Origin of the sequence: Streptomyces sp. NPDC002588 (assembly GCF_040295925.1) — a bacterium.
Taxonomy (GTDB): Bacteria; Actinomycetota; Actinomycetes; order Streptomycetales; family Streptomycetaceae; genus Streptomyces.
In genome coordinates, this window is sequence record NZ_JBEOWF010000033.1 from 1 (window position 1) to 57,671 (window position 57,671).

Below are 57,671 nucleotides of genomic sequence, written 5' to 3' on the forward strand. Positions count from 1 at the left end.
CGGTCCGGCAGCCGAACCCCCCGTACGGCTGCCGGACCCTCCCCGGGCCGCCGCCGCGCACGCGCCCCCTATCGCCGCGGCGGCGGCCCGCTCACCTTCTGCGACAGCGACCGTCTGTTCTGGAGACCCCCATGCTGAACATCGCGGACACACTGCACCGTTGGTGCCGCGAGGAACGCCCATTCGCCCTGGCCACCGTGGTCGACGTCACCGGCAGCGCACCCCTGCCCATCGGTACGTCGGTGGCGGTGGACGAGGACGGCAACGCCGTCGGCAGCATCTCCGGCGGCTGCGTCGAAGGTGCGGTGTACGAGCTGTGCCGGCAGGTGTTGCAGGACCGAGGGCCGGCCCAGCGGGCCTGGTTCGGCTACTCCGACGATGACGCCTTCGCCGTCGGACTGACCTGTGGCGGCGAACTCGACGTCCTCGTCCAGCGCATCGATCCCAAGGCCCAGCCACATCTCGGCGCCGCGTTCACCGAGGCGGTCGAGGGGCGGACCGCCGCCATAGCCCAGGTCGTGGACGGCTCCTTCACCGGTGCCACGTTGAGCGTGCTCGGCGACAGCTGGATCGCCGACCGCACGCTCGGTGACGGGCCGACCGGCCGGGCCGTGGGAGACCGGGCCACCGCCCAACTCCGCAGCGGACGCACCGGACTTGTCTCTCTCGGTGGCGATGCCGACACCTGTCCCGAGCAGCTCAACGTCCTCGTCCACGTGGCCGCCACCCGCCCTCGCATGCTGATCTTCGGCGCCATCGACTTCGCGGCCGCCCTCGCTCAGGCAGGCCGCTTCCTCGGCTATCACGTCACCGTGTGCGACGCCCGCCCCGTCTTCGCCACCTCCGCCCGCTTCCCGCACGCCGACGAGGTCGTCGTCGACTGGCCCCACCGCTACCTGGCCCGGACGGCCGTGGACGCCCGCACCGCCGTCTGCGTCCTGACCCACGACGCCAAGTTCGACATCCCCCTGCTCCAGCTCGCCCTCGCCCTGCCCGTCGGCTACGTGGGCGCCATGGGCTCCCGCCGAACCCACGAAGCACGTCTCGACCGCCTGCGCGAAGTCGGCGTCACCGAGGAGCAGTTGGTACGGCTCCGCTCACCGATCGGCCTCGACCTCGGCGCCCGTACCCCCGAGGAGACGGCCATCTCCATCACCGCCGAAATCATCGCCCACGCCCACCAGAGCACCGGCCTGTCCCTGACTCGGGTCACCGGCCCGATTCACCGGGTTTCCGGTGCGGCTTCCGGTATTCAAACGGTGTTCGATTTTCTGTGAAATTCCTTGAAGGCGTGAGTGGAATAGGAAGCGTGTGCTCATCGACACTTACGGCCGAGTGGCCGCCGACCTGAGAGTCTCGCTGACCGACCGATGCAATCTGCGCTGTACGTACTGCATGCCCGAGGAGGGCCTGCAGTGGCTGGCCAAGCCCGATCTGCTCACGGACGACGAGATCGTCCGCCTGATCGACATCGCGGTCACCTCGCTGTGCATCGAGGAGGTCCGCTTCACGGGTGGCGAGCCGCTGCTGCGCCCGGGCCTGGTGGACATCGTCGAACGCGTCGCAGCCCTGGATCCCCGACCCCAGATGTCGCTGACGACCAACGGCATCGGTCTCAAGCGCACGGCTGCGGCCCTGAAGGCGGCGGGCCTGGACCGGGTCAACGTCTCCCTGGACACCCTGCGCCCGGACGTCTTCAAGGCCCTCACCCGCAGGGACCGCCACAAGGACGTCATCGAGGGCCTGGACGCCGCCCGTGAGGCGGGCCTGACCCCGGTGAAGGTCAACTCGGTCCTGATGCCGGGCCTGAACGGCGACGAAGCCCCCGACCTGCTGGCCTGGGCGGTCGAGCACGACTACGAACTGCGCTTCATCGAGCAGATGCCCCTGGACGCCCAGCACGGCTGGAAGCGCGACGGCATGATCACCGCAGGGGACATCCTGACCTCCCTGCGCACCCGCTTCGAGTTGACGGAAGAAGGCTCGGAGAAGCGCGGCTCGGCCCCGGCGGAACGCTGGCTGGTGAACGGCGGCCCGCACGTGGTCGGCGTCATCGCCTCGGTCACCCGCCCCTTCTGCTCCGCCTGCGACCGCACTCGCCTCACCGCCGACGGCCAGGTCCGCACCTGCCTGTTCGCGCGCGAGGAGACGGACCTGCGCGCGGCCCTGCGCTCGGGAGCCCCGGACGAGGAGATGGCCCGCATCTGGAAGGTGGCGATGTGGGGCAAGAAGGCAGGCGCGGGCCTGGACGACCCGACGTTCGTCCAGCCGGACCGCCCGATGTCCGCGATCGGCGGCTAGGCAATTCTCTCCCAGGACAAGAGCTTTCCTGGGAGAGAAAATCTCATTGCTCGCCGCTCGTGGCGGCGGCCTGCCCAGCCCCGTCGGCCTCCATCGCCCGCGCCTGGCCGGGGACGTCCCTGTACTTGGGGGTCCGTCACCCCGTGGCCGCGGTGCTCGCGAGGGCCGGGTCGGCACATGTCGTCCCGGTCGGCGAGGCCTTGCCTTGGTCCGCCTGCGGGAGTGTGACACCGTACGGAATGGTCGGCAGCGCCTTGCGGGCGCTACCCGTGAGCCCCCGGTCCGAGCCGCGTCTTGTGCCGTGTCCGTTCCGCCCGCCCTTCCGGGCGAGGTGTTCCCTCAGGAAGCAGCGGCAGTCGGGGTCGTATCACCGGCTGCGGGGAACAGGCGCTGGACGGCGGCGACTATGGCGGCGCGCCGGCCCGCCAGGAAGGCGTTGCGTTCCTGGCCGGCGGGAGCGAGACTGGCCTGGCTGACCCATGACAAGGCGAGCTGGCTGACGAACACCAGGATGTCCTCGGGCTCCCACGTGGGATCGAGATGGCCTGCGTCCTGTGCCTTGCGCAGCTGCTCGATCTTGTGGCGCAGGGACTCCTGGAACGGGTCATCTGCGGCGGGTTCCCCGGCCGGCAGTTCCAGTTGGCCCCACATCATCAACCGGTGGCGCTCGGGATAGCTGGTCGCGTGGTCGTGCAGGCGGCCGGCGTAGCCCGGAAGGTCGGTGGCGTCCATCGGGACGGCTTCGGCCATGGCCGTGAGTTCCCGGCCGGCGACGAACCGGTAGAGCGCCTCCTTGCTGCGGAAGTGCGCATACACACGCTCCTTGCTGGTGCGCGCCGCCTTGGCTATCCGCTCGACCCGTGCTCCTGCGATGCCGTGGCGGGCGAACTCGGCGGTGGCCGCGGCGATGATGCGGTCGCTTGTGGTGTCGGTGGTCCTGGTGCGGGGGGCCATGCACCTCAGAGTACCAAACCGTTCGGTTTGATGAAGGAGGTGTATGCATGTACACTCTAACCGAACGGTTTGGTGTTTCGTGGGAGTGGCTCGTGCGGCATCGCAGTCTGGGCCGACCGTCTCCGGGATCGGCTACGGCCCCTCGGACGACACCGTGTCGACCACCACGATCCGCCGGGCACACGAATCGGCGTGACCCATTTCGACACCGAGGCCGGGTACGGGCTCGGAGCTACTCGGCCACGCCCTCGCGCCCGTCCGTGACAAGGTGACGATCGCGACCAAGTTCGGCATCGACCGGGCTTCGTCCGGGCCTGCGGCCGGAGCGCATCCGGGAAGCGGTCGAGGGCGAGCGCTCCTGCCCTACCGCCTGATCGATCAGGGCGGCGACGGCCGCGCGTGCCGTCGCCCGTGCGGCGGGGAGGGAGCTGGCGTTCGCCAGGGAGCCGGCGGCCATCGCTCCCGGGGCAGCGCGGAGTCCCCCAGGTCCGCCGCGGCCCGCTGCATCGGGATGCCCAGTGCGTCCGCGGCGGTGACGGTGCGCGCCCCAGTGCCGAGGTCGGTGGTGGCAGTTCCGTCGGCCTCGAAGCCGACCCGAGCCTGGGCGGGGATACGGTCGCCCCCGTAGATGGCGGTGGCCGTGCCCATGCCGATCAGCCAGTCGCCCTCGCGGTGGGAGCGGGGCCGGGGCCGCAGTGCGACCAGCCGAACCACTCGGCTCCCACGTGGTAGCACTCGTCCAGGTGTTTGCCGGGTCGGCGTAGTCCGCTGCCAGGGACGGTGACGGCGTAGTCCTTGCTCCGCAGCTCCAGCGGGTCCAGCCGAGTTTCTCGGTCAGTTCGTCCATCACCGTTTCCAGGGCGAAGGCGCCGGGGTGACTCACCGGGGGCCGCGCATCGCGCAGGCCGGCGGGACGTCGACTTCGACGAGACGCTGGTCGATGGCGAGGTTCTCCGCCTGTGCAGGAGGGGCGAGGCGCCCCGGGCGGGGAGCGTCGGCCATGCGCCGACGGCGGAGTTCTCCACGTCGGACTCGTGCGCGACCACCTTCAGTGTGCCGTCGGCCGAGGCGCCGAGCCGCACAAGCGGGGTGAGGGCCGAGCGGTGGCCGGTGAGGACGAACACCTTCGCGGGTGGGGACCAGCTTCACAGGTCGCTTGAGGTCCCGGACCGCGGCGGCCGCGAGGACCGGCTCGCTCCAGGTGGGCGCCTTGCTGCCGAACCCGCCGCCGACGTAGGGGTTGACCACCCGTACCCGGTCGGCGTCGACCCCGATGCGTACGGCGATGCCCTGAGCCTGGATCAGTGAGGGCCTGGATGCCCGTGCAGCTACGTCCTGCGCGACCCGGTCGGCGTTGCGGGATTCGGTGATCGGGACGATGTAGCCCTTCTTCGCCGGCCGCCGGGCCAGGGCGAGCTGGGAGAGGCTGACGCCCTTGCTCTCCGCGAGCGCGGTGAGCTCGAGAGGTTCCGGTCGAAGTTCTCCGGATCCCATCAGGGGCGGTCTGGCGGAAGTCGGCGGCGGCGTACTTCTCACGGGGGACGGCGCCGGTGAGAAAGCCGTGGGCTAGCGGGGAGTAGGCGACGAGACCGATGCCGAGAACCGACCTTGTCTGCCTGCGCGAGCTACTTCATCGTGCCCACAAAGTCCTCGATCGGAACGTCCGGGTCGGGGCCTGGTGGAGCACATCGATGACATCGACGCCGAGACCGCGCAGGCTGCCTTCCACGGTATGGACCAGGGCGACGTGACCTGCAGCGACGGAAGGATCAGCGGCAGCGGACGCTCCGTCACCTTCCGGTGCCTGCTTCAGGCCATCGGCCTGCCCCGTGTGCAGGCCACGGCGGTCTCGTCCGAGCCTTCGCTCCCCGACCAGTACGCCCCGAACAGCTTCTGCGCGCACTCTGCGAGGTGAAGGCGCACCGCCTGACCGGCGAACCGGCGCGGTCGTCTTCGGCATCGGACACGCCCTGCTGGAAGCCGACCCCACGGAGGAGTCCGGGCCCTTCGCCGTCGGCAACCTCGCCGACTACCTGGTGCCCGTCAACGCCGACATCCCCGACCCGGACGTCCACTATCTCGATCGGCCCGCCCCGGTTGTCAGCGAGCTCGGCGCCCGCAGCCTGGGTGAACTCCCCTCGGTCGGCGTGGCCGCGGCCGTCGGCGACGCCGTCCACAACGCCACCGGCATCCGCGTCCGCGACCTGCCCACCACCCTCGACAAACTCCTGGGCTGCCCCCTCGACACACCCGTCAGGAACGACACTCATGCTCGAACTGGGCAAGGAACCACTGAGGCGCCTCGATGAGGACGAGGGTGCGCCCCTCGCGGTGGCCATCGTCACGGCCGTACCGCGTGCCCGCCCGGCGCCACGCTCGCCGTCGACCGGGACGGCACCGCCCTCGGCAGCATCTCGGGGCGGCTGCGTCGAAGGCAGCGTCTACCCCTGTGTACCGAACTGCCGGCCGCGCGGATCCCGGGGCCGGCGGCGGTACACCGCTTCGGCTACAACGACGAAGACGCGTTCGCGGTCGGTCATCGTCGTCGAGGGGCACGGGCGGCTGCTCGGGCAAACCCTGACCGTACGCGGCGACGGCAGTCACGTTGGCGGTCTCGGCGACGTCGGTCTCGACCATGAGGCGCTGGCCCAGGCGCGCGCCGCGCTGGAGGCGGGAGGCGCGCGGACTGTGGAGGTCGGCCCGCTCGCGAGCGGCGCCGCCTCGCTGACGCTGCTGGTGGAGGGCGCTCTACTGGCTCCTCGCATGCTCATCTTCGGCGCGATCGACCACGTTGCGGCGCTCGCGCAGGCCGGGGCGTTCCCCGGATGCCGGGTCACGGTCTGCGACGCACGCCGTACCTTCGCCACCGCGCAACCGTTCCCGTACGCCGACGAGGTCGTCGTCGACTGGCCGCACCGCTGTCTCGACGCCCAGCGGTTCGACCGGCGTGCTGGCGTCTGCGTCCCGACCCGTGACCCGACGTTCGGCATTCCCCTGCTGACCCGGGCCCTGCGGCTGTCGGTCGCGTACGTCGGCACCATGGGCTCCTGGCGCACGCACCTCCAGCGCACGGACCTGCTCCGTGAGGCGGGGCTGACCGAGGTGGAGCTGAGTCGGCTCAGGTCACCGATCGGCCTGGCACTCGGGGGCAGGACACCCCAGGAGACCGCTCTAGCGATCACGGCGGAGATCATGGCGGTTGCCCACAGGGGGGGCGGGCGTTTCGCTCTCGACCGGGGTACCCATCAACCGCGACGACGCCCGCGCCCACACGGAGGTGACAAGCCTCAGTCATCCGGCCGAACCGTTCGGTTTGGAAGTGGCGCCGGAGGCGTGTATATTCAAACCGAACCGTTTGGTTGAAATCATTGGGAGTGACTCATGCAGCAGCGCAATCTGGGCCGCCTGGGCCTGGCCGTCTCCGAGATCAGCTACGGCGCGATGGGCACCGCCTTCGCCTACGGCCCCTCGGACGACACCGGATCGATCACCGCCATCCGCCGCGCCCACGAATTGGGCGTGAACCACTTCGACACCGCCGAGATGTACGGCTGGGGAGAGGGTGAGAAGCTGCTTGGCCACGCCCTCGCGCCCATCCGCGACGAGGTGACGATCGCGACCAAGTTCGGCCTCACCCCGACCTTCGCGCCCAACTCGAAGCCGGACCACATCCGTGAGGTCGTCGACAACAGCCTCCGCAACCTGAACACCGACGTGATCGACGTGCTCTACCAGCACGGCCCCGACCCCGAGGTCCCGATCGAGGAAGTGGTCGGCGTGATGAAGGAATTCGTCGACGCCGGCAAGGTCAAGTACCTCGGCCTGTCCAACACGGACACCGACGCCATCCGCCGCGCCCATGCGGTGCACCCGATCTCGGTCCTTCAGCACGAGTACTCGGTCTTCGCCCACGACTCCGAGCAGTTCTTCCCGGTCCTGGAGGAGCTCGGCATCGGTCTCGTCGCCTACTCCCCGCTGGCCCGCGGCTTCCTCAGCGGCGCCGTCCAGTCCCGCGACCACTACGACGCGAGCGACATCCGTCAGATGATCCCCTGGTGGGCCCCGGAGAACTTCGACCAGAACGTCTCCCTCGTCAACGAGCTCACCAAGAACGCGGAGGGCAAGGGCGTCAGCCTGTCCCAGCTCGCCCTGGCCTGGCTGCTGGCGAAGAAGGACTACATCGTCCCGATCCCCGGCTCCCGCAACCCCGAGCGCGTCGCCCAGAACATCGCCGCCGCCGACCTGAAGCTGACCGCCGACGACGTCGCCCGCATCGACGAGATCGCACCCGACGGCGCCATCGGCGCACGAGGCATGTGAAACCCACGGTCCCCATCGGAGCGCCGCCGCGGAGCCGCACGGTGAACACGGTCCCGCGCCCATTCAGCGCGACTTCGCCCGACCTGCTCAGAGGGTGAGAACGATCTTCCCCCGGGCGTGGCCGGTCTCGCTCAGTTGGTGTGCCTCGACCGCGTTCTCGAGAGGGAAGGTGGCCGCGAGGGGTACGGTGAAGAGGCCCTGTTCGGCGAGGGCGGCGGCCTCGGCCAGCCCTTTGACCGCCTGCGGGTCCCCTCCGGGGCCCGCCGAGGCCGACAGGTGAACTCCGTACTTCGCGGCGTTCAGGTCGGCGATGGTCACCACCCGGTCGGGGCTTCCGGCGAGGTCCATCAGGTCGGGTAGCGAGCCGGATCCGGCGCAGTCCAGGACGGCGTCGACTCCGCTCGGCGCGAGGGCGCCGACCCGCTCGCCCAGCCCGGGGCCGTAGGCGGTCGGTATCGCTCCCAGCCCCGCGAGGAACTCGTGATTGCGGGCGCCGGCCGTACCGATGACGGTCGCGCCGCGGGCCACCGCGAGCTGGATGGCCACCGTGCCGACCCCGCCTGCCGCTCCCTCGATCAGCAGGGTCGTGCCGACGGTGACCTTCAGCCGGTCGAGGGTGCGCGCGGCCGTCTCCACGTTCGCGGCCGCGCCGCCGGCCTGTTCCCAGCTCAGCGCGTCCGGCTTCGGCGCCCAGGTCGCCAGGACGGCGTACTCGGCGTTCGCACCGCCGAGCACCGCGAGATCGACGATGCCGAAGACGGCGTCGCCCGGCCGGACACCCGTGACCGTGGCGCCGACCTCGTCGACCACACCCGCGGCATCCACGCCGAGCACATGCGGCAGCGCCACTGGCATGACGTCGCGCAAACGGCCCGAACGGTGGGAACAGTCGGCGGGCGCCACGCCCGAAGCCTTTACGGCAACCCGGATCTGCCCCGGTCCCGCGTGTGGCTCCGGTAGGTTGGCGATCTCAAGGACGCTTGCGGGGCCGTACGCGGAGAATGTCAGTGCTCTCATGCCGTCGGACGCTAACGGAACACCCCGTCCGTCTGTCTCAAGTGAGAGCGGTGACGAACCCTTTGCCTCACTCCCAGCGCTCCGATGCCCGGGACAACCGGGAGCGCATCCTCGCCGTGGCTCGTACGACGTTCGCCGAGCGGGGGCTGGAGGTGGCCATGCGCGAGATCGCGCGGCGGGCCGAGGTCGGCCCCGCGACCCTCTACCGGCACTTCCCGACCAAGGAGGCGCTGGTCGCCGAGGCCTTCGGCGAGCAGATGACCGTCTGCACCGCCCTCGTCGACGAGGGGCTGGCCGATCCTGACCCATGGCGCGGCTTCTGCCTGGTCATCGAGAAGGCGTGTGAAATGCAGGCACGGGACCGGGGCTTCACCGCAGCGCTGGCCTCGGCCTTCCCTCGCGCGGTGCACCTCGCCGCGGACCGGGAGCAGGCCCTGGGCAAGGTCGTGGAACTTGTCCGCCGGGCCAAGGCCGCGGGCCGGCTGCGCCCGGACTTCGTCCTGGACGACCTGATCATGATGCTCATGGCCAACGGCGGCATCCGGGCCACCTCCACGGTCACCACGGTGGCCGCCTCGCGCCGCTTGGCCGCCGTGCTGCTTCAGGGCATGCGGGCCGAGCCGGCCGCCCCGCCACTGCCCCCGGCGGTCCGGCTGCCACTGACGGCGGTGACCTAGCGGGCGCATCACCAAGCGGCTGTCGCCCTGCTCGGCCGGCAACCCTCCTGGCCCCCGTCGGAGGTTCCGCCGGCGTGGATCGCATGCCGGTGCGACCGGTCGCTTACCACGCATGCTCGACCGCCGGAAGAGCGAGAGCGTTCCTACGTACAGCAGGATCACCCTCACACCAGACACCGCCCGCAAGGGGATTGACGCCCCCTCGTGTCAGGCCCAAAGATCGCCGCTGCAACAACGTGATTGAAACGATTCACGCGATCCCCCCAGCTCACCGCACCTCCCCAGGAGCCCACGATGCCCCTCCTCACCCGCCGGTCCGCCCTGCGCTCGGCCATAGCCGTGGCCCTCGCTCCCACGCTGGGCTCCCTGACGCTGCCGGGCCTCGCGCCCGAGGCGTCCGCCGCTGTCTCGTGGACGGCGAAGTGGATCTGGGCTCCGTCCAGTTCGACGAACCAGTGGGTGGCCTTCCGTAGATCCTTCACCCTCGGGTCGGCGCCCTCGAAGGCCGTGACCCAGATCGCGGCCGACTCGAAGTACTGGCTGTGGGTGAACGGCACCATGGTCGTCTTCGACGGCGGACTCAAGCGCGGTCCGAACCGCACGGACACCTACTACGACGAGATCGACCTCGCCCCGTACCTCACCAGCGGCACCAACACGGTCGCCCTGCTGGTCTGGTACTTCGGCAAGCAGGGCTTCTCGCACAACAGCAGCGGCAGAGGCGGGCTGCTGTTCCAGTCCGACATCACCACCGGCTCGACAACCACCCGGCTGGTCAGCGACACCAGTTGGAAGCACACCGTCCACCCGGGCTACTCGAACAACACCAGCGGTACACAGGTCAACTTCCGGCTCCCCGAGTCCAACATCTTCTACGACGCCCGAGCCGCCGCCGTCGTGTCGGGCTGGCGCTCGCCCGGCTTCAACGACAGCGGCTGGACGGCCCCGACCGACTTCGGTGCCGCCGGCGCCTCGCCCTGGAACGCCCTCGTCCAGCGGCCCATCCCGCAGTTCCGCTTCTCCGGGCTGAAGTCCTACGCCAACGCCTCCTCACTGCCCTCCACCGGCCAGGGCGCCACCGCGATCTCGGCCACCCTGCCCTCCAACATCCAGGTGACCCCGTTCCTGAAGGTCGACGCCCCGGCCGGTGCGGTGATCGGAATCCAGACCGACCACTACGACGACGGCGCCGGCCTGACCGGGATCCAGCCGGGGACCCAGTACAACGTACGCGCCACCTACGTCTGCACCGGCGGGGTCCAGGAATTCGAGCCCCTGGCCTGGATGAGCGGTACGGCCGTGAAGTACACGATCCCGGCCGGCGTGAGCATCCTGGACCTGAAGTACCGGGAGTCCGGTTACGACACCGACTTCACCGGCTCGTTCAGCAGCAACGACGCCTTCCTCGACACCCTGTGGACCAAAGCCGCCCGCACCATGTACGTCAACATGCGGGACAACTACATGGACTGCCCCACCCGCGAACGTGCCCAGTGGTGGGGCGATGTGGTCAACCAGCTCAAGGAGGGCTTCTACACCTTCGACACCCGCTCCCACGCCCTCGGCAAGAAGGCCATCGCCCAGCTCGCCGCCTGGCAGAAGGACAGCGGGGCGCTGTACTCGCCGGTCCCGACGACGATCTGGACCGCCGAACTGCCCGTGCAGATGCTGGCCTCGGTGTGGTCGTTCTGGACCTACTACCTTTACACCGGCGACGCGAGTGCCGTCACCGGCGCCTACCCGGCGGTGAAGAGGTACCTGAACCTGTGGAGCCTGGACGCCGACGGCCTGGTCAACCACCGCGCGGGGGACTGGGACTGGGAGGACTGGGGCTCCAACATCGACGCCCGCCTCCTGGACAACTCCTGGTACTACCTGGCCCTGGACACCGCCGCCAAGCTCGCCGACCTCAGCGGCAACTCCGGTGACGTGGCCGGCTGGCAGACCCGGCGCGACAGCATCAGGACCAACTTCGACCGCGTGCTGTGGAACGCGTCCAGGAACGAGTACCGCTCACCCGGCTACAACGGCGACACCGACGACCGCGGCAACGCCCTCGCGGTAGTCGCCCAACTGGCCCCCGCCTCCCGCTTCCGGCCGGTCACCGAGGTGCTGCGCACCCACCTCAACGCCAGCCCCTACATGGAGTTCTATGTCCTGGAGGCGCTGTACCTCATGGGCGCGGCCACCGTCGCCGAGGAGCGCATGCGCAACCGCTTCGCCGCCCAGGTCGCCGACCCCGACTGCCACACCCTGTGGGAGGTGTGGGTCAAGGCAGCGGGCACCGACAACCACGCATGGAACGGCGGCCCGCTGTACGCGCTGTCCGCGTATGCCGCCGGTGTGCGGCCCACCAGCCCCGGCTGGACGACGTACGAGATCATCCCGCAGACCGGCACCCTCACGAAGATCAACGCTGTTGTGCCGACCGTGCAGGGTGACATCCGCTTCGGCATCACGCGCGACGGCACCAAGGCCACGCTCACGCTCACCTCCCCGAGCGGGACGACGGCGCGGGTCGGCGTGCCCACCTACGGCGGCTCGCAGCCGGTCATCGCCGCGGGCGGCACCACCGTCTACACCAACGGCGCCCCCACCGGCAGCGTCAGCGGTCTGACCTACGACGGCAAGGACGCCTCCTACGTCTACTTCACCGTCCAACCGGGCAACTGGACCCTCACAGCCACCGGCACGGGTCGCCTCGACGACCTCGCCCTGGGCAGGCCGGTCAGCAGCAACAACAGCCTGGAGAACGGCGACTGGGGGAGGACCCGGCTCACCGACGGCCGGCTCACCAGCGTGAGCGGCGCGAAGGGGTACACCAGCAACGAGTTCACGTCCGCCGACGTGTCCGCGAACCCGGTCTGGGTCGAGATCGATCTCGGGGCCGACACCGATCTGGACGCCGTACGCCTCTTCCCGCGCACCGACACCCCGGCAGCGGGCGGCGGCACCGCGGGCTTCCCGGTCGACTTCACGGTGCAGACCCGGGCCGACGGCGGCACGTCATACACCACTGTCCGCACCGTCACGGGCCAGCCGAACCCCAACGGCCTTGTCCAGACATACGGCTTCAGGACCACCACCGCCCGCTACGTCCGCCTGCAAGCCACACGTCTTGGCAGCCCCGCCTCCGACGAGACCACCAAGTACCGGCTCCAGCTCGCCGAACTCACAGTCCCCGCCGTCGCGACCACGGTCACCGCCGACTACACCCTGGAGAACGGCGACTGGGGCAAGACGCGAGTCCTGGACGGCGCCAGCACCAGTGTGACCGGCGCCAAGGGCTTCACCAGCATCGACTTCCCCTCCGCTGATGTCAGCCGTACGCCGGTCTGGATCGAGATCGACCTCGGCGCCGACCGGGCGATCGACTCCGTCACCCTCTACCCGCGCACGGACACGGGTGGGGCCGGTGGCGGCTCGGCTGGCTTCCCGGCCGACTTCACGTTCCAGACCCGGGCCGACGGCGCCACGTCGTACACCACCGCCCGCACGGTTACCGGGCAGACGAACCCGGGCGGGGCCGCCCAGATCTACACGCTCACCTCCGCCACCGGCCGCTACCTGCGCCTCCAGACCACCCGGCTGGGCACACCCGCCTCGGACGAGACCACCAAGTATCGCCTCCAACTCGCCGAGATCCTCGTCAGGTAGCCCGTCGGCCGGTGCTGTACAGGAAGTCCGCCTCGCGCTCCACCGACCGGTCATAAAGCCTCGTGCGCATGTCCTGGGTAGTGAGACGGGTAGTAACGCGCATGCCGACTCGCGCATGATCACGAAATTCTTTGCGTTCCTACCCACTCCACGTTCTACGGAGAAAGCGCTCTCTCCTGCGAGAGCGGCTCCCCCTCGGAACGCCGAAGGAAAGCAAAGAGTCCCATGGCTGCCCATGACATGTAGGGGGTCCGATGACCACCACTCTCCAGGACCCCGCCCTCAGCAGACCCAGATGGGTTCTGGCCCTCGTCGCCGTGGTGACGTCCGCCGCCCTCCTGGCCGGAGCCCTGGGCGGTGCCCTGGTCGCCGCCCAGCCCGCCATGGCGGCGCCCGGAACACCCATCCTGCGGCTCGATACGGAGAACGGCGCCACCAGGCCGAACTACCTGTCGTTCCTCGCCCAGCTCCGCGAGAACGTCGACTTCGAGGCCCAGGACGTCGACAACACGGTCGAGGGCACCACCGACCTGATCGACCACACCAACCCCAACGCCGTCGGTTCCACCGAGGCCGTCATCGATACCGAGGACGGGCACGAGCTCCGTCTGCGGTTCCGCACGAGCGACCTGTACCTGGTCGGCTGGTACGACAGCACCGGCCTGTACCGCTATATCGGTCCGTCGTCGGAAGCCCGGATACCGGGCGACCAAGTCGGCGACGCACTGCAACTGGTCTCGGGGTCGGACTACGGCACCCTCGAACGCGAGGGCGGTGTAGACCGTACGACCATGGTGTTCAGCAGGATCCAGACCGAGGCCCATGCCATGAGCCTGTGGAAGTCCACCAACGACGTGGCGATGGCCGCGGCGCTGGTGGACTTCGCCCAGTTCGTCTCAGAGGCCGCCAGGTTCCGCGGCATCCAGGACACGATCGCCCAGCAGGGGTTCAGCTCCACGGGCACCGACTCGTACGCCGTGGAGACGAGGCTCGACCCGCATCTCGTCGAGCAGGAGACCGACTGGGGCCAGCTCAGCGAGCGGCTCCGGCAGGTGCAGCTCGCGGGCAGCGACCAGACGCCCATCCCGCTGACGGGCTGGTTCCGCAACGGCTTCGGTGACATCGTCGAACTCTCGTTCAACCTCGCCCGCGACTACGCCCGCATCATGATGGTCGCCAACGGCTACCCCGGGTACTCGAGCAGGCGGCACCGCGCGAACAGCGACACTCTGGTGGTCGCTTCCGACGGCTCGGGCGACTACGACACCGTGCAGGGCGCGATCGACGCGCTGCCCACGGACGGGGGCGCGTACACGATCTCCATCGAGCCGGGCAGGTACAACGAGATGATCACCGTTCCTGCGAGCAAGCCCTACCTGATGCTCCGGGGCGCCACCGGCAACGCCGCCGACGTCGTCATCACCGGCGACCGGGCGCACGGAATGCTCAAGCCTGACGGCACGCCCTACGGCACCGAGGGCAGCGCCGTGGTCACCATCAAGGCCCACGACGTCACCGTCGCCAACCTCACCATCCAGAACACCTTCGATCCCAAGACCCACCCGGAGATCAGTCCGTACGAGACGCAGGCCGTCGCGCTGGCCGCCGAGGGCGACCGGCAGACGTACACCCAGGACCGCGCCATCAGCAGCCAGGACACCGTCCTCGCGAAGTCACCCGTCCCCACCGCCGAAAACCGGCAGTACTTCGTCGGCAGTTACATCGAGGGGAACATCGACTTCATCTTCGGCAACGCGACCGCGGTGTTCGACGGCTGCAACATCGCCATGCGCAACTGGGTCGGCGGCACGGTGCTGGCTCCGAACACCGACCAGAGCAAGAAGTACGGCATCCTCATCACCCACAGCACGATCTACACCAACGGGGTCGCCGGCCAACACGATGTACCTGGGCCGGCCCTGGCACAACACTGAAGACGCCTCCCCCCAGGCGGTGATCCGCAACACCACAATCAACTCCGGCATTACCGCCGTGCACCCGTGGACCGACATGGCCACCGACTATTCCTGGACGCAGGCCCGGTTCAAGGAGTACCAGAACACGGGCCCCGGGGCGGGCGTGGGCGCGAACGCCCCGCAGATGTCCGACTCGGAGGCCGCCGACGACACCGCCGCGAAGTACCTGGCCGGCACCGACGGCTGGGGCCCGGTCTTCCACTCGGAGTGACCGCACCGCACAAGCCGTGACGACCAGAGCGGGAGGGGTCCGGACTTTCCGGGCCCTCCCGTGCGACTCCTACGATGCCGAAGCCTGTTTCTCCGCCCACCAGGCCGCGACCAACGCTCGTGACCGGAAACCGAGTTTGCCGAGGATGTTCTCGACATGGCGGTCGGCCGGACGCGGTGACAGCACCAGCTCGGCGGCGATCTGGCGGTTGCTCAACCCCTTGGCCACCAGCGACGCGACCTGCCGCTCCCGGCGGGACAGCGGGCAATCGGCGTCGGCGTTGCTGACAGTGAGGGCGCCGCCACCGACTGCGGCGACCGTGTCTGCGCCGGAGCTCTCCTCGGCGGCGAGGGCGAAGTCGACGGCTCGGCCGGGGCCACCATGCAGGCCGCCCTCCGTGAACGCCACGGCGTAGGCCGTATGGCCCAAGGCCTCGATCGCTGCCTCCTCGCAGCGCACATGATGTCCGGCCATCTGCGGGCCGAACGCGGCGATCGAGGTGCCGGCATCGCGCCACAGCGCGTCCGCCGAGCCCAGCAGTCCGGCCGCCCGGGCGGGTGCGCCGCCGGCGACGGTGGCCCAGGCGAGCAGTTCCAGCATCCGCGCGACCATCGCGTAGTCATTGAAGCCACGCATGCACTCCAGCGCGGACCTGGCCGGCGCCTCGGCCGCCTCTCGGTCGCCCCGGTCCCAGGCGCCGTGCCCCAGAGCCATGAGCACCTGCCCACGGCCCCATCGCTCGCCGCTCGCTTCACTGGAGGCGATCAGCCGGTGGCTGGTGAGGGGTGCGCGGGGATCACCGGCGTAAGCCTGCCCACAGGCCAGAGCGAGCAGCCACGAGGTCGCCTCGCGCTCGTCGCCGAGCGCCGTCATCACCTCCAGGGCCTCCTCGTAGCGGCCGATGCCCTCCTCCGGCCGTCCCCGGTAGTGTGCCGAAACCCCGCGAAACCCGGATGCCATGGCCCGAACCGCCGGGTCGTCCAGCGCCTCGCCCAGTTGCTCCGCCTCGTCCAGCCAGCGGTCGGCCAGCGTGAGGTCGCCCTGGTTCTGTGCCACCCAGGTTGCGGCGAGCAGCGCCCAGGCACGCTCGGACGTGGGCTCGGGGCCGGCCGCCAGTGCCTGCTCGAAGCGGCGGCGCCCCTCACTGAGAAAACCTCCCACGCACCAGTGGAAGTTCAGTGCCGATATCAGCCGGAGCCGGGTCCGAGGATCGGCGTCATATTCAAGCGCGGCCAGCAGATTGGTGTGGTCGGCACGGAACATTGCCAGGCTCTCCACCTGGCCGGGACCGTACCAGCCCCGGTTGGCGCGCTCGGCCACGCCCAGGAAGAAGTCCTGATGCCGCGCTCGTAGATGGTGCTCTGCCCCGGAGTCCCTGAGCCGTTCCCGACCGTAGTGCCGGACGAGTTCCAGCAGCCGATAGCGCGGCTGGAACTCCACCTCACAGGTCAGGACGACGGACTGGGCGACCAGCCGGTCGAGCAGATCCGCAACCTCGCGCCGGGCGATGCCCTCGCCGGTGCAGACCGCCTCGGCCGCCTCCAGGGTGAACCCGCCCGCGAAGACCGACAGTCGGCTCCACAGCAGCTGCTCCGTCGGGCAGCACAGCTCGTAGCTCCACTCGATCATTCCGCGCAGGGTCCGCTGGTGGCGCGGTGCGGTCCGGCTGCCCCCGGTCAGCAGCGCGAACCGGTCCTCGAGTCGGTCAGCCAACTGTGCGACGGTGAAGCTCCGCAGCCGGGACGCGGCCAGCTCGATCGCCAGCGGCAGTCCGTCCAGGTCGGCGCAGAGCCGGAGGACTTCAGAGCTGTTCGCCGGGCCGACAGCGAACCCCGGGCGCACAGCTGTGGCCCGATCCCGCAGCAGCTCGGCCGCCTCGTCCGGCGGCAGCGGCTGAACGGCCAGGACATGCTAGCCGGTCACGCCGAGCGTGTGACGACTCGTCGCCAGGATGTGCAGCTCCGGTGCGGCCGCCAGAAGCGTCTGGGCCAGTTGGGCACAGGCGTCGATCAGGTGCTCGCAGTTGTCCAGTGTCAGCAGTGTCCGCTGCCGTGCCAGGTAGGTGGTGAGCTGGTCGATGACGGGCCGGTGAGCCGAGATCCGGCATCCGCAGTGCTCCCGCCACGGCGGCCGCTACCGCCGAGGAACCGTTCGTCGGGGGCCAGGTCCACCAGCCACACCCCGTCCGGGAAGGCCTTCACGAACTCGGCGGCCGCTGCCAGCGCGAGTCGCGTCTTGCCCACGCCGCCCACGCCGGTGAGCGTCAGCAGCCGCTCCGCGCCCAGCAGACGGCGGATCTCTGCGCGCTCATGCCGCCGGCCGACGAAACTCGTGAACGCCGCGGGCAGATTCGCCGATCCGGCGGTCATATACGTCATCCCGACAAAACACCCTTCATGGAGACCTGATGGGATGATTGCGTAACACTTGCACAGATTCCACAAAGAAAGGTGAAAACCGGAATGAAAGGGATTTGTCTGCCCGTATCCATAAGTCGTCCGGTCCGTTTGCCGTCCGACAGGCACGGCCTCCGTGTGGTCAGGCCAGGGGGGGAGAGGCCGACAACTTCTGGTCGGCGGCCCAGGAGGCCAGGATGAGCAACCGCTCGTGGGTGGGGGAGCCGGGTGCGGCCGTCCAGACGGTGAGGTGCTGGTCGGGGTCGGTGTTGGCGGTCAGGGTGTCCCAGTCCAGGATGAGTTCGCCGACCACCGGGTGGTTGAGGGTCTTCGTGCCCACAGTGCGGGCCGCGACCCGGTGGTCGCCCCACCACTGGGCGAACTGCTTGTCGCGCAGGGACAGTTCACCGACCAGCTCGATGAGGCGAGGGTCCTCGGGATACTGCGCGGCTTCCATCCGCAGCTGCGCCACGGCGAGCCGCGCGGAGGTCTCCCAGTCCGCGTACAGGGTGCGCATCGCCGGATCCGTGAAGATGATCCGCGGGTAGTTGCGGTGCTTCTCCGGGATCTGGGAGAAGTCGGTTACCAGTGCGGCCGCCAGCGCGTTCCAGGCCAGGATGTCCCCGCGCCGGCCCTGCACGATGGCCGGGGTGGCGGTGAGATCGTCCAGCACGCGTTGCAACTGCGGCTGGACCCTCTGTCGGCCCCGGGTGCGGGCGCGGGTGGTGGTCTTGCCAGCGAGCTGGAAGAGATAGCCGCGTTCGTCATCGTCGAGATGGAGCACCCGTGCGAGTGTATCCAGCACAGGCGCGGACGCCTGTATACGGCCCTGTTCGAGGCGTGTGTAGTAGTCGGTACTGATGCTGGCGAGCTGGGCGACCTCTTCGCGGCGCAGCCCGGCGACCCGGCGGGGGCCGCCGTTGTCGGGCAGGCCGACAGTGCGCGGGCTCAGCTCGGCGCGGCGCTTCTTGAGGAATTCTCCCAGCTCGTTGAGGGGAACATTGCCGGTCATGCCGTTCAGCATGACATCGATGCCACCTGAGGAAGGAGGGAGAGTTTTGACCCAGGATGACTACCTCCCCGGATGTCCTTCTCCGCTTTTCGCCCTTGCCTCGACGTGTGAGGCTCGACAAAGAGCAGCTGGTGCGGCAATCCCGAGCGCCGTGCCGGCAAGGTCCCCCAAGCCGAGTCAAGCCCCTCCACCCACAAGGACTCACCATGACGACCTTCGCCCTCGTCGGCGCCGGCCCCGGCCTCGGGCTCGCCACCGCCCGCCGCTTCGGAACCGCCGGACACACCGTCGCCCTCATCTCCCGCAACGCCGAGAAGCTGGACGGACTGACCGCCGAGCTGGCCCGCGACGGCATCCAGGCAAAGGGCTTCACCGGCGACGTCCTCGACATCGAGTCACTGGACGCGGCCCTGTACGCGGCGGCAGCCGCCCTGGGGCCCATCGAGATCCTGCAGTACAGCCCCGTGCCTCGCGCCGATTTCATGAAGCCGGTCCTGGAGACGACCGCCGACGACCTCGACGCGCCCCTCGCCTTCTCCGTCAAGGGCCCGGTCACCGCGGTGACCGCCGTCCTGCCCGGCATGCGCGAACTCGGCCGCGGCACCCTGCTGTTCGTCAACGGCGGCAGCGCCGTACGCCCCAACCCCAAGGTCGCCGGCACCTCGGTCGCCTTCGCCGCCGAGAGCGCCTACGCCCACATGCTCCACGACGCCCTCGCCCCGGAGAACATCCACACCGCCCAGCTGATCATCCCCGGCGCCATCCGGCCCGACGCCGAGCACAGCAGCCCTGAGGTGCTGGCCCACCGCCTGTACGACATCCACGAAAAGCGGGACGGCTTCCGCCACTACGCCGAGCCCCTGCCCGACTGACGCCCCGGAGGATGCCGTGAGCCTGACCACCCGTTCCAGCCTTGCCCGCGCCGTCCCGACCGCCGTACTGCTTGCGATGACCGCCTGTACCGATGAGGGAACCCCGTCCCCGTCTTCCGCGCCCTCCACCACCGCGTTCGCGTCACAGCGAACGCCGGCGGCCACGACACCAGCCTCACCGTCCGATGACAAGGACACCACCATGAACCTCCGGCTCACCATCGACGGCCACCGGGTCGACGCCACCTTGAACGACAGCGCCACGGCCCGCGACTTCGCCGCCCTGCTCCCGCTCACGCTGAACCTGGGCGACTTCCACGGGACGGAGAAGATCGCTGACCTGCCCCGTCGGCTGTCCACCTCCGGCGCCCCGGACGCCGCCGAAGCCAAGCCCGGTGACCTGGCGTACTACGCGCCCTGGGGCAATCTGGCCCTCTTCTACCGCGGCAGCGGCTCGAGCGACGCCGGCCTGATCATCCTTGGCAGCGTGCGCGGCGACACCGGACGCCTCGCCATCGCCTCCAAGGTCACCATCGAAGCAGCTTCCTGACCCAGCGCACTCTCATCGGGAGAAATGCACGTGAACCCCACCTACGACTTCACCGGCCAGGTCGCCCTCGTCACCGGCGCCGGCTCGGGGATGGGCCTGGCGACCGCCCGCGCCTTTGCCGAATCGGGGGCCGCTGTCGCCCTCACCGACATCGACGAAGCCGCCCTCAATGCAGCGGTCAAGGAACTCACCGACGCCGGCCACCGAGCCCTCGCCTTCACCTGCGACGTCAGCGACGAGGACCAGGTGGCGGCGGCGGTCGACCGGACCGTCGAGGCCTTCGGGCGCTTGGACATGGCCTACAACAATGCCGGCATCCAGATCCCGCCCAGCGACGCCGCCGACGAACCCGCCGAACGCTTCGACCGCGTGAACGCCATCAACCTGCGCGGCGTGTGGGCCTGCATGAAACACGAGCTGCGGCACATGCGTGCTCAGGGCAGCGGCGCCATCGTCAACTGCTCCTCACTCGGCGGCCTGGTGGGCCTGCCCGGCCGCGCCTCCTACCACGCCTCCAAGCACGGCGTGATCGGCCTGACCACCAGCGCGGCCCTGGAATATGCCCCGCGCGGCATCCGGATCAATGCCGTCTGCCCCGGCACCATCGACACCCCGATGGTCCGCGACATGATCACCAAGGGCGAACTCGACCTCGCCGAGGCGGAGGCCAACCAGCCCATCAATCGTCTCGGTACGGCCGAGGAGATCGCCCAGGCGGTCCTGTGGCTGTGCAGCCCGGGAGCGGGTTTCGTCGTAGGCGTCGCCCTCTCCGTCGACGGCGGCTACGTCGCCCGATAACGGCGTGGGAGCCGCCGTCACGCAACGGACGGCGGCTCCCAGGCAACATCGGTATCAGCAGACGGCGAAGGGATCGACCCCGTCCCACGCCTCGCGCCGCGCGTCGGCGAGCCGGTCGCGCACCAGGCGCGGCTCGACGTCGAACGACAGGCAGGCCCGGTCGCGAGGGGTGAAGGCCGGCCAGTGCGGCAGCGCCCGGGTCGCAGGAGTTCCGTGCTTGGCGAACGAGGCGAAGGAGTCCACCATCTTCGCGGACAGGGCCTCGGCGGTGGGGAGGTCGGCGGGTGCGGCGCCGGTGAAGTCGCCCTGGCCCCAGTTGCCGAAGGTGTACTGGACGTCGCTGCCGTGTGTGGGGCCGAAGGGACCGGCCTGCGCGTAGTCGAAGGTGTACTGCCACACCTTGGCGCCGGCCCGGTGGGCGAATTCGGCCAGCCATACCGAGGGCATCACGACGAACCAGCCACTGAGGATGTCGTTGAGGGTGACGTGCCCGGGCAGGGCGGTGTCGTCGTAGACCTTCTGGAGACGGTCCCAGTGCTCGCCGGTCGCCTGGCGGGCCAGGGTCTCGAAGCGGGTGGAGAAGACGGGCGAGCCCATGAATGGCTCGGCCTCCATGTTGCAGGTGCCGATCAGCAGGTCGACGTCGCCGCCCACGGCTCCCAGCGGGTGCTGCGGCAGCACCTGGCCGTCGATGACGTGGCCGTACGGCTCCAGCAGTTGCGGGTCGTTCGCGGCCTGCACCGAGGCGTCGAGCAGTTCCGCGGTCGACACCGTCGTCAGGCGCGAGGTGTCCGTGATCCCGAGGGAGCGCATGACCGCTTCCCGGGTCGGGGCGGCGAAATCGGCGGTGTGGACGGGGCGCGGGCCGCCACTCTGGATGATGGCGCGGTGGAAGAGCCCCCGCGCCCGCGGCGTGCCGAGTAGCGCGCCAATGGACATGGCGCCCGCCGATTCACCCATGACCGTGACGGCGCACGGGTCACCGCCGAAGGCGACGATGTTCTCACGGACCCAGCGCAGCGCGGCCATCTGGTCCAGCAGCCGCAGGTTCCCCGAACCGTAGCGGTCCGGCTGGTAGAGGCTGCCGAAGGCGCCCAGGCGGTAGTTGAACGTGACGACGACGCAGTCGCGCTGGGCGTAGTTCCCACCGTCGAAGGTCGGGTCGTTGCCCGTCCCGGCGAGGAACCCACCGCCGTGGATCCACACGATCACCGGCCGCTTCCCCTTGGTCGACGGGGACCAGACGTTGAGGTACAGACAGTCCTCGCTCTGGTTCGGGGTCTCCGGCAGACCGGGCAGCAGCGGCACCTGCGGTGCGGCAGAGCCGTACGCGGAGGCATCCCGCACCCCGTTCCACGACGCCACCGGCTGCGGTGGGGCGTAACGCCGCACTCCGGTCGGTGGAGCCGCGTAGGGCATGCCCTTCCAGACCAGCACGCCGTCGCTGCGCTCGACGCCGCGCACCTTGCCCGAGCGCGTGCCGACGACGACCGGCCGGGTGCCGGCGTCACTGTGGGGACTTGCCAGCGCGTCAGTGGGGGCGAAGGCCCCGGCCCCGAGCGCTGCGCCGACGACGCCCGCGCCCGCGATTCCCAGAAACCCTCTACGTCGGAGATCCTGACTCAACGGGTATCCCTCCCTGTGTGGAACTGCGAGATGAAAGCCGAAGTCGTCAGTACGACGAAGCGCGTCGACGACCGCATGATTGACGAGGCTTGCATGTCTCTCGTCGGAAAGGGAGGGAAGAGTTCCTCCCCCTTTACACGGCTGACACAAAGAGGTGGATCGGTCCTGGTGGCCTTGTCCGGGGCGGGAGTTGAGCGATCGGTCCGATGTGGGAACGTCGCCGTGGATCGTGTCGGATGAGCTGTGGGACCACCTGGAGCTGCTACTGCCGCAGCGTGCGCGCAGGTTCCGGTATCCCGGACGCAAGGCATTGCCGGACCGCATGGGCGCTTCGCGCTACGACCGGCGGTACTTGCGCGGATGTTGCTGTTCCTGGGTGCGGACCAGGCCGTTGCGGGACAGCACACGACAGACCGTGGCCCGCGAAGGCGCCGACTCCAACCCGCGGGCGGCCAGTTCGTGGGAGATCCGGCGGGCACCCCACCGGGGATGCCGGCGACGCAGTTCGCAGATCTCGGCTTCAACCTCTTTAGACGTAATCTCATATGGTTGAGTAAGCTGCCGGTCGTGGCAGGGATCGTTGAGCGGCTGGTGCCGGACGAGTTGTGGGAGCTGTTCCAGCGGGTGGTGCCGGAGGCGCCGTCGCGGCCTCAGGGCGGTGGCCGGCGCCGGCACGGCGACCGCGAAGTGCTGGCCGCCATCGTCTTCGTGGCGACCTCGGGCTGCACGTGGCAGCAGTTGCCGGCCACCTCGTTCGGGCCGTCCGGTGCGACGGCCCACCGACGATTCACCGAGTGGACGAAGGCCCGGGTATGGGCCAAACTCCACCGCCTGGTCCTTGACGAACTGGGATCCCGCGGCGAGCTGGACTGGTCCCGGTGCGCGATCGACTCGGTCAACATGCGGGCCTTGAAAAGGGGGAGCTGACAGGCCCGAATCCTGTAGACCGAGGCAAGTACGGGTCAAAGATCCACTTGATCACGGAACGAACCGGCCTGCCCCTGTCCATCGGGATCTCGGGCGCCAACACGCACGATAGCCAGGCACTGATCCCACTGGTGAAGGGCATACCTCCGATCCGCTCCCGCCGGGGACGCCGGCGACGCAGACCCCACAAGCTCCACGCCGACAAGGGCTACGACTACAACCACCTGCGGCGATGGTTGTCCGGCCGAGGCATCCGGCACCGCATCGCCCGCAAGGCATCGAGACCTCGCAACGACTCGGCCGCCACCGTTGGACCATCGAACGCACCATGGCCTGGCTCGCCGGATGCCGCCGACTCCACCGCCGCTACGAACGCAAAGCCGACCACTTCCTCGCCTTCACCAGCATCGCCTGCACCCTCATCTGCTACCGCAGACTCGCCAAATGAGATGACGTCTTAGTACTGCAACGGTGCTTGTTCTGAGTGCTGGGCAGTTTTCAGGGGCTGTGTCCGCGTCGTTTGTAGTGGCTGATGCGTGCTTGGTGTTGGCGTCGGCGGCGCCAGGTTGACCTGTGCAGGATGTGGTCGGCCGGGGTAGGTCGGCGGTCGGTGAGGCGGGTGATCAGGCGTCTGATCTCGGCGAGGCTGAGGTGGATGAGCTGGGAGGATCCGTTTCTGCTTTCTCCGTGTCCAGCTCCCGCGCCCGCAGGACGGTCAAGCATGCGTGAGCTGCCATGGCGAGGGTCATGTGGCGGTGCCAGCCGGGGTAGCGGCGGACCTGGTAGTCGTCCAGGCCGCATTCCTGCTTCGCGCTCTGGAAGCATTCCTCGACCGCCCACCGGCTTCCGGCGATGCGGATGAGCTCGTCCAGTGTGGTGCCGGCCGGGCAGTAGGCGATGTAGTAGGAGACCTCCTCGGGCCGGCTGACGCTGCGGCGGGCGATCACCCAGTGTCGGCGGTCCTCGCGGTGCCAGGGCCTCACCTCAACACGGGCCCAGTCGTAGATGCGCCGGCCGTGGGCTCCTTCACCGCAGGAACGGCGCTTCCACTTCTGCCGTGGCAGGCCGGGGAACAGGTCGTGGACGGGGTGGTCGATGGACCAGCGGGTGACGACGGTGTCGTGCCGGGTGGTGGCCATGACGTGGAAGACGTCGGCCTGTTCCAGTTCGAACCTCCAGCCCTTGCTGAAGCCGTAGGCAGCGTCCGCCGTCACCCACCTGAACGGGACCTTCTCGGCGATGGCGCGGCGGACCATCGCCTTGGCCATGGCCACCTTCGTTTCGAAACCGACCGTGTCGTCGACGCCCGCCCGTCGGCAGCGCTCCCGGTCATCCGTCCATGACGTGGGCAGATACAGGCGGCGGTCGATCAGCGCGCGCCCGCGGCCGGTCGCGTAGGCGAGGAACAGTCGGGTAGGACCGTCGCATTGCTGCGACGGTCCCCCCTCAGAACCGGCCGTGCGGGCTTTCCCCGCAGCTCGGCTCAAGCAAGCCCTGAAGACTCACAGGCGTGCAGTGCGGCAGGCCGCGTGGATGAGACGGAGCTGCACCCCGTCCGACGTGTCGATCCCACGGTAGGTGATCTTCCTCGCGGTGATCGCCTGGCGGGTGTCCCGCAGCCGCTGTTCCCACTCGGTGGGGCTGGACGGCGGGTCATCGGCGTGCAGCAGCGGGCACCGGCAGATCAGACATTGCCCCTTCTGCGCCTGGAGCAGACGCAGGGTGGCGCGGTCGATCGGCGGTGGCGGGCTGGTGCGGCGCCGTTCGGCCCAGTAGGTGGCCAGGGCAGGGTCGTCCGGGGACGCCGAGCCGAGGACCATCTGGTGTCGGACGATCTTCGTCCAGGCGAATTTCAGCAGGTAAGCGCCGCTGTCACGGTCACCGAACACCCACTGGTCCTGCCGGGACTTGTTGAACGTGCCGTAGTACCGGGCGGTGACCCAGTGCCGGGGCTTGTTCGGGTGAGCGCGGGTCGCCCACTTGTAGGTGAGCTTCCACATGTAGTCGTCCAGCGCGGTGAAGACCTCGCTGGCGACCACGCTCCGGTAGTAGGCCGACCAACCCCGGATGATCGGGTTCAGCCGTTGCAGCACCGCAGCAACATTGGCCCCGCGAAGGGACCGCACTTCGGTGCGCAGCCTGTTCCGGATCCGTCTGACGGCCTCGCGGCTCGGTTTGATCAGCAGCTTGCCGTGATAGCGGCGGATGGTGAAGCCCAGGAAGTCACAGCCCTCTTCGAGGTGGACGACGCGCGTCTTGTCCTCGTTGAAGACCAGCCCTCTCGGCTTCAGCCACTCGGCAAGCCTCGCTTTGACCTGTTCGGCCTGCTCCCGTGAATGGCACAGGGCGACAAGATCGTCGGCGTATCTCACCAGCAGCGGGGAGCCCGGCATGGTGTCACCGGCACGGCGGCCGGTCTGCCGGTACTGGACTTCCGCAGCCGTCTCCATCCCGTGCAGAGCGATATTCAAGAGCACCGGGCTGATCACGCCGCCTTGTGGAGTCCCCTCCTCGGTCGGTGTGAACCGGCCTTCGTCGACCACACCCGCTCGCAGCCACTGCTCGACCTGTTCCCGTGCGGGGAACGTACCGAGTTGCTGGAGAAGGTGGTCATGGTCGATTCGGTCGAACGCCGCTGCCAGGTCCGCGTCCAGTACCCACTGGCGGCGGGCTCTGCTGCCCTTGGCCGTCCAGTAGATCGCCGCGATCGCATCCTGACAGCCGCGGCCGGGCCGGAAGCCGTACGACTTCGGCTCGAACCGCGCTTCCCACTCTGGTTCCAGTGCCTGGGAGACCCGGGCTTGCTCCACCCGGTCCAGGATCACGGGAATGCCGAGCGGGCGTCTCCTGCCGCCTGACTTGGGGATGTACACCCTTTTGACGGGCCGGGCCGTGCCTGGGCTGATCCGGTGCTGGACCCGGTGGGCCAGTTCCGCCTTGCCCGAGGCGGTCAGGACAACCTGACCGTCGATCCCGGCCGTCTGGCGTCCTGCGTTGATCTCCGTGACCCGCCGCACGCTGAGCAGCGTGTTAGCCCCGGCTATTCAGCGGAATTGGGCGGGCTGACGCCCTGACAGCAGAAAGGTGCCGCTGACCTGCCAGGATGCGAGTGTCGAGTTCGTATCCGGTGCAGGAGTCAGGACACCTTTCTGGTGGTCGAGCGTACAGGGTGGGGTCGTGGGCTGTCTGTGTCGGCCGACGGTAAGGGGCTGGTCGGGCATGCGGGAGCGGTGCTGCTGCGGAAGCTCGCGGACCGGGTCGGGCTCACGCGGGGCCTGGCGGGCGTGCTGCCGTCGAGTACGGCGAGCGGCTGGCGGGAGCGGGCCGCCGCGCTCGTCCAGTTGGCGGTCGCGATCGCGCTCGGGGCACGGAGTGTGCTGGAGGCCGAGCAACTCCAGCTGCACCATCAGGGCTTGTTCGGGCCTGCCGTCTCGGACTCGACCATGCGCCGGGTGCTGGCGGGGCTCGACGAGCCGACGCTGCACGAGATCGCGAAGGTGCGTCGGCGGGTACGCCGCCACGTGTGGACGCTGCTGCGCCTGAGGCCGGGGGGCTTTCCCCATCTCACCGTCGCCGGACGGCGCTTGAAGGGCTGGATCGTCGTGGACCTGGACGCCACGGTCATCACGAGCGCGTCCAGGAAGGAAGGAGCGGCGGGCACCTTCAAGGGCACGTTCGGGTTCCATCCGCTGGCCGGCTGGTGCGCGAACACCGGCGAGAGCCTGGCGATGGAACTGCGCCCGGGCAACGCGGGGGCAAACACCGTCGAGGACCACCTGCACGTACTGGCCGCCTGCCTTCAGCAGATCCCCCGCTCCTCGCAGTCCAAGCTGCTGATCCGGGTCGACGGCGCGGGGGCCACACACGGCCTGCTTCAGCACCTCGAAGCGTTGAACACCACACGGCGCACGGTCCGCTACACAGTCGGCTGGAAGATCACGCCCGAGGACGAGGCCGCGATCGCCCAGCTTCCCGAGAGCTCATGGGAGACCTCGCTGACGCAGCGCGGCGAACTTCAAGAGGGTTACCAGATCGCGGAGCTGACCGGCGTGAACACCCGGGACGGCTGGCCGGACGGGATGCGGCTGATCGTCCGCCGGGTTCGCCCGTCACGGCGGCAGCTGAAGAAGCTGACCGCCTTCGAGCAGAAGACCGGCTGGCGCTACTCGGTCACGGTGACGAACATCCGGCACATGTGGGGCATCGCCGGCTCTCACCAGATCCAGTTCCTCGACGCCCTGCACCGCGACCACGCCGAGGTCGAAGACCGTATCCGCACCGGCAAGGCCATGGGCCTGCACAACCTGCCCTCCCAGTCCTGGCAGATCAACACGGGCTGGATGCTCGCCGCGAATCTCGCGGCCGATCTCGACGCCTGGCTGCGTCTGCTGACCCTGCACGACAGCGAAGACCTGGCGGATGCCGAGCCGGACACCATGCGCTTCCGCCTCTATCACCTGCCCGCCCGCCTGGCCCGCCACGCCCGCCGACGCTACCTGCGCATCGAGCGGACCTGGCCCTGGGCATCGGCGTTCACCACCAGCTGGATGAGGCTCACTCGCCTTCCGACCGCCACCTGACCGCCGGCACCCGCCCCGACGAAGACCAGGAAGGAGGAGGACCAGCAGTCCCCGGGCCCGTGGAACCCGGCGCACCCCGCGGCGTCACGCGACGGCCCGTCCTCCAACGGCGGAGGACATTACGGGCGAACCGCCGAACCCGTCAGCGACCGAACCCCGCTGAAGAATCGAGGTTAGCGCGGGAGCGGAGCATCAGTTTCTGCAAGTTGCGGACCTTTTTCAGGTCCCCTGCCTGCGATGCCGTGAAGATTCTCTGCCGCAGTCGCCGTACTGGCTCCTCCTGGGCCTGCCAGTCGATGGCCTCCCAGTCGGGTGGAGCGTCCTCCGGTCCGTTCACCGGGCCGGTGCTGGTCGCGGCCGGATCGGCAGCGGGTATGACCGTCACGGTGCCTAACTTGCCCTTCGGTTCCGGTTCCTGTCCGACAGCGTTCTTCACAGGCTCACCCGGCCCACGTCAGCACCCTTTCGGGTCCGGGCATGCACCCGTATCCGGCCAGTTATGCGGGACTCGGCGGAGGTGCCGATGCATGTTCCGGTTTCCTGTTGCCTTTCGGCGGCCGGCATTGGCTTCCTGGGCCGTCCTGCACCCACTGGGGAGCTGGGCCTCCCTTGCGGTCGGCTGACCAGACCAACAGGTCTGGACCCCAACGGGGTTGTCGCGTTCCACACGTGTGAGATGCGACCGGGGTGTGCGCCCTCATTACCCCGGGGCGGTGGTGTCCTCCCGGCCGACTCGGTGTCTTCGACCGGCACCCGCCGCTTCTCAGCGGCCAGCCCTGCACCCCGCTGTTGCTACCCATCTGCGAGGCTTGCCATCACGGAGCATCGTTGAGGGTTCAGTGAGCTTCACCCGTCCGGTCTTCCTCTTGCCTGTGACCCCCGGATGGAACGGGAGTCCTTGGGCTTCTTCCCCGAGCTTCGCACCCCGCCGTTACCAGCGACGCACGTCGGGGAGGGGACGGGCCTTGGACACTGGCCCGGGTTACGTCATCGGCATCATGCCGACCTCCTCTCTACGTAACCACTCACAGCGTGCGACCTCGCGTCGCACCGCCGATCTGGCAGTTCTCGGTGCGTCCGGCGGTGCCGGAGTACTGCCTTTGCACCCCGGCGGACCGGACGCCCTTCTTCAAGAAGCCGGTGTCGTCGACGATCAGCACGGCATCCCGGTCGCCGAGGTGTTCCACGATGTACTCGCGGACGTCGTCCAGGACCTCGTCGGCGTCCCACTCGATCCGGTTCAGCATCCGCTGGATACGGTCCGGGCCGTCATGCCCGGCCTCCTCAGCCAGCGTCCAGCCGTTCTTGCGTTCAAGCGGAGCAATCAGTCCCCGCATGTAGGCCAGAGCCGATGCTCTTGGCTCCGACCTATTGAAACGGTGCACGAACTGCCCATGCAGAGCGGCCAGTTCACCCGCCCACAACCTGACATCAGCAAGGTCCCCACCCATAACCACACCAACGACCGAGCTGGTCAGCAGTCACGGTAGACACCGTTGCAGTATTAGCCTTTCCCGCGTCCGTTGCTGCTGGTCCGGGAAGCATCCTTCCCCGCTCCGTGGGCCTGCCGCCGTTTAACAGTTCCGGCGATGCCGCCTCGTACGACGGCAGATTCAGCAAGGCGGTCGTCCAGGTCCTCGACTGGCTTTCTCGTGACGGCCTCGGCACCAACCCCCGCGCTACCCCACGTGAGTTTCTCCCTCTTCGCCCACCACATCGGAGAAGCCGTCCGCTCCATGCCCGGATACGAGCAGGAAGTGCACGCCACTCCATTGGACCCGGCCATTGTCGAACTGGACCTCCCCTTTCACCAATCCGGAATGCGACAAGGATCCGCGACGGCATGTGATTGAGCAGTGGACACCTCCTTGCGGGCCTTCGCGGACGACTTGGAGGCGCATGTCGACGAAGGTCGCGACGCGGGGCACTTCATCGACCGGGTCGGTACGTACTTCGTCGGCCGCCGCCATCAGTTACGGCAGCTCGCACCCTGGCTGGACTCTGCCGCGGACGGCGGTATCTGTGTGGTGACTGATGATCCCGGATCGGGCAAGTCGGCGTTACTCGGGGCGATCGTCTGCGCCGCCCATCCGGTGCTGTGCGCAGCGCTGCCGCAAGTCAGTGGCCGACTCGAGGCACTAGACCCGGAAGGCGGTCCCTCCCCAAACGAGAACTTGGCGGCCGTTCACGCCCGGCAGCGAGGTATCGACGAGGTACTGACATCTTTGGGACGGCAGTTGGGACTCACCTCACGAGCCGGTGGCGCGATACCGGCAGACTTCGTCCACGAGGTCCGTCTCTTGGCGGAGGCGCCCGCGCTGGTCATCGACGCACTGGACGATGCCGGTGATCCTGTAGGCATCGCGACGCTGGTACTCCAGGAACCATGACCGCCGTCCCGCGTGCCGCCGAGATACTGAAAGCTTTCCTTCCGAAGGGCAGTTGGCGCCTGGGCCTGCCCTGGGCAACGACAGGAGTGGCGCCCGCCCCTGCATCCAGGCTCGCGCTCACCACAGGCCCTGCCCCGGCGTTCGTGCTCGATGCCCACGGCAACGTCAAGGGCGGCATCCGCACCCCGTCCATGGACGTCCCGGTGGCGACCTTCTCCGGCCTTGGACAGACGGGCTCGCCCTTCTGCTTCATCTTCGGCAATGGTGCCCTTCAGCACCGCGGAACTCGCCGAGTTGTATCCCACGCACGCTCAGTTCGTCGCCCGCTGGGTCGCGAGCACGAGCCGGGCCGCGGCCGACGGTTACCTCCGCCCCGCCGACGCCACCCCGCCCATCAGGGCCGCGGCCCAGTCCTCAGTCGGCGGCTGAAAGCGGTGATCCGTGCCGTTCCGGCCTACCGTGCCCGCCGCGGGCCGGGACGGCACGTGGCCGGGAGGCGAGAGTGTGTGGCCTGTGCCGCGGCAAGCGGGATCTTCCGCTTGTGCACGGAGCCTCCAACGAGACTCCTCTCGAAGCAGCCGTGCGGGATCTGCCGTGGGACCGGGAGATCCTCGAATACCTCGACGAGGACGAACCCGACGCCCCGCTCACCCGCCTCGCCCACGTGTTGGCCGACGGCGGCAAGAGGGCCCGCTTACGGCTACGAACTCGGCGAACGCGGCTGGCTCACCGACTTCGTCTGGGGCCACGGCACCCCGCGGATCGCCGTCATGGCCGAGCCGTACGACCAGGAGGACGAGGAGAGCGACAAGACCTGGAGCGCCTACCGCGATGCCGGGTTCACCATCCGCTCGGCCGACGAATGGCTCGCCGATCTTGACGCTCTGCTGACCGTGCTCCTCGACTCCCGACACCGAAGCACAAGGTGCCGCACGATGACTGCACGCCTGAGCCGCTACCAGAAGGCCGAGAACGAGCTCTACAAGATGGACTCGTCGGTCAAGACGAAGTTCTACGACTTCTGCCACCGGTTCCGTCTCGACCCCGCTCACCCCAGCGTCGACCTCAGGTGGCGACTGCCCTCTGGGGGCTCGTTTTCCGATGGGCGAAGCCAAGGGCAGCGCTTGAGGTCTTGTCAGGAGTCCCTCGTTTTGATGCGTTGGGGGGCGAAACTCGCGTAGGTCAGCCCGACCGGCGTCGACTCCGCTTGGCGGAAGCGGCATTCTTGGGGCTGCCCGCGAATGCTGGGTCCGGGACCTGCTAACGACTTACCACGTCACGGCGGCAGGTGCAAATCGATGATTCTGCCCGACTCTGACTCAGCCGAAGATTGCCCTCGGCTGCTTCTCGAAGTCGGCGGAGGCAGGTAGCGCACGAGGGCAGAGCTCTGAGCGGAGTTCCGCGATGGTCCATGAGTTCCGTCTTGTCAGTGAGTGCGAAGCCCACTTGAGCTCTTCTGATGAGGAGATTGAGGACCTGGCTACCATTGAGTCGGTGATGGCGGGCGGCATTGCCTCTGCATGGGGCGAGCGCTTCCTCGCCGGCGCCCCGAGTCTGGACGAGGCAGAGCTTGCTCGGCTCCGGCAGGTACTCCAGCTGATGGGGCGATGAGCTCAGAGAGATCGCGCACGGGCCCGCTCGCTCGGAGGCGCATGCCCCGTTTCAAGCCGCGATCTCCTCCTTGGTTTTCCACTGCGGGTTAAGACGAGCTTGGACGGCGGACACGCCGTCAGGTAGATCCCGGACGGGGGCCAGCACCGTTATGTGGTGGAGGTAGCGCTTCAGCAGAGTACGGCGCTGCTGGACGGTGCCGTCACGCCAGCCTTGGAGTAGTTTGTCACGTGGGATCGTTCGTGGCCCCCCGCCCTCCGCCGTGGTGATCTCCGCTCGCATGCCGCCGATCCTGCTGTTCACACCGGCCAGCATCAGCAGGTAGTCGTCCTCCTCCAGCCCGACCTCGGAAAGACTTCCCTCAGTCCACCGAGTGATGAGCTTGCGCTTGCGCTGGATCTCCTCCTCCAATTTGGCGCGTAGGGCAGCAAGGCGGGTGGGGTCTCCCTCCTGGTCCGGGCTGGTGGCCTCGAAAAGCGTGAGAAGGAATGTCTCCATCCCTTGGACCACAGCCCGCTCTGCGGCATCGGCCACAATGGAGGTGCCGTTGCAGCCGCCGGAGGCAGAGGGTGGGCAGCGGTACTCGCGTCGTGCGGGATTGGCTTTGCCTCCCGGCCAGGCACCGACCATTCCGCGTCCGCACTTCCCGCAGCGGAAGATTCCGGAGAGCAGGTACTTCGCCGCCACTGGAGGGCGCTTCTGGCCGGGAGCGAGCCCCCTCTTCTGCCGACGCAACTGAAGCTCGAACTGCACCTGTGACCAGTCCTTGGGTGTAATTATCGTCTCCCAAGTACCGAGCAGCGGCCGTCCCGTGTCGTCGAAGAGGACACGGGACCAGCCGTCCCAGTCCACGGTTGGGTCGATGCGGTGCTGTCCGCCGTAGGAGACCATGCCGCAGTAACGCGGGTTGCGGAGTAGCTTGTTGACCATGGTGCTGGACCACCGCGTGCCGGCGGGGGAGGCAATGCCCTGTCGGTTGAGCTTGGTGGCGATCCCGTAGGCGGTCTCGCCCGTCAAACAGTCGTTGAAGATCTGCTCGACGAGTTTGGCCTCTTCCGGCTTGAGGGTGCCCTTCTCCGCTCCGGTGCGGACCCATCCATAGGCTATGCGGCCCTGGATCTTGCCGTCCTGGGCGCAGGACAGGTGCATGCGGGCGACGCGGCGTGATGTGTCCTCGGAGGACTTGAGCGCCATCACGCACATGATGCGGGCCATGTGCCGGTCACTGTCGTTGATGAGGTTCATGTGGCCGCCGGTCGCGCCGAGGACCGGCCGCTTGACGTACTCCACGATGTCGATCAGGTCTTCGAGATCACGGGGGCGACGTACCAGGCGGTCGAGATCGTAGAAGATCACGCCGTCGATTTCGCCGCTGGCGAGGTCGGCCAGCAGCTGGCGGAACTTGGGGCGGAGCACGACCCAGTCGATGGTGCCGTCTTCCTTGACTACCTTGCGCTTCTTGAACGCGGAAGTGTCGTTCTCCTTGTAGACCTTGACGAACTCCGGCCACCGCAGTCGCTTGCGAGTGTCGTTGGTGTCCTCCTGCTGGCGGTCCACGCCGGCCTCCAGACCGAATCGGTCGGAGGAGATGCGCAGGTAAGCCGCTGGGCGCTTGGGGACGTAGGTGGCGAGGTGGTCGTGCAGGCTCAGGGTTATCTGGCCGCGTCGGGCTTGCGCGGGGACCTCGAAGTCGTCCCACAGGGACAGGTCGGTGGCGGTGGGCATTGCTTTGTCAGCTCCAGGGTTCGGATCCTTCCGACACCCGGGACTTTCCTCGGCTTTCGCGGCTGCGTCATGCCGCTGACCTGGTGATATGGTCTGCGGCTTGGCGCGGGATACTGATCGACATGCGCATCGACTTCGATCCCCGGGCCATGGACGTCAGCGAGTTCTACCGGCTTCTGACCGCAGTGGTGGTGCCCAGGCCGATCGCCTGGGTCTCCACGGTCTCGGCAGCAGCCCCATTTGGTGCGAACCTTGCACCGCACTCCTTCTTCACCGTCGCCTGCACCGACCCGCCGATCGTCCAGTTCACCTCCGTCGGCCGCAAGGACTCGCTGCGCAACGTCGAGGCCACCGGCGAGTTCGTCGTCAACTTCGCGCCCGAGGAGCTCTTCGAGCAGATCAACGCCACCGGCACCGACTTCCCCGCCCACGAGGGCGAGTTCGACGCGGTCGGCATCGAACGCGAGCCCTCGCTGCGTGTGCGGCCGCCCCGGGTGGCCGCCGCGCCCGTGGCCCTGGAGTGCCGGCTGCACTCCACCCTCGGCATCGGCAACTCCACACTGGTCCTCGGCCGGGTCGTGCACGCCGCCGTGCGCGAGGACGTCCTCGTCGACGGGCACCCCGACATCCGACGGCTGCGGCCGCTGGCCCGGCTCGGCCGCGACGAGTGGGGCACCGTCGGCGAGGTCCGCGACCTGCCCCGTATCGCGTACCGCGACTGGCCTCCGTCCTGACCCACCCGGCCCTATGATCGGATCATGACGAGGTCCATGACGCGGTCCGTGACGCGAGCTGTGGCACAGCGGGACGGTGACGGCTCCTGGCGGTCACTGTGGTCGAAGAACTCGGCGCTGTCGATCGGCTCGGTCGACTCCTTCCTGTCCATCGGCTCCGTCGGCAGCTCCCTGTCCGTCGCCTCGGTCGGCAGCTTCCTGTCCTTGGGATCTGTCGGCTCCGCCGCGTCCTTCGCCTCCATCGGCTCCTGGCTCAGCGCGCGGTCCGTGCTGTCCGCCCACTCGACCGGTTCGGTGCTGTCCTGGCGCTCCCGGGACGGGGTCCGCGCGGCCGGTGCGGCGGCGGTGGCGGTCGCCGCGGTGACGCTGCTGTACACGCGGCGAAGCCGCTCCACCAGGTGACACACCGGCGGAGCGGCCGTCGTTCCGTCAGTCCGTCTCGGCCCTCGTGCGCCGCGCCCCCGTGAGGACGTAGGCGATCACCGCTGCCAGCAGCATCCCGACACCCCCGACGATCGCGCACGTGTGCAGCGCGTCCGTGAAGCCCGCCCCGTACGCCCCCTGCGCCCGTCCGGTGGCTGCGGGCGTGTCCAGCCGGAGGAACGCGCCGGCCTGGATGCCCACGTGGGACACCACGCCCAGGACCTCGCCCTGCTCGGCGGGGTTCAGCCCGGACCCGGCCAGATGTCCGGGCAGGGTGTCCAGGGTCCGCTGGGTGAGGACGACACCGAAGACCGCCGGGCCCAGCGCGCTGCCGATCTGCCGCAGGGCGCCGTTCGCCGCGCCCGCCGTGCCCGCCAGGCGGTGCGGGAGACTGTCCATGGCGATCGTGGTGATCGGGGCCATGGCCAGCGCGATGCCGACGCCGAACACCGCGATGACCAGCGCGGCCGTACCGGTGCCGGTGCCGGCCCGGAAGAACGTGACGCACAGGGCACCGATGGCTCCGACGACGAGACCGGTGACCAGCAGCAGCCGGGGCGAAGTGCGGTTCATCAGGCGGCCCACGAGCGGCCCCAGGACGACGGTGAAACCGTTCAGGGCCACCAGCCGCACCCCGATGTCCCACGTCGAGGCGTGGTGGACGAGCCCGAAGTACTCGCTCAGGGCGAAGACCAGCCCGACCTGGGCGAACAGGGTGATCGCCATCACCAGGGCCGCTCCGGAGAAGGCGGGGGAGCGAAACAGCCGCAGATCGAGCATCGGGCACGGCGAACGCAGCTCCACCAGCACGAACGCGGGTACCGCGGCCGCGGTCACCAGGAACGCGGTCACCGCCTCGGCCGAGGACCAGCCCTCGCTGCCGCCCTCGATGACGCCGTACACGAGTCCCGTGATGGCGATGATCGCGAGGAGCTGTCCGGGGATGTCCAGATGCCGTTCGCGGGTGGCCCGGGAGTCCGGCAGGACGGCCGCGCCCACGACGATCGCGAGCAGCCCGGCGGCCAGCGACGGCAGGAAGATCCACCGCCAGCTCACGTGCTCCACGATCACCCCGTTGATCAGCGGACCGACGGTCAGCCCGAGGCCGAGGGACGCCGTCCACAGCGCGATCGCCCTCGCCCGTCGCCCCGGTTCGGGACGCGCATGGCTGATCAGAGCGAGGGTCGAGGGCAGCAGTGCGGCCGTCCCCGCCCCGGCGAACGCCTGACCGACGCAGACCTGGACGACGCTGTCGGCCGTCAGACAGACCAGACAGCCGAGGCAGAACACGGCCAGCCCGGTGAGATACGCCTTCTTGCGTCCGTACAGGTCACCGAGCATCCCGCAGGTCAGCAGCAGGGCCGCGGTCGGCAGGATGAAGGCGTCGGTGATCCACTGGAGTCCTGCGGTGGAGGCGTCCAGCGCCTGCTGCAGCACCGGCAGCGCGACCGAGACGCCGACCACCGGCAGATAGGAGACGAAGACCCCGAGGCAGGCCAGCACCACGGTGGCCGACGGATGCCGGGACGGGGCCGGGGACTGGGGGGAGTGGGACGAGGTATCGGATATGACGGTCGGCATGGCACCTGTTCTGTTCGGCTCGAATCTCCGTTGATGTAAGCCATTCCTGATCAGGGAAAGCGCGATTCGGACCGTATACCGACCACCCCGGCGCCGAGATGCCGTCGGACCCGCAAACTTAGGTGAACGAGCCTGACGCCCGCCGGGCCGTCGCAGCCGCTCTCGACGCATCTGCGAGCCCGGAAAGCACGACCGGTCAAAGACGAGTTGCCACCCGGATCAGGTCGGCGACGGCGCGAAGCCGGCTCTGCGACGGCCAGGCGATCACCGTTGTCACGGGTGGTGCGTCCAGGACCGGCACGGCGGTGAGATCCCGGCGCAGATCGGTGCCCGCGGACTCGGGCACGATCACGGTGGTACGGCCGAGCGCGATCAGCTGGAAGAGCTGTGTCAGGTTCCGTACCTCTGCCCCCGGTCCCTCCGGGTAGCTGCCGCCAGGACCGGGCCAGCGCGCCATCGGGAGTTCCGGCAACGCGGTGACCTCGGCCGTCCGGATCCGTGAGCGGCCGGCGAGTGAGTGAGAGGCGGGCAGGATCGCCACCTGTCCCTCGGTGTACAGAATTTCGGTGTCGAGTCCGACCGTCGAATCGAATGGCAAATGCAGCAGAGCCACATCGGCCTGCCCGTTCTGCAGCAGTTCCTGTTGCTGATGAGCCTCGCAGAGCAACAGATCGACGGTGGCCGCGCCGGGCTCCGCGCGATAGGCATCGAGCAGTTTGGCCAGCAACTCGCCGGCGGTACCGGATTTGACGGCGAGAACGAGACGGGAACGCTTTTGCGCGGCCTGCCGGGTACGCCGCTCGGCTGCGGCTACCGCGCTCAGTATCGCGCGCCCCTCGGACAGCAGCACGGCCCCGGCCTCGGTGAGCGTGACTTTGCGACTGGTGCGCTCCAGCAGGGTGACCCCGAGCCGGCGTTCGAGCCGGGCGATCGCGCGGGACAGGGGCGGCTGTGCCATCTCCAGACGCTGGGCGGCCCGGCCGAAGTGCAGTTCCTCGGCGATGGCGACGAAGTACCGCAGCTCGCGTATTTCCATGCCTGCACAGTAACTTCGCCGGACGGTCGATCGATGTCGCCCGGGTATTGCCGCATGACCGACACGGTGTTGGTGCCTGGGCGAAGCGCGGCCATGCTCACTGTCATGAGCGAGAAGACGATCGCGCTGGTCACCGGCGCGAACAAGGGAATCGGGTACGAGATCGCGGCCGGGCTGGGCGCATTGGGCTGGAGCGTCGGTGTCGGCGCTCGCGACGAGCGGCGCGGGACCGACGCCGTGGCGAAACTGCGCGCGGAAGGCGCCGACGCGTTCGGCGTGCCCCTGGACGTGACCGACGACGAAAGCGTGACCGCCGCGGCGCGGCTGATCGAGGAGCGGGCGGGACGCCTCGACGTGCTGGTCAACAACGCCGGGGTTGCGGGCGGTTGGCCGGAGGAGCCCACGACCCTCGACCTGGAGACGGTGCGGCGGCTGGTGGAGACCAACGTCATCGGCGTCATCCGGGTCACCAACGCGATGCTGCCGCTGCTGCGTCACTCGGCCCGCCCCCGGATCGTCAACCAGTCCAGCCATGTCGGCTCTCTTGCCCTGCAGACCACGCCCGGTCTCGACCTGGGCGGGATCAGCGGGGGCTACGCGCCGACGAAGACCTACCTCAACGCCGTCACCATCCAGTACGCCAAGGAACTGAGCGGCACCGGCATTCTGATCAACAACGCCTGCCCCGGCTATGTGGCCACCGACCTCAACGGGTTCAGCGGGACCCGGACCCCTGAGCAGGGCGCGGCGATCGCCATCCGGTTGGCGACTCTTCCCGACGACGGCCCCACTGGTCAGATGTTCGACGACGGCGGAGTCGTGCCCTGGTGATGTTCTGACGCGGAATTCCTCTGCCGTGGCCTGGACGTATGCCAAATACGGGGCCCTGTGGCAAACACCCGGACGGACTAGCTAAGGACGCACCGGATAAGGGGATGATCAGATCACGTCAGCGCAGATCATCCCCTCTGCCGCCGGCGCATTCTCGCGTATGGGCGAGAATTCCATTCATGCACAGGAGAGGATCCGAGAATGCGCAAGCGTATTCTTGTGGCGATGCTCATATCCAGCGTCGCCAGCGTTCTGACAAGCCCGACATCGGCTTCGGCAGAAGACACCCCGGTCACCCTGGAGGTCTCCGGCGGCACGCTCGGCATCACCGTGCCGACCGGACCGGTGAACCTCGGCTCCACCACCGTCAGCTCCAGCCCGCAGACCGTCAGCAGCCAGCTCGGCACCGTCACGGTCACTGACGAGCGCGGCGGAACCGCCGACTGGACCGCCACGGCGAACGCGGTGGACTTCACCGGTCCCTCGACCATCTCCGTCTCCGCCGCCGGCTCCAGCACCTACACCGCTCCGGCGGCGACGGTCACCGGCACCGCCACGGTGACCTCGCACAACCTGAGCCCGATGTACCCGGCCGGCCCCGTGCAGACCGCTGCCAACGTGTCCGGGATCAACACGGCGACCTGGAATCCGACGATCGCCATCAGGGTTCCGGCGAACACCCTGGTCGGCACGTACACCTCGACAATCACCCACTCCGTCTCCTGACGCCGTATCCAGCAGAGGCATTCCCTGTGCGCAGATTCGTGCCGGCAGTGGTGTTGGTGGCCGCGGCGTTCGCCGCGGCCACCAGCACCTCTCCATCAGCGGCCACCACCACCGATCCAGGCGTTGTCGGCGTACGACTGGTCGATATCCCGGCTTCCCTTGCGGACGATCCACGGGCGCACCACTACATCGTCGACAACCTGTTGCCGGGCACCACCATCAAGCGACGCGTCGAAGTCTCCAACAGCTCTGCTTCGAAGGCACACGTGGACCTGTATCCGGGCGCCGCGCACATCGTCCGCGGCGCGTTCGTCGGAGAGAGCGGAAGAGCCAAGAGCGAACTCACCACCTGGACGACTCTGGACCACCGCAGTCTCGACGTGCCCGCCCATTCCACCGCTCGCGCAACCGTGACGATGACGGTGCCCAAGGATGCCGCTCCCGGTGAACGGTACGGAGTGGTCTGGGCGCAGATCTCCGGCGGCCGCGGCGGCAGCATCACCCTGGTCAACCGGACCGGGATCCGCGCCTACCTTTCGGTCGGGGGCAAGAACCCCCCGCCCAGCGACTTCACCGCCGACACGATGACCGCGGAGCGCGACGCCTCGGGCCGTGCGGTCGTGCTGGCCCAGATCCACAACACCGGAGGCCGCGCCCTGGACCTGAGCGGCACGCTGCGGCTGTCCAAAGTGTCCGGAAGCCTCAGCGCCGGCCCCTACGCCGTGCAGCTCGGCACGACCCTGGCACCACGCCAGTCCGAACCGGTGAAGGTCCTTGTGACCGACCAGGTGGCCGACGGACCGTGGAAGGCAACCCTCGAGCTCAAGAGCGGTCTGGTCGAGAAGACGTACCACGCCCGGATCACCTTCCCGCACAAGCCAGGTGCCTCCGCGCCGTCCGCCACCTGGGTCGAGTCCGCCTCCAGTTTCCCTGTCCTCCTCGGCGGACTCATGGCACTGCTTCTCGCCGCCGCCGTTCCCATCGGCGTGATCCGCCACCGCCGCCGTGACGGCAAGGACCAGGAGGACATCCAACGGGATCCTCGGCCGGACCCCACCACAACCGGGTAGAGCGACCTCGGACCCTTCCATACGACGAGCCCCGTCGGCCTCCGCCGACGGGGCTCTGTGCTGCGTGGACCTGAGCCGCCGTCCGCTTCCTCTCGGACGGTGGTGTCATCGCAGGTCAGAGGCGTTGTCAGTGGTGGGCGCTAAGTTCGTCGTTGTCGAGCCGATCAGGTGCGACAACCCCCACTGCGCTGCGCCGATCCGGCGTGTGCAGCCGTGTGCCACAAAGGAGATGGTGTGTTCTCGGACCGGGAGAACTGGGAGAGGGCGAGTACGGCCCGGGTGGTCCCGCCCGCCATGCCGCGCAAACTCGCCAAGGTCCCCTTTGTCGAACTGGCCGACGGACGCCTGCAAGGTGTCGTCTCCAGTGGCTCGGACATCGAGCGGGTCTACGTCTCGTCGGTCGCCGCCGGGACCTACGCGTTCGCGTGCAGCACCAACAACAACCGGCCCTGCGGCGGCGCGCGCGGCTCGTTCTGCAACCACATCCGCGCCCTGGTCACCGAGGCGGTGCTGCAGTACGGCGGCGACCGCGTCGCCCGCTATCTGCGCGTCGACACGGCGGGCGGGGAGCCGGACGCCGGCGCCCTCACCGCGGCCATGACCGGGACCCACCCGCAGCAGGCGGACGGCAAGGCGGCCGCAGCCCCCGTCTTCAGCCGGTTCCTGCGCCATCTCGCCTATCTCGAACAGGCCCCGGTGACCGTCCCGCTGCCCGAGATGCAGTGGTTCCCGCCGACCCGCGGGACGGCAGGCCCCGGAGCCGGTTCCGGCGGGGGCGAGCGGACCGGCGGAGGAGAGGGCACAGGCGTGCTCACCGCGCCGGTGGACGGGCTCGCCGAGGCCCTGGCCGCGGTCGACGCCTTCGACCGGTGTCTCGTCGCGGGCCTGCTGCGGCCCCGGACCGACCAGGCCGGTGACCTGGCGGAGATCACCCGTGCCGTCAGCGGCAGCCCGCTCGCCTCCCGCGTCGCCGAAGCGGCCGAGAAGGCCGCGGCCGGAACCGCCGGGGAGGACCACTTCCTCGCACTGGCCGCCGCCCGCACCGCCCTCCTCGGCGCCGCCCACGACGTCCTCGCGGCCCGCGCCGACGCGGCGACCGGCCGCACCCGCACCGCCGAGCCGCCGTCGGCCCCCGGCGACCCGCAGCAGGTCAACCTGCTCGTGGCCGCCCGGACCTGGCTCGCGGACCTCGCCCGCGCCGGCTGGCGGGGCATCGACCACGAACTCGTCGGCGGCGCCGCGCAGATCGTCTCCGCCATGCTTCCCCGGCCCGAACTGCGCCGCCTGGCCACCCTGCTCGACGGCTTCGCCGCCGAACTCGCCGCCTCCTGCCCCGGCTCCGCCCTGGAGCGGATCCCCGCCCGCCGCTGGGGCGACCTGTGGGCCCGCGCCCTGCTGCTGACCCGGCCCGGCGCCGCGGACCAGCCCGCCACCGCCGCCGCCACCGGCCGGCTGCTCCCGCTCGGTGTCGACCTGCACGAACACGCGACCGCCGCCCAGGCCCAGGTGCACGCAGTGTTCGAACCCGCCGACGGCACCCCGTCCCGCCTGGTCCGCGCGAGCGTCTCGGTACCCAAGCCGGACACCGTCGTCGCGGCAGGCGTCTGGCAGCTGCTCCGGCCCCACCTCTCGCTGCTCGCCGCCCTCGGCGAGGGCCGGTCGATGGACCTGGACGCCATGCCCCTCACGGCCGAGGGCGATCTCGTCTGGGACGACACGCGGGCCCGCCCCGGCGAGGCGGCCGACCCCTTCGCCACCGCCCGCGTCGCCCTTCCCACCGCGGGCGCCGCGCCCACCGCACCCCTGGACCGCCACCCCGCCCGTCTGGCCGAACCGGTGTTCCTGGAGGGCTACACCACCAGTGCGGACGGCGACACCGTCGTCCTCACCGTCGCCGGCGACCAGCTCGCCGTCGACACCGACCGCATCCCGGTCGCCGGCCCGCTCACCCCCGAGGCCGCCCTCGCCTCCGGCGCCTGCATCGGCCTGCTCCGCTGGGACGGCGGGGCGTTCCGCCTCCAGCCGCTCGCCGTGGAGACCACCGTGCGCAGGAAGACCGTCGCCCTCCACGCGGGCGCCTGGGCCGGCGGCACCACCGACAAGACGGGCGTCAAGGCGGAGAAGGCCGCCACCGACGCCGTCACCGTCCTGCGGGAGCGAGCGGGAAGGCTGCTGCGCAAATGAACGACCGGACACCCGAAGCCGCCCCCGACGACAATCGTCGGCAGGTCCTGTACTGGCGGCTGCTCGCCCGCCTCTTCGACCCCGAGGAGCAGGCCGCGCTGGAGTCGGCGAGCCTCGCCGTCGTCGAGGACATCGCACTGCCTCCCGCCCTGCTCGACCCGCAGGCCTCCGTCGACTCGATCGTGCAGCGCCACCCCGAGCTGGCGGCGGAGTTCGACGGGCTGATGGTGCCCGAGGCCGAGAACTCCGAAGCCGAGAACTCCGAGGCGGAAGACGCCGACACACGCGACCGTGCCGCGGAGGTCCGCCGGGCCGCGCTCGTCTCCAAGGTGCTGCTCAACGTCTTCGCCACCGGCACCGGGGCCGTCAGCGCCGGACAGCTGTCCCGCTGGCAGTCCGACGCCGGCTGGCTGGAGCGCGCCCTCGGCTGCGCACCCGGTGACCTGCGGGGCGGCCGCGGCGCGGGCGGCGGCACCGGCGTCAGTCCGACCGGCACCGGCGGCAACCGCGCCACCCCCGACCTCAGCCGCCTGATCCCGGCGATCGGACCCGAACTCGGCGCGCTGGAAGGCGACCTCGTCCGGCGCATGCACCTGCGTGAGGTGCTCGCCGACCCCAAGCTCGCCGCCCGCCTCACCCCGAGCATGTCGCTCATCGAACAGCTGCTGCGGGACAAGAACAACCTCTCGGGTGTGGCCCTGGCCAACGCGAAGTCCCTGATCCGCCGCTTCGTCGACGAGGTCGCCGAAGTCCTGCGCACCCAGGTGGAGAAGGCCACGGTCGGTGCGATCGACCGCTCGATCCCGCCCAAGCGGGTCTTCCGCAACCTCGACCTCGACCGCACCATCTGGAAGAACCTCACCAACTACAGCCCGGAGGAGGAGCGGCTCTACGTCGACCGCCTCTACTACCGGCACACCGCCCGCAAGACGACCCCGCAGCGGCTGATCGTGGTCGTGGACCAGTCGGGCTCGATGGTCGACTCCATGGTCAACTGCACCATCCTCGCCTCGATCTTCGCCGGACTGCCCAAGGTGGACGTCCACCTGATCGCGTACGACACCCGCGCGGTCGACCTCACCCCCTGGGTGCACGACCCCTTCGAGACGCTGCTGCGCACCCAGCTCGGCGGCGGCACCGACGGCACGGTCGCCATGGCCCTGGCCCAGCCGAAGGTCGCCGAGCCGCGCAACACCGTCGTGGTGTGGATCTCCGACTTCTACGAATGGCAGCAGCAACCCCTGTTCGACAGCATGGCAGGCCTCCACCGCTCCGGGGTCAAGTTCATCCCCGTCGGCTCGGTGACCAGCTCCGGGCGCGGCAGCGTCAACCCCTGGTTCCGGGAGCGCTTCAAGGACCAGGGCACCCCGGTGATCTCCGGTCACATCCGCAAGCTCGTCCAGGAACTCAAGACGTTCCTCGCCTAGGACTTCCCCACCTGCCGGTATTCGCTGTTATTTCTTCGCTGAGAAAGGCACTTCGATGACCGACCTGTTGCGCGCCCCCGCCGAGATCAAGTACGCCGAGGAGCTGGACTGGCTGGAGTCGATCGACGACAACCCCAAGCCGTTCTCCTGGCGGCTCTCCCCGAAGATGGTCCGCCTGTTCGTGCTGGGCTCCGAGCGGGCCGACGGCCTCGACCGGAAGATCGACCAGAAGTGGTTCGGCGACCGCAGCTTCGTCGAACGTTCCATCGTCACCCTCGCCTCGGACCGCGGTCTGCTGCTGATCGGCGACCCCGGCACCGGCAAGAGCTGGCTCGCCGAGCTGCTGTCCGCGGCGATCTGCCGCAACTCCACCCAGGTCGTGCAGGGCACGGCGGGCACCACCGAGGACCACATCAAGTACTCGTGGAACGTGTCGATGGTGATCGCCAAGGGCCAGTCCCGCGAGTCGATGATCCCCTCACCGATCATGACCGCGATGGAGGCCGGCACCATCGGCCGCTTCGAGGAACTCACCCGTTCCACCAGTGACGTCCAGGACGCGCTGATCTCCATCCTGTCGGAGAAGTACATCTCGGTCCCCGAACTGGACGGCGCCGACGGCGAGAACATCGTCTTCGCCAAGCCCGGATTCTCCGTCATCGCCACCGCCAACAGCCGCGACCGGGGCGTCAACGACCTGTCCTCGGCGCTCAAGCGCCGCTTCAACTTCGTCCGCATCCCGGTGGTGACGAACAAGAAGAGCGAGGCGGAGATCGTCCGCTTCCGCACCGAGGAACTCCTGCGCCGCCACCGGATCGAACTCGACGTCCCGCCGACCCTGCTGGACGTGCTGCTGCAGAGCTTCGCCGACCTGCGCGCCTCCGCGGCCGCCGCCGGCAGCGACGACGAGAAACTGGAGTCAGCCCTGTCCACCGCCGAACAGATCGGCGTCCTCGAGGACGCCATCCTGCACAGCAACTTCTTCGGCGAGCGCGCCCTGACCGCCCACACCCTCGCCTCCTCCCTCGTCGGCTCCCTGGCCCGCCGCGACCCCGAGGACCTCGCCATCATCAACAAGTACCTGCACGGCGTGGTCGAACCGCGCAGCAAGGAAGAGGGCGGCTCCTGGCCGGAGTTCCTCGAGGGCGGCCGTGACGCGATCGCGACCCTGTCGTGAGCGGCGTCGTGAGCGGCGGCACCTTCGAGGCCCTGCGCGGCCAACTCCACGAGGCGGCAACGGAGTTCGCCGACGGGCCAGGCGCCCTGGAGGGCATCCTGCGGGGCATCGTCGACGACGTCGAGCGCGCGGTGCGCGAACCGCTGGAGATCTTCCCCGTCTGCCACCACTCACCGGCCTCCGCGATCGCCATGGCCCGCCGGCTGCGCGAGAAGCAGCCGAAGACGGTGTACCTGGAGCTGTGCGAGGACATGGCCCCTCTCCTCACCGAACTGCGCAACTGCCGCCTCCCGGTGGCCGTCCAGGCGTTCGCCACCGAGGTCGAGGGCTTCCCCGCCGACTGGACCCCGCTCTCGGTGGTCGCCCCCGTCACGGAGGCCTCCGCCGAGTACCAGGCCATCGCCTACGCCCTGGACACCCCCGGCGTCGAACTGGTCCTCGTCGACCGCTCCTCCGACCACGTCTTCCAGTGGGAGACCGAGCGCACGGCAGCACAGCAGACCGACGATACGGACCCCGACGCCCCGGCCGCCGACGAGGACACGGCCCTGCACGGGGACGCCGTCGGCGTGGAGATCGGCGACCTGCGCCCCCGCTTCGCCGAACTCGAGGAGCACCTCCTGCGGCACGGCCGGGTCCGGCACTGGTCGGAGTGGTGGCACCAGTTCGTCGAACTGCCCCTCGGGGACAGCGACCACGACACCTACCGCCAGGTGATGCTGCTCATCGGCAGCCTCTTCCGCCGCCTCGCCCCCGGCGACCCGCACCGGGTGCGCGTCGACGAGGACCGCGAGCGGTACATGTGGACCCGGATGCGCGAGCACCTCGCGGCCACCGGCACCGACCCCGCCGACTGCCTCTACGTCTGCGGAGCCTTCCACGCGGCCAGCCGCGTCGCCGAGTTCGGCGTGCACGGCAGCGACACCTTCACCATCAGCCCGCCCAGCGGCACCAAGTGGCGCCACGGCCTCATCCCGTCCAGCCACGCGGCGATCGAGGCACAGTTCGGACTGGCCGCGGGTTCGGTCTCCATCGCCGCCACCGAATGGGCGAAGAACCTCAAGCGCACCCGAGTCCGGCCCTTCCGGCTGGCCGGGCAGGCGGGCGCGGGCACGAAACCGAGGAAGACCCTGCCCGTGGCGGCCCCCGTGCCCGTGGCACCGCCCGCCGACAGGCTCACCGGCTTCCTCCAGCGGCCGCCCGCCCTCGACCCGCTCGACGAGGCAGAACTGCTCGGCTGGTCCGTGGACATCGTGCGCGCCGCCCGCCGCGGCGGCTACCTCGCCTCCACCGCCGACGCCATCGCCGTCTTCGAGACGTCGATCCTGCTGGCTGGCATGCGCGACCGCGCCAAGCCGACGCCGTACGACTTCCAGGACGCGGCCGTCACCTGCATCGAGAAGGACGTCGTGCCGGGCCGGCGCGACGTGCGCCGGCTGGTGGAGATCATGATGGGCGGCGACCGCGTCGGCCGGGTCGGCTACGACGCCCTGCCACCGCTCGCCCGCGACGTCCATGACCGTCTCGCGCCGCTCAACCTCAGACTCCAGCAGCGCGGAGTGCAGCGAGCCCTGCTGAACATCGCCGCCCAGCCCGAACTGGAGCGCTGCTCCGACGTGCTGTGGATGCTGCGCCGCCTGCTGCCCCAGGGCGCGGCCCGGCCCATCATGGGCGACCGCAGCCTCGGCGAGCGCCCCATCCAGGAGTCCTGGGACCTCGCCCTCGGCACCCACCAGCGCGAACTGATCGAGCTCGGCTACGAGGGCGTCAGCATCGAGCAGGTGCTCGAGCAGAGGCTGCGGCGCACCGCGTACGCGCCCCAGGCCACCACGGCGACCGTCCTGGAGACCGTCGAGGACGCGATCCTCCACCTCCGCAGCCGGCGCCTCGCCGACGAACTGGGCGGCCACGCCCTGACGGTGCTGGCGGGTGAACGCAGCGTCGACGGCGCTCCCGAGGTACTGCGCCGCATCCGCCGGCTGCTGGCGTATTACCGCACCGCCGAACCGGTTCTGCCGGCCTGGATCGAGTCCTTCGTCAAGACCGGCTACGCGCACTACTGCACCCAGCTGCCGACCGCGTTCACCGACGACGACGCGACCGTCCGGCAGGTCGCGGCGATGCTGGGCTTCCTCTTCAGCATGGAGGGCCTGGCGCTGTCGCTCGGCTGCGACCGCACCCAGCTCGAGATCGCGCTTGCCCAGTCCCACCCGGCCGAGCCCGCCCGCACCGCGCTGCTGTGGGCGGCCCAGACCCACCTGGGCACCCTGCCCAGGTCAGCGCTGCGCGAGCGCTGCGACGAACTGCTCGCCAACCCGCTGGTGGTCCCGGCGTACCCCCGCTATCTGAGCGGTTTCGTGCACGCCCTGGAACCGGTGCCCGGGCTGGCCGACTTCGTGGTGGAGGCGGTTTCCAACGCCTTCGCCCGGCTGCCCGACCCGGTCCTGCTGCCCTGGCTGCCGACCCTGATCACCACCCTGCGCGCCGGCGGCACCGAACTGGCCCCGCTGATCGTCCGGGAGGCGGGCCGCCTCTTCCCGGCCCGCCTCCCGGAGCTGGACGCCTGGGTCCCGCCGTGGCGCCTCCCGGAGAACCCCCCCGCCCGGTTCCCGGCGCCGGGCGCCTCGGGCGGTGTGTCGCTGCTGCCCGCGAACCCCGCGACCTGCGACGCGCTGGCGGACCTGCTGGGCTACGACGGCACCTGGGCCACCGCGGCGCCGGCCGGTGCGGGCCTCCTCGCCGAACATCCGCGGACCGCCGCGGCCTTGGAGGCCCTGCTGGCCGTCAGCTGACCGGCAGCGCCGCCGCCAGCCGACGGATCGTCTCCACTCCGAGGGCCGGGTTGGCGGCGGCGTGCTGCACGAGCTCCTCGTCGTCGAGGAGCTCGGTCAGCCGGGCCGGCGGCAGGCCCGGATGCCGGGCGAACGCGGCCCGTACGGCGGGATCCGGATCCCGGGTGAGCCGCCCCACCGTCTCGGGCGGGGTCGCGGGGTCGCGCGCGGCGAGGGCACGCACCTCGGGATCCTCGTCGTCGGCGTACGGGGCCAGCCCGTCGGTGGGGAAGTTCGGCCGGTGCGGCAGACGGGCCCGCTCACGGCCGGTGTACTCGAGGAAGCTGCGCAGCAGCAGCTCCGCGGAGGCGTCGGGATGGTTCTGGGCCACGAGGACACGGACGCCGAGGTCGTCGTCCACGGTCAGGCGTTCCAGCAGGTCCGGCGGCAGCGAGTGCTCCTGCGCCGCGTGGCGGCGCAGGATGGGGTGACCGGAGAGCGCGTCCCGGCGGACGTCCTCGGGGTCCCTCGGATACAAGAGCTCGGGGTGGAAGCCGAACGTGCGGTCCATGGGGACCTCGTAGTCGATCGCCGTCCGCTCCTCCTCGCTCCACGCCGGGTGGAGGGACACGGCAAGCCGCACTTCCGGGTCGGGGTCCACGGCGAGTGCCCGGAGCTGGTCGGGCCCCAGGTCCGCGCGGTGGGCGATCCCCTCGCGTACCTCCGGGTCCGGATCGGCGGCCAGGAGGATCACCACGTCAGGGGGCAGCGTGGGGTTGAGGGCGAGCGCCCCCCGCTCGTCGGGGCCGGCCGGAGCGGTCAGCACACCGTCGATGAGGGCTCGGCTGAGGGGGTGGTTCACGAGGGTCCCGGTGCGGGCGTGACAGGGCCGGTCCGGAAACTGGCTCTCCACCCATGCCACGTCCTCCCACTGCGCGCACCCGCGGGCTCGTTCCCGCACCGCGTCGTCGGGATCCGCGAGCAGCGCGGCCCGGGTCTCGGGGGACAGGGAACCCCATCTGCCGGCGCCCCAGACACGGGCTTTCGGATCCGGGTGGGTGGGGAGGGCTTCCCACAGTTCCGCGGAGATCTGCCGGTAGAGCGAACCGCCCAGGCTCTCGTCGTCGTAGGTGTTGATCATGCGGAGGACGGTGTCGTCCGGCAGCCGCCTCGGCACGGTGTCGTCGGTGGTCAGGGGCCCGTCGGCGAGGAGGGCCCGGACGAGCCACTCCGGATCGTCCACCAGCCGCGCCCGCTGGGCGGGGTCGACGTAGGGATTGCGGGCGAAGAAGCCGCGGGTGCGGGTGTCGGGATGGGTGATCACGGCGTCCATGACCGCCGAGGGAAGGTCCCGGTCCATGCACAGCACCATGCGTGCCGCGAGCGGTGCGTCCGAGAGCAGCCGGAGCAGCACATCCTCCGGAGTGGACGGATTCAGCGCGAGCCCGGCCAGCCTACGGGTGGGCAGATCGGCCTCGTGCCAGATCTCTTCGCGTGTGGGCATGTTGTCGATTCCCCCCAGGACGACGAACGGGCCCCCTGCAGGCAGGGGGCCCGTCACCTTATCCGCTGAGCGCGCTTGTCTACCGGCGGTGGGCGCCGATCGTCAGGAGGCCGTTGACCTTGGCCCCGGCTCCACCGTCGTGGATCACCTCCCCGTCGGACTTCTTCCAGATCCTGAGGAAGAAGGTGTCCGGGTTGTCCGTCGCGGTGACGCGGAAGGCGTAGCCGCGCTTGCCGTCGACCGTGCCCGAGCCCTGAAGGACGGCCTGGGAGCCGGAGACGACCAGCCAGTCGAAGCCCGTGGAGCGGAACTTCAGCCGCGGCTGACCGAGATCGAAGGTCAGCAGACCGGACGGGGCGGTCGCCGCAGGCAGGTAACCGACGGAGACGGAGAAGAACGCCTTGCCGACGGTCCCCGCGCCCAGGACCGGTCCGGCCTGCCGGTCGTACACGATCAGCTCGGGAAGCGTCGTGCTGTCCGAGGCGCCGTCGTCGTCGGTGACGGTGACGACCGGGCGGTGGATGCCCGCCGAGGTGTAGGTGTGCTCGGCGCGGCAGCCGGACGCGGTGACCTTGCCGACGGCAGGCTTGCCGCCGTCCTTCCAGTCGACCGTGCAGGTGTGGGTGTCGCCGGTGCCCGGGTCGTCGAACCCGGCGGTGACGGCCGTTCGGCGGCCGGCCGGTACCGGGTCCGCCGGGCCGGTGGCGGAGGTGATCGCCGGGGCCGCGTTCGTCACCGTCACCAGGGCCGTGTCGGTGCTGCGGCCGCCCGTCAGCGTGACGGTGAACGTGCCGTCGTCGGTGCAGGTGAGCGTCGTACGGGCGGCGGCCGGGTCGGCGACCGTGCAGGGCGCGCCCTGTTCCACCGACCAGCGTGCGCCGCCCGCGCCGGAGACCGTGCCGTTCAGCGCGATCGTGCCGCCCTCCACGCCCTCGGCGTCCGGTCCGGCGTGGACGATCGTGACCGGGTCGATGCTCGTGAGCGTGGGCACGACCTTCTTGATCAGGCCTTCGGCGTCGAACTCCAGCTTGTCGACGGTGGTCTCACGGTGGGTGCCGTCACCGCCGGGGATGGCGAAGCGGTGGTAGGCGATGTACCAGTCGTCCGTGCCCGGCACCTGGACGACCGAGTGGTGGCCGGTGCCCAGGATGCCCAGCGAGGGGTCCTTCTCGAGGATCACGCCCCGCTTGGTCCACGGGCCGGTGGGGGAGGGGCCGGTGGCGTAGGCGACGCGGTAGTCCGCGTCCCGGGTGTCGTTCTCCGACCACATGAAGTAGTAGGTGCCCTTGCGCTTCACCACGAACGTGCCCTCGTTGTAGCCGCTCGGGGTGATGTCGGTGATCTTCGAGGAGTCGAAGGAGACCATGTCGTCGTTCAGCGGCACGACATAGGCGTGGCCGTTGCCCCAGTACAGGTACGACTGGCCGTCGTCATCCGTGAAGACCGCCGGGTCGATCATCTGGCCGCTCAACTGGCCCGCCTTCAGCAGCGGTTGCCCGAGCGCGTCCTTGAACGGGCCGGTCGGGGAGTCCGAGACCGCCACGCCGATGTTCGCGTCGGCGCAGAAGTAGAAGTAGTACTTGCCGTCCTTCTCGGCCATCGTGGGCGCCCAGGCCCTGCTGTCCGCCCAGCTCACGTCGGGACCCAGGTCGAGGATGACGCCGTGGTCCGTCCAGTGCACCAGGTCGGTCGACGAGTACGCCTTGAACTGCGTACCGCTCCAGCCCTCGAAGCCGTCGGTGGTCGGGTACATGTAGAAGGTGTCGCCGAAGCGGACGATGTTCGGGTCGGCGTTGAGCCCCGGCAGTACCGGGCTCTTCATGATGAGCGCCGAGACCGTCCAGGTGCGCTTCCTGCCGTCGGAGCCCGTCACCTCGTATGTCACCGGCTCGCTGAAGTCCTGCACGCTGCCGGAGGCGGGGCTGATCGCCGCGCCGTGGGCGAGGGTGAACTCCGGGGCCAGTGCGGTGAGATCGGTGCCCTCCTTGAAGGGCAGCGTGATGCGGCTGTTCGCGTCGTCGACGATCGCGTCGACCTTCAGCGAGGAGGCGGTCGCCCGGGCGATGCCCGCCGTGTTGCCGCTGAGCTCCATCACCTCGGCCGCCGTGAGCGCGCGGTCGTAGATCCGGAAATCGTCGACCTCGCCGCCGAAGTAGGGGTCGGCCGAGTACAGGGAGCGGCCGATGTAGCCGCTGTAGTCCTTGCCGGCGTCGTACAGCTCGGCTGGCTTGATGGTGACGCCGGTCGCCCGGGCCGCCTCGACGCCGTCCACGTACAGGACCATCGTGCCGGTCGGGCCGTCCAGGGTGACCGTCACGTGCCGCCACTCGCCCGCGGTGAGCTGCGAGCCCGCGGTCAGCTTCGACTCCGCCGACCAACTCGCCTTGGTGATGGCCGAGTAGAGCTTCGAGGAGCCGTTGGAGGGGCTGGCGAAGAGGTACTTGTCGCTGTCGGGGCCGAGCCCGAACAGCCACTGCCAGCTGCTGCCGCCCTTCCACTTCGCGTACGTCGACACGGTGACGCTGTCGGCGTTCTTCAGCACGCCGTTCGGGATCTTCACGTACGGCGAGTCGCTCGCGCCGGACATGCTGAACGAGCCGCCGTCCACGCCGGTGCCGAAGGCGGGCGTACGGACGTACGTGCCGTGGTAGCCGTGCCCGCTGGAGTCGACCGCGATGTTGCCGGACGTCTCGTCGAAGCCGTAGTGCAGCAGCAGGTCGGCGGGCACGTCGGCGCCCTCCTCGGAGACCGACACCCGGGCCCGGACGGGGAGCGCGGCGCCGTCGGGCAGGCTCCCGGTGACCGTGAAGGTGCCGGCCTGCGCGTACGCCGACTCCGGGACGGCCTCCCAGGTCACCGCCACCGGACGCCTGACGCCGTCGGCGTACTCGGCGATCACGGTCGCGGGCAGCACCGGTGCCTCGCCGATCCGGGTCTTCACCGCCACGTCCTCGACGCTCTCGACGAGCTGGTCCGGCTGGTAGGCGCGCAGCAGCCGGTCGTACTCGGCCTGGGTGACCGGCAGGACCGTGCCGTGGCGGGGGCGCGACGGCAGGTCGTAGTCGGCGACCGGAGTCCAGTTCCCGGAGGCGAGGTCCGTCGTCTCGAACGGGATGTAGCCGCGCCCGCCGAACTCGTCGAGGAACGCGTACCACTTGTCCTCGGTGTTCGACTTGAACACCAGCGGGCCCTCGGCCGCGGTCATCGTGCCCTTGCCGATGCCCTCGGCGACCGCGTCCCAGGAGAGGTTGCGCAGCGAGTCGCTCTTCTCCTCGAAGATGAACTTGCTGTTGGGCGTGGAGGAGGTGTTGTTGCGCTCGTCCTTCGAGAGGCGGAAGTAGGTGCCGTCGTGCTGGACGACCGTGGAGTCGATGACCGAGTAGCCGCGGTCGACCCAGACCTTCGGCTCGCTGAAGGTGTAGAAGTCCCGGGTCGTGGCGTACATCATCCGGTTGTAGGTGTCGCCGGAGTGCGCCTCGTTGTCGTACAGCTTCGACGCCCAGAAGACCACGTACTCGCCGAGCTCGGTGTCGTAGTACGCCTCCGGCGCCCAGGTGTTGCCGGCGCTGTCGGGGGAGACCCGCACCAGGCGCTGGTCCGTCCAGTGGACGAGGTCGGTGGACTCCCAGACCATGATGGACTTGCTGCCGGCGCGCTGGGCGGCGTCCCAGTCGCCGTTTCCGTAGATCCTGAGGTCGGTGGCGATCTGGTAGAACTTGTCGCCCTCGGGGGAGCGGATGATGAACGGGTCGCGCAGGCCCTGCTCACCGAGCGTGGAGGTCAGGACGGGCTCGCCGTCGTTCAGCTCCCGCCAGTTCAGCGGGTCGTTCCCCTTGCTGAGCGCGGCGTAGAGCTGTTCGCCGTTCGACGTGCCCTCGCCGGTGAAGTAGCTGAACATGTAGCCCTTGAGGGCTTCCTTCGCGGGGAGTTCGGGGACCTTCGCGGTGAACACGCGGGTCGCCTTCGCTTCGCCCTTGGTGACCGTGGCGGTCAGTTCGGCCGTGGTGGCGCCGGTGCCGTGCGCGGGGCGGTGGACCACTCCGTCGGCGGAGACCACGTCCGGCCGCGCGGACGACCAGGTGACGTCCGTGCCGTAGGCGCCGGTCGCGGGGAGGGCGAGATTGCCGCGTACGTCGTCCAGGTTGTGGACGGTGAGGGACGCGGCGGCCTGCTCGGTGGCGGTCTCGTCGTCGAAGGCGGCGAGGACCGTGACGTCGAAGGTCCTGGTCGCGGTGACGGTGCCCTTCTTCAGGGTCGCCGTGAGCGTGGCGTGGCCGTCGGGCTCGCCGGCGGCGGGGCGGGTCACCTTGCCGGCGTCGGTCACCACCTCGGTGTCGTCGCTGGTCCAAGTGATCGTGGAGCCGCCGGCCGTGCCGGTCTTCGGCAGGTCCAGGTCGTCGGTGACGGCGCTCGTGTCGCCCAGGGTGAGAGCCGCCTCGTCGTCCGCGACGCCCTGCGTGGCGACGGGCAGCGCGAGCTGCTCGACCTCGTCGGCGTCGAGCGCGCGGTCGTACACACGGAAGTCGCGCATGCTGCCCTTGAACAGTTTGTCGCCCGAATAGAGGGACCTGCCCAGGTAGTCGGCGGTGGTGGTGCCCGAGCCGATGTCGCCGGGGGCGATGGTCACCGAGGTGTTGCGGGCGACCTCGACACCGTCCTCGTACAGCACGCCGGTGTTGCCGGTCTGGGTGTAGGCGACGTGCTTCCACACCGAGCGGGTCAGGTTGCGGGAGTCGGCGGGCCTGGTCGTCTGTTCCGTTGACCAGTTGCCGGTCGCGATCGAGGTGCGCAGGGAGTTGCCCGTGGCGAACAGGTAGCCGTTGCCGTTGCTGCCACTGGTGTTGCCGAACCCGTACAGGAAGTACGGCGTGGTCTGCGCGGCGTCGATCTTCACGTCCATCGCGACGCTGATCGAGGTCATGCCCTTCATCACGTCGTCCGGCACCTTGACATAGGTGTCCGAGCCGTTGAAGGCGAGCCCCTGACCGGACGTCGACCAGTCGGCGGTGCCGTTGACGGTGCCGTCCAGACCGTGGCCGGAGGCGTCGGCGACGGTCGTGCCGGACGCGCCGTCGAGCTTGTACCAGAGGGCAAGTCCGTCGCTGACGTCGGTGACCTCGGCCGCCTGGGCGGGAGTCGCCGCCACGGCCGGCCCGAGGAGCAGGGACACGGCTGTCAGTGCGGCGAGTCCGCCCGCTCCGCGTCTCGCGCGGCCGTGGGGGCGATGTCTGTGCTTCATGGGGGGACCGCCGTTTCAACCGTGTGACGAGATGTTGCGAGAGTGTCAAACGGTGTACATGGCCGCGTCAAGAGTTCTCGAACAATGTCCGACGGGTCGAACGAATTTCCTCGGCGGTCAAGAGGCCCTGTTCACACCCGAGTTGAAAGCCAGGAGGTCAGCGCCCACCACACACCTGGTCCGGCCACCCGACCCCTTCGTGGCATTCGACGGCGGCCGGCCGGCGCACGGCGGCTGGTGACCGCGCCCGCGAGGCGTGCCAGGAACCGGACCTCGGCCGCGCGCCGCAGACGATCGACGGCATGCACGCCGAGCTCGAACGCCTGGTCGGCCTGGGCATCCTCGCCGAGCCCGAGCCCCCGGGTGTATGTCGGCAGCCACGGTCATGGTCGACCCCTGAGAACTCCGCCCGAACGCCAGCCGATCGAGCGAGACATGCGATGAGTGGCCCGGCTCATATGGTCAAGAGGGTCGCTCACCGACACCATGGGACCCGTCATCGTCAGGCTGAAAGGGTCCAGGATGTTCCGCAAGGTGCTGGTCGCCAACCGCGGCGAGATCGCGATCCGTGCGTTCCGCGCCGGCTATGAGCTGGGCGCGCGCACGGTCGCCGTCTTCCCGCACGAGGACCGCAACTCGCTGCACCGGCTGAAAGCCGACGAGGCGTACGAGATCGGCGAACCGGGCCACCCCGTACGCGCCTACCTCTCCGTGGAGGAGATCGTCGCCGCCGCGCGCCGGGCGGGCGCCGACGCGGTCTACCCGGGCTACGGGTTCCTCTCCGAGAACCCCGAACTCGCGCGCGCCTGCGAGGAGGCCGGCATCACCTTCGTGGGCCCCGACGCCCGCACCCTCGAACTCACGGGCAACAAGGCGAGTGCCGTGGCGGCGGCTCGCGCGGCGGGCGTTCCCGTGCTCGGCTCGTCGGCACCCTCCAACGACATCGACGAACTGGTCGGGGCCGCCGAGGAGATCGGCTTCCCGGTGTTCGTGAAGGCCGTCGCCGGCGGCGGCGGGCGCGGCATGCGCCGGGTCGAGGACCCGGCCGCGCTGCGCGAGTCCATCGAGGCGGCCTCGCGTGAAGCGGCGTCCGCGTTCGGCGATCCGACCGTCTTCCTGGAGAAGGCCGTCGTCGACCCCCGTCACATCGAGGTGCAGATCCTCGCCGACGGCGAGGGCAACGTCATCCACCTCTTCGAGCGCGACTGCTCGCTCCAGCGCCGCCACCAGAAGGTCATCGAGCTGGCGCCCGCGCCCAACCTGGACCCCGAACTGCGCGAGCGGATCTGCGCCGACGCCGTCCGCTTCGCCCGGGAGATCGGCTACCGCAACGCGGGCACCGTCGAGTTCCTCCTCGACCCCGCAGGCAACCACGTCTTCATCGAGATGAACCCGCGCATCCAGGTCGAGCACACGGTGACCGAGGAGGTCACCGACGTCGACCTGGTCCAGGCCCAGCTGCGCATCGCCTCCGGCGAGACCCTCGCCGACCTCGGCCTCTCCCAGGACACGGTCACCCTGCGCGGCGCGGCCCTCCAGTGCCGGATCACCACCGAGGACCCCGCCAACGGCTTCCGCCCCGACACCGGTCGGATCAGCGCCTACCGCTCCCCGGGCGGCTCCGGCATCCGTCTCGACGGCGGGACCACCCACGCCGGTACCGAGATCAGCGCGCACTTCGACTCGATGCTGGTCAAACTGACCTGCCGGGGCCGGGACTTCCAGGCCGCGGTCGGCCGCGCCCGCCGTGCCGTCGCCGAGTTCCGCATCCGCGGTGTGGCCACCAACATCCCCTTCCTCCAGGCCGTCCTGGACGACCCCGACTTCCAGGCCGGGCGGGTCACCACCTCGTTCATCGAGCAGCGCCCGCACCTGCTCACCGCCCGCTCCTCCGCCGACCGCGGCACCAAGCTGCTCACCTACCTCGCCGACGTCACCGTCAACAAGCCGCACGGCGAGCGGCCCGACCTGATCGAGCCGACCACCAAGCTGCCCCCGGTGCCCGCAGGCGAGCCGCCCGCCGGTACCCGGCAGCGCCTGGTCCACCTCGGCCCCGAGGGCTTCGCCCGCTGGCTGCGCGAGTCCCCGACCATCGGCGTCACCGACACCACCTTCCGCGACGCCCACCAGTCCCTGCTCGCCACCCGGGTGCGCACCAGGGACCTCCTCGCCTCCGCCCCGCTGGTCGCCCGGACCCTGCCGAACCTGCTGTCCCTGGAGTGCTGGGGCGGCGCGACCTACGACGTCGCCCTGCGGTTCCTCGCCGAGGACCCCTGGGAGCGGCTGGCCGCCCTGCGCGAGGCCGTCCCCAACATCTGTCTCCAGATGCTGCTGCGCGGCCGCAACACCGTCGGCTACACCCCGTACCCGACGGAGGTCACGGACGCCTTCGTGCAGGAGGCCGCGGCCACCGGCATCGACATCTTCCGCATCTTCGACGCCCTCAACGACGTCGGCCAGATGCGCCCCGCAATCGACGCCGTCCGCGAGACCGGCACGGCGATCGCCGAGGTCGCCCTCTGCTACACCTCGGACCTGTCCGACCCGAACGAGCGTCTCTACACCCTCGACTACTACCTGCGCCTGGCCGAGCAGATCGTCGAGGCCGGCGCGCACGTCCTCGCCGTCAAGGACATGGCGGGCCTGCTGCGTGCTCCCGCCGCCGCCAAGCTGGTCTCCGCCCTGCGCCGCGAGTTCGATCTCCCGGTCCACCTGCACACCCACGACACCGCGGGCGGCCAGCTCGCCACCTACCTCGCCGCCGTCCAGGCCGGTGCGGACGCGGTGGACGGCGCGGTGGCCTCCATGGCCGGCACGACCTCGCAGCCCTCGCTGTCCGCGATCGTCGCCGCCACCGACCACTCCGAGCGGCCCACCGGCCTCGACCTCCAGGCCGTCGGCGACCTCGAGCCGTACTGGGAGAGCGTCCGCCGCATCTACGCCCCCTTCGAGGCGGGCCTCGCCTCTCCGACCGGGCGCGTCTACCACCACGAGATCCCCGGAGGTCAGCTCTCCAACCTGCGCACCCAGGCCGTCGCCCTCGGCCTCGGCGACCGCTTCGAGGACATCGAGGCGATGTACGCCGCCGCCGACCGTATGCTCGGCCACCTGGTGAAGGTCACCCCGTCCTCCAAGGTGGTCGGCGACCTCGCCCTGCACCTGGTCGGCGCCGGTGTCTCGCCCGAGGACTTCGAGGCGGCCCCGAACCGCTTCGACATCCCCGACTCCGTCATCGGCTTCCTCCGCGGTGAGCTGGGCACCCCGCCCGGCGGCTGGCCGGAGCCCTTCCGCACCAAGGCCCTCGAAGGCCGCGGCGAGGCCAAGCCGGTCAAGGACCTCACCGCCGAGGACCGAGAGGGACTGGAGAA

Annotated in this window: 41 protein-coding genes and 7 pseudogenes (1 of these 48 running past the window's edge); 31 read left to right on the plus strand and 17 right to left on the minus strand. The window is 69.6% G+C overall.

Annotated elements, in window-relative coordinates:
* Positions 1–131 precede the first annotated feature (131 nt).
* Positions 132–1,277: an XdhC family protein gene (locus ABT057_RS31955; protein WP_352347129.1), complete on the plus strand. Its 1,146-nt coding sequence runs from the start codon at positions 132–134 to the stop codon at positions 1,275–1,277.
* 34 nt (positions 1,278–1,311) lie between these two features.
* On the plus strand, positions 1,312–2,301 hold the full coding sequence (gene moaA, locus ABT057_RS31960; RefSeq protein ID WP_352347130.1) for a GTP 3',8-cyclase MoaA: 990 nt from the start codon (positions 1,312–1,314) through the stop codon (positions 2,299–2,301).
* A gap of 339 nt (positions 2,302–2,640) precedes the next feature.
* On the opposite strand, the gene ABT057_RS31965 is transcribed toward moaA, so the two are convergent.
* From ABT057_RS31965 to ABT057_RS31975, 3 genes are all read right to left on the minus strand, one after another.
* Entirely contained in the window at positions 2,641–3,255 is a 615-nt protein-coding gene (locus tag ABT057_RS31965; protein WP_352347131.1) for a TetR/AcrR family transcriptional regulator, read from the minus strand.
* 378 nt (positions 3,256–3,633) lie between these two features.
* Positions 3,634–3,969, minus strand: coding sequence for a hypothetical protein (locus ABT057_RS31970; protein ID WP_352347132.1), 336 nt, complete (start codon positions 3,967–3,969; stop codon positions 3,634–3,636).
* Between the two features lie 165 nt (positions 3,970–4,134).
* A complete protein-coding gene (locus tag ABT057_RS31975) occupies positions 4,135–4,749 on the minus strand; it encodes a molybdopterin cofactor-binding domain-containing protein (RefSeq protein WP_352347133.1) in 615 nt (204 codons plus the stop codon).
* 184 nt (positions 4,750–4,933) lie between these two features.
* On the opposite strand from ABT057_RS31975, the gene ABT057_RS31980 reads away from it, so the two are divergent.
* The 4 genes and pseudogenes from ABT057_RS31980 to ABT057_RS31995 all read left to right on the plus strand — a co-directional run bounded on the left by ABT057_RS31980 (position 4,934) and on the right by ABT057_RS31995 (position 7,575).
* A complete protein-coding gene (locus tag ABT057_RS31980; RefSeq protein WP_352347134.1) occupies positions 4,934–5,170 on the plus strand; it encodes a hypothetical protein in 237 nt (78 codons plus the stop codon).
* A 121-nt stretch (positions 5,171–5,291) separates the two neighbouring features.
* Entirely contained in the window at positions 5,292–5,564 is a 273-nt protein-coding gene (locus tag ABT057_RS31985) for a hypothetical protein (protein ID WP_352347135.1), read from the plus strand.
* Positions 5,524–6,618, plus strand: a pseudogene (locus ABT057_RS31990) (XdhC family protein). The gene ABT057_RS31985 and the pseudogene ABT057_RS31990 overlap by 41 nt, the downstream one beginning before the upstream one ends.
* 18 nt (positions 6,619–6,636) lie before the next feature.
* On the plus strand, positions 6,637–7,575 hold the full coding sequence (locus ABT057_RS31995) for an aldo/keto reductase (RefSeq protein ID WP_352347137.1): 939 nt from the start codon (positions 6,637–6,639) through the stop codon (positions 7,573–7,575).
* A gap of 87 nt (positions 7,576–7,662) precedes the next feature.
* Here the strand turns inward: ABT057_RS31995 and ABT057_RS32000 are convergent, their stop codons facing one another.
* Entirely contained in the window at positions 7,663–8,592 is a 930-nt protein-coding gene (locus ABT057_RS32000; RefSeq protein ID WP_352347138.1) for an NADP-dependent oxidoreductase, read from the minus strand.
* Positions 8,593–8,642: 50 nt separating this feature from the next.
* Between ABT057_RS32000 and ABT057_RS32005 the strand changes: the two genes are divergently transcribed.
* From ABT057_RS32005 to ABT057_RS32020, 4 genes are all read left to right on the plus strand, one after another.
* Positions 8,643–9,269, plus strand: coding sequence for a TetR/AcrR family transcriptional regulator (locus ABT057_RS32005; protein ID WP_352347139.1), 627 nt, complete (start codon positions 8,643–8,645; stop codon positions 9,267–9,269).
* A 294-nt stretch (positions 9,270–9,563) separates the two neighbouring features.
* Entirely contained in the window at positions 9,564–12,926 is a 3,363-nt protein-coding gene (locus tag ABT057_RS32010) for an alpha-L-rhamnosidase-related protein (RefSeq protein WP_352347140.1), read from the plus strand.
* Between the two features lie 254 nt (positions 12,927–13,180).
* Complete coding sequence (locus ABT057_RS32015) at positions 13,181–14,860, plus strand: pectinesterase family protein (protein ID WP_352347141.1); 1,680 nt, start codon at positions 13,181–13,183, stop codon at positions 14,858–14,860.
* Positions 14,861–14,936: 76 nt separating this feature from the next.
* Positions 14,937–15,113 (plus strand): hypothetical protein, encoded by a 177-nt coding sequence (locus ABT057_RS32020; protein WP_352347142.1) that lies wholly within the window; start codon positions 14,937–14,939, stop codon positions 15,111–15,113.
* Between the two features lie 69 nt (positions 15,114–15,182).
* On the opposite strand, the gene ABT057_RS32025 is transcribed toward ABT057_RS32020, so the two are convergent.
* From ABT057_RS32025 to ABT057_RS32035, 3 genes are all read right to left on the minus strand, one after another.
* Positions 15,183–16,955: an ATP-binding protein gene (locus tag ABT057_RS32025; protein ID WP_352347143.1), complete on the minus strand. Its 1,773-nt coding sequence runs from the start codon at positions 16,953–16,955 to the stop codon at positions 15,183–15,185.
* 191 nt (positions 16,956–17,146) lie between these two features.
* A complete protein-coding gene (locus tag ABT057_RS32030) occupies positions 17,147–17,491 on the minus strand; it encodes a hypothetical protein (protein WP_352347144.1) in 345 nt (114 codons plus the stop codon).
* Between the two features lie 160 nt (positions 17,492–17,651).
* A complete protein-coding gene (locus tag ABT057_RS32035) occupies positions 17,652–18,533 on the minus strand; it encodes a helix-turn-helix transcriptional regulator (RefSeq protein WP_352347145.1) in 882 nt (293 codons plus the stop codon).
* Between the two features lie 194 nt (positions 18,534–18,727).
* Between ABT057_RS32035 and ABT057_RS32040 the strand changes: the two genes are divergently transcribed.
* From ABT057_RS32040 to ABT057_RS32050, 3 genes are all read left to right on the plus strand, one after another.
* Positions 18,728–19,393 (plus strand): SDR family NAD(P)-dependent oxidoreductase, encoded by a 666-nt coding sequence (locus ABT057_RS32040; protein WP_352347146.1) that lies wholly within the window; start codon positions 18,728–18,730, stop codon positions 19,391–19,393.
* Positions 19,394–19,595: 202 nt separating this feature from the next.
* Positions 19,596–19,943, plus strand: a complete 348-nt coding sequence (locus ABT057_RS32045; protein ID WP_352347147.1) for a cyclophilin-like fold protein — start codon at positions 19,596–19,598, stop codon at positions 19,941–19,943.
* Between the two features lie 30 nt (positions 19,944–19,973).
* Positions 19,974–20,741 (plus strand): SDR family NAD(P)-dependent oxidoreductase, encoded by a 768-nt coding sequence (locus ABT057_RS32050; protein ID WP_352347148.1) that lies wholly within the window; start codon positions 19,974–19,976, stop codon positions 20,739–20,741.
* Between the two features lie 54 nt (positions 20,742–20,795).
* Here ABT057_RS32050 and ABT057_RS32055 read toward each other — a convergent pair whose 3' ends face one another.
* The gene (locus ABT057_RS32055; RefSeq protein WP_352347149.1) at positions 20,796–22,367 is read right to left on the minus strand and encodes a carboxylesterase/lipase family protein; all 1,572 of its coding nucleotides are present in this window, start codon (positions 22,365–22,367) and stop codon (positions 20,796–20,798) included.
* Between the two features lie 208 nt (positions 22,368–22,575).
* On the opposite strand from ABT057_RS32055, the pseudogene ABT057_RS32060 reads away from it, so the two are divergent.
* Together ABT057_RS32060 and ABT057_RS32070 are read left to right on the plus strand one after the other, a co-directional pair.
* Positions 22,576–22,689 (plus strand): annotated as a pseudogene (locus ABT057_RS32060) (IS5/IS1182 family transposase); the annotation flags it as partial.
* A gap of 254 nt (positions 22,690–22,943) precedes the next feature.
* A pseudogene (locus ABT057_RS32070) lies at positions 22,944–23,742 on the plus strand (IS5 family transposase).
* 175 nt (positions 23,743–23,917) lie between these two features.
* Here ABT057_RS32070 and ABT057_RS32075 read toward each other — a convergent pair.
* A pseudogene (locus ABT057_RS32075) lies at positions 23,918–24,703 on the minus strand (IS701 family transposase); the annotation flags it as partial.
* A gap of 93 nt (positions 24,704–24,796) precedes the next feature.
* Positions 24,797–26,338 (minus strand): group II intron reverse transcriptase/maturase, encoded by a 1,542-nt coding sequence (gene ltrA / locus ABT057_RS32080; RefSeq protein ID WP_502974004.1) that lies wholly within the window; start codon positions 26,336–26,338, stop codon positions 24,797–24,799.
* A gap of 144 nt (positions 26,339–26,482) precedes the next feature.
* Between ltrA and ABT057_RS32085 the strand changes: the two genes are divergently transcribed.
* Positions 26,483–27,874 (plus strand): IS1380 family transposase, encoded by a 1,392-nt coding sequence (locus tag ABT057_RS32085; RefSeq protein ID WP_352347150.1) that lies wholly within the window; start codon positions 26,483–26,485, stop codon positions 27,872–27,874.
* A gap of 142 nt (positions 27,875–28,016) precedes the next feature.
* On the opposite strand, the gene ABT057_RS32090 is transcribed toward ABT057_RS32085, so the two are convergent.
* Positions 28,017–28,310: a reverse transcriptase N-terminal domain-containing protein gene (locus ABT057_RS32090; protein ID WP_352347151.1), complete on the minus strand. Its 294-nt coding sequence runs from the start codon at positions 28,308–28,310 to the stop codon at positions 28,017–28,019.
* A gap of 616 nt (positions 28,311–28,926) precedes the next feature.
* Positions 28,927–29,325 (minus strand): annotated as a pseudogene (locus ABT057_RS32095) (IS701 family transposase); the annotation flags it as partial.
* A 405-nt stretch (positions 29,326–29,730) separates the two neighbouring features.
* Here ABT057_RS32095 and ABT057_RS32100 point away from each other — a divergent pair.
* The 4 genes and pseudogenes from ABT057_RS32100 (at position 29,731) to ABT057_RS32115 (ending at position 31,875) form a co-directional block, all read left to right on the plus strand.
* The gene (locus tag ABT057_RS32100; RefSeq protein ID WP_352347152.1) at positions 29,731–30,264 is read left to right on the plus strand and encodes a P-loop NTPase family protein; all 534 of its coding nucleotides are present in this window, start codon (positions 29,731–29,733) and stop codon (positions 30,262–30,264) included.
* A pseudogene (locus tag ABT057_RS32105) lies at positions 30,261–30,693 on the plus strand (alpha/beta hydrolase domain-containing protein). The gene ABT057_RS32100 and the pseudogene ABT057_RS32105 overlap by 4 nt, the downstream one beginning before the upstream one ends.
* 341 nt (positions 30,694–31,034) lie before the next feature.
* Positions 31,035–31,445, plus strand: a complete 411-nt coding sequence (locus ABT057_RS32110; RefSeq protein ID WP_352347220.1) for a hypothetical protein — start codon at positions 31,035–31,037, stop codon at positions 31,443–31,445.
* A gap of 223 nt (positions 31,446–31,668) precedes the next feature.
* The gene (locus ABT057_RS32115) at positions 31,669–31,875 is read left to right on the plus strand and encodes a hypothetical protein (protein WP_352347153.1); all 207 of its coding nucleotides are present in this window, start codon (positions 31,669–31,671) and stop codon (positions 31,873–31,875) included.
* A gap of 51 nt (positions 31,876–31,926) precedes the next feature.
* Here ABT057_RS32115 and ABT057_RS32120 read toward each other — a convergent pair whose 3' ends face one another.
* Positions 31,927–33,600, minus strand: coding sequence for a recombinase family protein (locus ABT057_RS32120; protein ID WP_352347154.1), 1,674 nt, complete (start codon positions 33,598–33,600; stop codon positions 31,927–31,929).
* A gap of 122 nt (positions 33,601–33,722) precedes the next feature.
* On the opposite strand from ABT057_RS32120, the gene ABT057_RS32125 reads away from it, so the two are divergent.
* Together ABT057_RS32125 and ABT057_RS32130 are read left to right on the plus strand one after the other, a co-directional pair.
* The gene (locus ABT057_RS32125; protein WP_352347155.1) at positions 33,723–34,334 is read left to right on the plus strand and encodes a flavin reductase family protein; all 612 of its coding nucleotides are present in this window, start codon (positions 33,723–33,725) and stop codon (positions 34,332–34,334) included.
* Positions 34,335–34,358: 24 nt separating this feature from the next.
* Entirely contained in the window at positions 34,359–34,736 is a 378-nt protein-coding gene (locus ABT057_RS32130; RefSeq protein ID WP_352347156.1) for a hypothetical protein, read from the plus strand.
* 27 nt (positions 34,737–34,763) lie between these two features.
* Here ABT057_RS32130 and ABT057_RS32135 read toward each other — a convergent pair whose 3' ends face one another.
* Both ABT057_RS32135 and ABT057_RS32140 read right to left on the minus strand, forming a co-directional pair.
* The gene (locus ABT057_RS32135) at positions 34,764–36,338 is read right to left on the minus strand and encodes a DHA2 family efflux MFS transporter permease subunit (protein ID WP_352347157.1); all 1,575 of its coding nucleotides are present in this window, start codon (positions 36,336–36,338) and stop codon (positions 34,764–34,766) included.
* A 196-nt stretch (positions 36,339–36,534) separates the two neighbouring features.
* Positions 36,535–37,374 carry a LysR family transcriptional regulator gene (locus tag ABT057_RS32140; protein WP_352347158.1) on the minus strand — a complete coding sequence of 280 codons (840 nt, stop codon included), beginning with the start codon at positions 37,372–37,374 and terminating at the stop codon, positions 36,535–36,537.
* 93 nt (positions 37,375–37,467) lie between these two features.
* Between ABT057_RS32140 and ABT057_RS32145 the strand changes: the two genes are divergently transcribed.
* From ABT057_RS32145 to ABT057_RS32180, 8 genes and pseudogenes are all read left to right on the plus strand, one after another.
* Positions 37,468–38,205: an SDR family oxidoreductase gene (locus ABT057_RS32145; protein ID WP_352347159.1), complete on the plus strand. Its 738-nt coding sequence runs from the start codon at positions 37,468–37,470 to the stop codon at positions 38,203–38,205.
* Between the two features lie 201 nt (positions 38,206–38,406).
* Positions 38,407–38,931, plus strand: coding sequence for a hypothetical protein (locus ABT057_RS32150; protein WP_352347160.1), 525 nt, complete (start codon positions 38,407–38,409; stop codon positions 38,929–38,931).
* A 26-nt stretch (positions 38,932–38,957) separates the two neighbouring features.
* The gene (locus tag ABT057_RS32155) at positions 38,958–40,001 is read left to right on the plus strand and encodes a peptidase (protein WP_352347161.1); all 1,044 of its coding nucleotides are present in this window, start codon (positions 38,958–38,960) and stop codon (positions 39,999–40,001) included.
* A gap of 294 nt (positions 40,002–40,295) precedes the next feature.
* A pseudogene (locus ABT057_RS32160) lies at positions 40,296–40,751 on the plus strand (hypothetical protein); the annotation flags it as partial.
* A gap of 72 nt (positions 40,752–40,823) precedes the next feature.
* Positions 40,824–42,185, plus strand: a complete 1,362-nt coding sequence (locus tag ABT057_RS32165) for a hypothetical protein (protein ID WP_502974005.1) — start codon at positions 40,824–40,826, stop codon at positions 42,183–42,185.
* Positions 42,182–43,612 carry a VWA domain-containing protein gene (locus ABT057_RS32170; protein ID WP_352347162.1) on the plus strand — a complete coding sequence of 477 codons (1,431 nt, stop codon included), beginning with the start codon at positions 42,182–42,184 and terminating at the stop codon, positions 43,610–43,612. Before ABT057_RS32165 ends, ABT057_RS32170 begins: the two co-directional genes overlap by 4 nt.
* A 55-nt stretch (positions 43,613–43,667) precedes the next feature.
* Complete coding sequence (locus ABT057_RS32175; RefSeq protein WP_352347163.1) at positions 43,668–44,789, plus strand: ATP-binding protein; 1,122 nt, start codon at positions 43,668–43,670, stop codon at positions 44,787–44,789.
* A complete protein-coding gene (locus ABT057_RS32180; RefSeq protein WP_352347164.1) occupies positions 44,786–47,581 on the plus strand; it encodes a DUF5682 family protein in 2,796 nt (931 codons plus the stop codon). Before ABT057_RS32175 ends, ABT057_RS32180 begins: the two co-directional genes overlap by 4 nt.
* Here ABT057_RS32180 and ABT057_RS32185 read toward each other — a convergent pair.
* Complete coding sequence (locus ABT057_RS32185) at positions 47,574–49,064, minus strand: hypothetical protein (RefSeq protein ID WP_352347165.1); 1,491 nt, start codon at positions 49,062–49,064, stop codon at positions 47,574–47,576. The genes ABT057_RS32180 and ABT057_RS32185 overlap by 8 nt on opposite strands.
* A gap of 79 nt (positions 49,065–49,143) precedes the next feature.
* Positions 49,144–54,303 carry a family 43 glycosylhydrolase gene (locus ABT057_RS32190; protein ID WP_352347166.1) on the minus strand — a complete coding sequence of 1,720 codons (5,160 nt, stop codon included), beginning with the start codon at positions 54,301–54,303 and terminating at the stop codon, positions 49,144–49,146.
* A gap of 522 nt (positions 54,304–54,825) precedes the next feature.
* Here ABT057_RS32190 and ABT057_RS32195 point away from each other — a divergent pair.
* Positions 54,826–57,671, plus strand: partial view of a pyruvate carboxylase gene (locus tag ABT057_RS32195; protein ID WP_352347167.1) — the 5' portion only. 529 nt of this gene lie beyond the right edge of the window; only the first 2,846 of its 3,375 coding nucleotides appear in the window; its start codon is at positions 54,826–54,828; its stop codon lies off the right edge, out of view.

What these genes read in the sequence shown, in the direction of transcription:
- ABT057_RS32010 (WP_352347140.1), top strand. Translation starts at nt 9,564, where the DNA reads ATGCCCCTCCTCACCCGCCGGTCCGCCCTGCGCTCGGCCATAGCCGTG.
- ABT057_RS32000 (WP_352347138.1), bottom strand. Translation starts at nt 8,592, where the DNA reads ATGAGAGCACTGACATTCTCCGCGTACGGCCCCGCAAGCGTCCTTGAG.
- ABT057_RS32145 (WP_352347159.1), top strand. Translation starts at nt 37,468, where the DNA reads ATGCTCACTGTCATGAGCGAGAAGACGATCGCGCTGGTCACCGGCGCG.
- ABT057_RS32110 (WP_352347220.1), top strand. Translation starts at nt 31,035, where the DNA reads ATGGCCGAGCCGTACGACCAGGAGGACGAGGAGAGCGACAAGACCTGG.
- ABT057_RS32140 (WP_352347158.1), bottom strand. Translation starts at nt 37,374, where the DNA reads ATGGAAATACGCGAGCTGCGGTACTTCGTCGCCATCGCCGAGGAACTG.
- ABT057_RS32035 (WP_352347145.1), bottom strand. Translation starts at nt 18,533, where the DNA reads ATGCTGAACGGCATGACCGGCAATGTTCCCCTCAACGAGCTGGGAGAA.
- ABT057_RS32115 (WP_352347153.1), top strand. Translation starts at nt 31,669, where the DNA reads ATGGTCCATGAGTTCCGTCTTGTCAGTGAGTGCGAAGCCCACTTGAGC.
- ABT057_RS32185 (WP_352347165.1), bottom strand. Translation starts at nt 49,064, where the DNA reads ATGCCCACACGCGAAGAGATCTGGCACGAGGCCGATCTGCCCACCCGT.
- ABT057_RS32130 (WP_352347156.1), top strand. Translation starts at nt 34,359, where the DNA reads ATGACGAGGTCCATGACGCGGTCCGTGACGCGAGCTGTGGCACAGCGG.
- ABT057_RS31995 (WP_352347137.1), top strand. Translation starts at nt 6,637, where the DNA reads ATGCAGCAGCGCAATCTGGGCCGCCTGGGCCTGGCCGTCTCCGAGATC.
- ABT057_RS32040 (WP_352347146.1), top strand. Translation starts at nt 18,728, where the DNA reads ATGACGACCTTCGCCCTCGTCGGCGCCGGCCCCGGCCTCGGGCTCGCC.
- ABT057_RS32150 (WP_352347160.1), top strand. Translation starts at nt 38,407, where the DNA reads ATGCGCAAGCGTATTCTTGTGGCGATGCTCATATCCAGCGTCGCCAGC.
- ABT057_RS32030 (WP_352347144.1), bottom strand. Translation starts at nt 17,491, where the DNA reads ATGACGTATATGACCGCCGGATCGGCGAATCTGCCCGCGGCGTTCACG.
- ABT057_RS32020 (WP_352347142.1), top strand. Translation starts at nt 14,937, where the DNA reads ATGGCCACCGACTATTCCTGGACGCAGGCCCGGTTCAAGGAGTACCAG.
- ABT057_RS31965 (WP_352347131.1), bottom strand. Translation starts at nt 3,255, where the DNA reads ATGGCCCCCCGCACCAGGACCACCGACACCACAAGCGACCGCATCATC.
- ABT057_RS32125 (WP_352347155.1), top strand. Translation starts at nt 33,723, where the DNA reads ATGCGCATCGACTTCGATCCCCGGGCCATGGACGTCAGCGAGTTCTAC.
- ABT057_RS32045 (WP_352347147.1), top strand. Translation starts at nt 19,596, where the DNA reads ATGAACCTCCGGCTCACCATCGACGGCCACCGGGTCGACGCCACCTTG.
- ABT057_RS32190 (WP_352347166.1), bottom strand. Translation starts at nt 54,303, where the DNA reads ATGAAGCACAGACATCGCCCCCACGGCCGCGCGAGACGCGGAGCGGGC.
- ABT057_RS31975 (WP_352347133.1), bottom strand. Translation starts at nt 4,749, where the DNA reads ATGGGATCCGGAGAACTTCGACCGGAACCTCTCGAGCTCACCGCGCTC.
- ABT057_RS32135 (WP_352347157.1), bottom strand. Translation starts at nt 36,338, where the DNA reads ATGCCGACCGTCATATCCGATACCTCGTCCCACTCCCCCCAGTCCCCG.
- ABT057_RS32015 (WP_352347141.1), top strand. Translation starts at nt 13,181, where the DNA reads ATGACCACCACTCTCCAGGACCCCGCCCTCAGCAGACCCAGATGGGTT.
- ABT057_RS32120 (WP_352347154.1), bottom strand. Translation starts at nt 33,600, where the DNA reads ATGCCCACCGCCACCGACCTGTCCCTGTGGGACGACTTCGAGGTCCCC.
- ABT057_RS32175 (WP_352347163.1), top strand. Translation starts at nt 43,668, where the DNA reads ATGACCGACCTGTTGCGCGCCCCCGCCGAGATCAAGTACGCCGAGGAG.
- ABT057_RS31955 (WP_352347129.1), top strand. Translation starts at nt 132, where the DNA reads ATGCTGAACATCGCGGACACACTGCACCGTTGGTGCCGCGAGGAACGC.
- ABT057_RS32170 (WP_352347162.1), top strand. Translation starts at nt 42,182, where the DNA reads ATGAACGACCGGACACCCGAAGCCGCCCCCGACGACAATCGTCGGCAG.